Source organism: Cellulomonas sp. P4_D11, from assembly GCF_056401915.1.
In genome coordinates, this window is sequence record NZ_JBFUIK010000026.1 from 1 (window position 1) to 45728 (window position 45728).

43 protein-coding genes are annotated in these 45728 nt (G+C 71.7%); 20 read left to right on the forward strand and 23 right to left on the reverse strand.

Going from position 1 to position 45728, the window contains the following annotated elements; genetic code table 11:
- On the reverse strand, window positions 1-628 hold a 628-nt coding region (locus AC1DT4_RS15205; protein ID WP_477090638.1), incomplete at its 3' end, for an ALF repeat-containing protein.
- Window positions 629-750: 122 nt separating this feature from the next.
- Window positions 751-2319, reverse strand: a complete 1569-nt coding sequence (locus AC1DT4_RS15210) for a family 20 glycosylhydrolase (protein WP_477090639.1) — start codon at window positions 2317-2319, stop codon at window positions 751-753.
- Window positions 2320-2411: 92 nt separating this feature from the next.
- Between AC1DT4_RS15210 and AC1DT4_RS15215 the strand changes: the two genes are divergently transcribed.
- Window positions 2412-2849: a VOC family protein gene (locus AC1DT4_RS15215; RefSeq protein WP_477090640.1), complete on the forward strand. Its 438-nt coding sequence runs from the start codon at window positions 2412-2414 to the stop codon at window positions 2847-2849.
- Window positions 2850-2861: 12 nt separating this feature from the next.
- Here AC1DT4_RS15215 and AC1DT4_RS15220 read toward each other — a convergent pair whose 3' ends face one another.
- A complete protein-coding gene (locus AC1DT4_RS15220) occupies window positions 2862-3881 on the reverse strand; it encodes a zinc-dependent alcohol dehydrogenase family protein (RefSeq protein WP_477090641.1) in 1020 nt (339 codons plus the stop codon).
- Window positions 3882-3907: 26 nt separating this feature from the next.
- Window positions 3908-5152 (reverse strand): multidrug effflux MFS transporter, encoded by a 1245-nt coding sequence (locus AC1DT4_RS15225; RefSeq protein WP_477090642.1) that lies wholly within the window; start codon window positions 5150-5152, stop codon window positions 3908-3910.
- Between the two features lie 117 nt (window positions 5153-5269).
- On the opposite strand from AC1DT4_RS15225, the gene AC1DT4_RS15230 reads away from it, so the two are divergent.
- Entirely contained in the window at window positions 5270-6145 is an 876-nt protein-coding gene (locus AC1DT4_RS15230; RefSeq protein ID WP_477090643.1) for a helix-turn-helix transcriptional regulator, read from the forward strand.
- A 10-nt stretch (window positions 6146-6155) separates the two neighbouring features.
- On the opposite strand, the gene AC1DT4_RS15235 is transcribed toward AC1DT4_RS15230, so the two are convergent.
- Window positions 6156-7079 carry a phosphotransferase family protein gene (locus tag AC1DT4_RS15235; protein WP_477090644.1) on the reverse strand — a complete coding sequence of 308 codons (924 nt, stop codon included), beginning with the start codon at window positions 7077-7079 and terminating at the stop codon, window positions 6156-6158.
- A 261-nt stretch (window positions 7080-7340) separates the two neighbouring features.
- Here AC1DT4_RS15235 and AC1DT4_RS15240 point away from each other — a divergent pair, with 261 nt between their 5' ends.
- Window positions 7341-7790: an SRPBCC family protein gene (locus tag AC1DT4_RS15240; RefSeq protein WP_477090645.1), complete on the forward strand. Its 450-nt coding sequence runs from the start codon at window positions 7341-7343 to the stop codon at window positions 7788-7790.
- A gap of 60 nt (window positions 7791-7850) precedes the next feature.
- On the opposite strand, the gene AC1DT4_RS15245 is transcribed toward AC1DT4_RS15240, so the two are convergent.
- The 4 genes from AC1DT4_RS15245 to AC1DT4_RS15260 all read right to left on the reverse strand — a co-directional run bounded on the left by AC1DT4_RS15245 (window position 7851) and on the right by AC1DT4_RS15260 (window position 9851).
- Window positions 7851-8258: a VOC family protein gene (locus AC1DT4_RS15245; RefSeq protein WP_477090646.1), complete on the reverse strand. Its 408-nt coding sequence runs from the start codon at window positions 8256-8258 to the stop codon at window positions 7851-7853.
- 61 nt (window positions 8259-8319) lie between these two features.
- On the reverse strand, window positions 8320-8496 hold the full coding sequence (locus AC1DT4_RS15250) for a hypothetical protein (protein ID WP_477090647.1): 177 nt from the start codon (window positions 8494-8496) through the stop codon (window positions 8320-8322).
- Between the two features lie 85 nt (window positions 8497-8581).
- On the reverse strand, window positions 8582-9085 hold the full coding sequence (locus tag AC1DT4_RS15255; RefSeq protein WP_477090648.1) for a GNAT family N-acetyltransferase: 504 nt from the start codon (window positions 9083-9085) through the stop codon (window positions 8582-8584).
- A gap of 103 nt (window positions 9086-9188) precedes the next feature.
- A complete protein-coding gene (locus AC1DT4_RS15260) occupies window positions 9189-9851 on the reverse strand; it encodes a metal-dependent hydrolase (protein WP_477090649.1) in 663 nt (220 codons plus the stop codon).
- Window positions 9852-10212: 361 nt separating this feature from the next.
- On the opposite strand from AC1DT4_RS15260, the gene AC1DT4_RS15265 reads away from it, so the two are divergent.
- Entirely contained in the window at window positions 10213-10773 is a 561-nt protein-coding gene (locus tag AC1DT4_RS15265; RefSeq protein WP_477090650.1) for a dihydrofolate reductase family protein, read from the forward strand.
- A 2-nt stretch (window positions 10774-10775) separates the two neighbouring features.
- Here the strand turns inward: AC1DT4_RS15265 and AC1DT4_RS15270 are convergent, their stop codons facing one another.
- Window positions 10776-11831 carry an alpha/beta fold hydrolase gene (locus AC1DT4_RS15270; protein ID WP_477090651.1) on the reverse strand — a complete coding sequence of 352 codons (1056 nt, stop codon included), beginning with the start codon at window positions 11829-11831 and terminating at the stop codon, window positions 10776-10778.
- A gap of 66 nt (window positions 11832-11897) precedes the next feature.
- Here AC1DT4_RS15270 and AC1DT4_RS15275 point away from each other — a divergent pair, with 66 nt between their 5' ends.
- Window positions 11898-12416, forward strand: a complete 519-nt coding sequence (locus AC1DT4_RS15275; RefSeq protein WP_477090652.1) for a CYTH domain-containing protein — start codon at window positions 11898-11900, stop codon at window positions 12414-12416.
- A 43-nt stretch (window positions 12417-12459) separates the two neighbouring features.
- Complete coding sequence (locus AC1DT4_RS15280) at window positions 12460-13242, forward strand: GNAT family N-acetyltransferase (RefSeq protein ID WP_477090653.1); 783 nt, start codon at window positions 12460-12462, stop codon at window positions 13240-13242.
- Window positions 13243-13333: 91 nt separating this feature from the next.
- Here AC1DT4_RS15280 and AC1DT4_RS15285 read toward each other — a convergent pair whose 3' ends face one another.
- The gene (locus AC1DT4_RS15285) at window positions 13334-14389 is read right to left on the reverse strand and encodes a LacI family DNA-binding transcriptional regulator (RefSeq protein ID WP_477090654.1); all 1056 of its coding nucleotides are present in this window, start codon (window positions 14387-14389) and stop codon (window positions 13334-13336) included.
- Window positions 14390-14787: 398 nt separating this feature from the next.
- On the opposite strand from AC1DT4_RS15285, the gene AC1DT4_RS15290 reads away from it, so the two are divergent.
- The 4 genes from AC1DT4_RS15290 (at window position 14788) to AC1DT4_RS15305 (ending at window position 20320) form a co-directional block, all read left to right on the forward strand.
- Window positions 14788-15843: a LacI family DNA-binding transcriptional regulator gene (locus AC1DT4_RS15290; protein WP_477090676.1), complete on the forward strand. Its 1056-nt coding sequence runs from the start codon at window positions 14788-14790 to the stop codon at window positions 15841-15843.
- Window positions 15844-16050: 207 nt separating this feature from the next.
- Window positions 16051-18483, forward strand: coding sequence for a glycoside hydrolase family 2 TIM barrel-domain containing protein (locus AC1DT4_RS15295; RefSeq protein WP_477090655.1), 2433 nt, complete (start codon window positions 16051-16053; stop codon window positions 18481-18483).
- A gap of 280 nt (window positions 18484-18763) precedes the next feature.
- Complete coding sequence (locus AC1DT4_RS15300) at window positions 18764-19192, forward strand: MarR family winged helix-turn-helix transcriptional regulator (RefSeq protein WP_477090656.1); 429 nt, start codon at window positions 18764-18766, stop codon at window positions 19190-19192.
- 273 nt (window positions 19193-19465) lie between these two features.
- Window positions 19466-20320 carry an SDR family oxidoreductase gene (locus AC1DT4_RS15305; protein ID WP_477090657.1) on the forward strand — a complete coding sequence of 285 codons (855 nt, stop codon included), beginning with the start codon at window positions 19466-19468 and terminating at the stop codon, window positions 20318-20320.
- 158 nt (window positions 20321-20478) lie between these two features.
- On the opposite strand, the gene AC1DT4_RS15310 is transcribed toward AC1DT4_RS15305, so the two are convergent.
- From AC1DT4_RS15310 to AC1DT4_RS15320, 3 genes are read right to left on the reverse strand one after another with little or no spacing between them, the layout of a single operon-like run.
- Window positions 20479-20850: a DUF2255 family protein gene (locus AC1DT4_RS15310; protein ID WP_477090658.1), complete on the reverse strand. Its 372-nt coding sequence runs from the start codon at window positions 20848-20850 to the stop codon at window positions 20479-20481.
- Window positions 20851-20878: 28 nt separating this feature from the next.
- On the reverse strand, window positions 20879-21865 hold the full coding sequence (locus AC1DT4_RS15315) for an aldo/keto reductase (RefSeq protein ID WP_477090659.1): 987 nt from the start codon (window positions 21863-21865) through the stop codon (window positions 20879-20881).
- A gap of 24 nt (window positions 21866-21889) precedes the next feature.
- Window positions 21890-22780: an SDR family NAD(P)-dependent oxidoreductase gene (locus tag AC1DT4_RS15320; RefSeq protein WP_477090660.1), complete on the reverse strand. Its 891-nt coding sequence runs from the start codon at window positions 22778-22780 to the stop codon at window positions 21890-21892.
- Between the two features lie 88 nt (window positions 22781-22868).
- Between AC1DT4_RS15320 and AC1DT4_RS15325 the strand changes: the two genes are divergently transcribed.
- The gene (locus AC1DT4_RS15325; RefSeq protein ID WP_477090661.1) at window positions 22869-23756 is read left to right on the forward strand and encodes a helix-turn-helix domain-containing protein; all 888 of its coding nucleotides are present in this window, start codon (window positions 22869-22871) and stop codon (window positions 23754-23756) included.
- Window positions 23757-23874: 118 nt separating this feature from the next.
- Here the strand turns inward: AC1DT4_RS15325 and dnaB are convergent, their stop codons facing one another.
- Window positions 23875-25254 (reverse strand): replicative DNA helicase, encoded by a 1380-nt coding sequence (gene dnaB / locus AC1DT4_RS15330; protein ID WP_477090662.1) that lies wholly within the window; start codon window positions 25252-25254, stop codon window positions 23875-23877.
- A gap of 333 nt (window positions 25255-25587) precedes the next feature.
- Here dnaB and AC1DT4_RS15335 point away from each other — a divergent pair, with 333 nt between their 5' ends.
- Window positions 25588-26943: an MATE family efflux transporter gene (locus AC1DT4_RS15335; protein ID WP_477090677.1), complete on the forward strand. Its 1356-nt coding sequence runs from the start codon at window positions 25588-25590 to the stop codon at window positions 26941-26943.
- A gap of 71 nt (window positions 26944-27014) precedes the next feature.
- Here the strand turns inward: AC1DT4_RS15335 and rplI are convergent, their stop codons facing one another.
- From rplI to AC1DT4_RS15360, 5 genes are all read right to left on the reverse strand, one after another.
- Window positions 27015-27464: a 50S ribosomal protein L9 gene (gene rplI, locus AC1DT4_RS15340; protein ID WP_477090663.1), complete on the reverse strand. Its 450-nt coding sequence runs from the start codon at window positions 27462-27464 to the stop codon at window positions 27015-27017.
- Window positions 27465-27478: 14 nt separating this feature from the next.
- On the reverse strand, window positions 27479-27715 hold the full coding sequence (gene rpsR, locus AC1DT4_RS15345) for a 30S ribosomal protein S18 (RefSeq protein WP_028051084.1): 237 nt from the start codon (window positions 27713-27715) through the stop codon (window positions 27479-27481).
- Window positions 27716-27792: 77 nt separating this feature from the next.
- A complete protein-coding gene (locus AC1DT4_RS15350) occupies window positions 27793-28329 on the reverse strand; it encodes a single-stranded DNA-binding protein (protein WP_477049432.1) in 537 nt (178 codons plus the stop codon).
- Between the two features lie 72 nt (window positions 28330-28401).
- The gene (gene rpsF / locus AC1DT4_RS15355; RefSeq protein ID WP_034611334.1) at window positions 28402-28695 is read right to left on the reverse strand and encodes a 30S ribosomal protein S6; all 294 of its coding nucleotides are present in this window, start codon (window positions 28693-28695) and stop codon (window positions 28402-28404) included.
- Between the two features lie 211 nt (window positions 28696-28906).
- Complete coding sequence (locus tag AC1DT4_RS15360; RefSeq protein ID WP_477090664.1) at window positions 28907-31273, reverse strand: transglycosylase domain-containing protein; 2367 nt, start codon at window positions 31271-31273, stop codon at window positions 28907-28909.
- Window positions 31274-31570: 297 nt separating this feature from the next.
- Here AC1DT4_RS15360 and AC1DT4_RS15365 point away from each other — a divergent pair, with 297 nt between their 5' ends.
- Both AC1DT4_RS15365 and AC1DT4_RS15370 read left to right on the forward strand, forming a co-directional pair.
- On the forward strand, window positions 31571-32221 hold the full coding sequence (locus AC1DT4_RS15365) for a PadR family transcriptional regulator (RefSeq protein ID WP_477090665.1): 651 nt from the start codon (window positions 31571-31573) through the stop codon (window positions 32219-32221).
- Window positions 32218-33309 carry an inositol-3-phosphate synthase gene (locus AC1DT4_RS15370; protein ID WP_477090666.1) on the forward strand — a complete coding sequence of 364 codons (1092 nt, stop codon included), beginning with the start codon at window positions 32218-32220 and terminating at the stop codon, window positions 33307-33309. Before AC1DT4_RS15365 ends, AC1DT4_RS15370 begins: the two co-directional genes overlap by 4 nt.
- A 151-nt stretch (window positions 33310-33460) precedes the next feature.
- Here the strand turns inward: AC1DT4_RS15370 and AC1DT4_RS15375 are convergent, their stop codons facing one another.
- Both AC1DT4_RS15375 and AC1DT4_RS15380 read right to left on the reverse strand, forming a co-directional pair.
- Window positions 33461-34975 carry a hypothetical protein gene (locus AC1DT4_RS15375; protein WP_477090667.1) on the reverse strand — a complete coding sequence of 505 codons (1515 nt, stop codon included), beginning with the start codon at window positions 34973-34975 and terminating at the stop codon, window positions 33461-33463.
- On the reverse strand, window positions 34965-35519 hold the full coding sequence (locus AC1DT4_RS15380; RefSeq protein WP_477090668.1) for an RNA polymerase sigma factor: 555 nt from the start codon (window positions 35517-35519) through the stop codon (window positions 34965-34967). The genes AC1DT4_RS15375 and AC1DT4_RS15380 overlap by 11 nt, the downstream gene beginning before the upstream one ends.
- Before the next feature lie 147 nt (window positions 35520-35666).
- Between AC1DT4_RS15380 and AC1DT4_RS15385 the strand changes: the two genes are divergently transcribed.
- Together AC1DT4_RS15385 and AC1DT4_RS15390 are read left to right on the forward strand one after the other, a co-directional pair.
- On the forward strand, window positions 35667-36977 hold the full coding sequence (locus AC1DT4_RS15385; RefSeq protein ID WP_477090669.1) for an MFS transporter: 1311 nt from the start codon (window positions 35667-35669) through the stop codon (window positions 36975-36977).
- Window positions 36974-38659, forward strand: coding sequence for a SpoIIE family protein phosphatase (locus AC1DT4_RS15390; RefSeq protein ID WP_477090670.1), 1686 nt, complete (start codon window positions 36974-36976; stop codon window positions 38657-38659). The genes AC1DT4_RS15385 and AC1DT4_RS15390 overlap by 4 nt, the downstream gene beginning before the upstream one ends.
- Here AC1DT4_RS15390 and AC1DT4_RS15395 read toward each other — a convergent pair.
- Window positions 38634-40142: a CCA tRNA nucleotidyltransferase gene (locus AC1DT4_RS15395; protein WP_477090671.1), complete on the reverse strand. Its 1509-nt coding sequence runs from the start codon at window positions 40140-40142 to the stop codon at window positions 38634-38636. The genes AC1DT4_RS15390 and AC1DT4_RS15395 overlap by 26 nt on opposite strands.
- Window positions 40143-40233: 91 nt before the next feature.
- Here AC1DT4_RS15395 and AC1DT4_RS15400 point away from each other — a divergent pair, with 91 nt between their 5' ends.
- The 4 genes from AC1DT4_RS15400 to AC1DT4_RS15415 all read left to right on the forward strand — a co-directional run.
- A complete protein-coding gene (locus AC1DT4_RS15400) occupies window positions 40234-40788 on the forward strand; it encodes an NUDIX hydrolase (protein ID WP_477090672.1) in 555 nt (184 codons plus the stop codon).
- Window positions 40785-42881, forward strand: a complete 2097-nt coding sequence (locus AC1DT4_RS15405) for a DUF6049 family protein (protein WP_477090673.1) — start codon at window positions 40785-40787, stop codon at window positions 42879-42881. Before AC1DT4_RS15400 ends, AC1DT4_RS15405 begins: the two co-directional genes overlap by 4 nt.
- Window positions 42878-44524: a murein biosynthesis integral membrane protein MurJ gene (gene murJ, locus AC1DT4_RS15410; RefSeq protein ID WP_477090674.1), complete on the forward strand. Its 1647-nt coding sequence runs from the start codon at window positions 42878-42880 to the stop codon at window positions 44522-44524. Before AC1DT4_RS15405 ends, murJ begins: the two co-directional genes overlap by 4 nt.
- 29 nt (window positions 44525-44553) lie before the next feature.
- On the forward strand, window positions 44554-45728 hold a 1175-nt coding region (locus tag AC1DT4_RS15415), incomplete at its 3' end, for a protein kinase family protein (RefSeq protein ID WP_477090675.1).

Genomic DNA, 45728 nt, shown 5'->3' on the forward strand with positions numbered 1-45728 from the left:
CAGCCGGGGGGTCGGCCGGCGCGGCGGGCGCGACCGCGGCGGCGTCGAGCGCACGGGCCGCGAACTGGCCCGTGAGCAGGAAGGTCCGAAGGTCGGCCGCGGTGCCCGCCAGCGCTGCCTGCGCGGCCGCGTCGAGCGCGGGGCCGCTGTTGTTGACGCCACCGGTCAGCATCGTCGCAGCCGCGAGCCGGTCGTCGGCGTACTGCGCCAACGGCAGGCCGGTCGAGAGGAACGTCGAGGGTGCGACGGGATCACTGCTCGCGAGCGCCGCCTGCGCACCGGCGGTGACCGCAGGTCCGGTCGCCGCAGCAAGGACGCGCGCTACCCGCAGACGCTCGTCGGCGTACCACGCAGCGAGATAGCCCCCGTCGACGAAGGCCCGCAGGTCCACGACGGTCCCTGCCAACGCGTCCGTCGCCGCCTGACGCGTCGCCGGGCCGTCCGGGTTCGTCGCCAAGACCTCCGCCCATGCGCGGTACTCCGGGTCCGACGTCCCGTGGAACCCCGCCTCGACGAAGGCCCGGAAGTCGGCGACGGGATCCGCCGCGGCTGCCGACATCGCACCGGCCCCGAGGCCAGCCATGGACTGCAGCGCAGCCAACCCGAGCGAGCGCAACCACTGACGCACCAGAACACTCCTTGTCGTCGACCCCGCTGAGATCGACGGCACGCGCGGCGCCCCCCAGCCTCGCAGACCCTACCGGTCGCGCCGTGCGCGGGTCTGCCCGGTTGCGGGTCGGCTCGACGACGTCATCGCCAGGCGACGTACTCGACCTTCGTGAACGCGACCCCGGCGGCATCCCATCGCTCGCCGAGGACCGAGAGCCGGAGCTCGAAGTCGTCCAGGTGACGGTCGCCCTGCGGCGTCCAGCCGATCTCGGCGATCGCCGCGAGGCGCGGGAACGCCATCGACTCGACCTCCTCGATCGTCCGCAGCGTCTCGGTCCACAGCGGGGCCTCGACGCCCAGCAGGTCGTCCTCGCTCGTGCCGTCGAGGATCGCCGCGGGGTCCCACCCGTACGCCTCCGCCACGTCGGTGTACCCCCGCGCCCACTGCAACCCGTGGGGTGACGACGCGTCGTACTTCATGTCGAGGTACGCGACGTCGGCCGGGGACATGATCAGTCGGCCACCGTCGTCGACGAACGACCGCAGCCGCTCGGCCAGCGCCCTCGTCTCCGGGCGGACGTAGCTCCAGTACTGGCCCACCGACCCGGGCGGCAGCGGGCCGGCGTCGGCGATCTCGTGCCAGCCGACCACCGTCTTGCCGGTGTCCGCGGCGATCTGAGCGGCGCGGGTCACGAACGTCGCGTACTGCTCATCCGTCGTGGCGCGGGACTCGTCGCCACCGATGTGCAGGTACGGACCGGGCGTGAGCGCGGCGACCTCGCCGAGCACGTCCGCGACGAACCGGTACGTCGTCTCACTGGCAGGGTCGAGCGTGCTGAAGCCGACCTCGATGCCGCTGTACGCCGGGACGGCCTTGCCGTCGGGGTTCAGCTCCGGGGAGGACGCCAGCGCGGCGTTCGTGTGCCCGGGCAGGTCGATCTCGGGGACGATCGTCACGCCCCGCGCCGCCGCGTAGGAGACGATCGCGCGGTAGTCGTCCTGCGTGTAGAAGCCGCCCGGGTCGCCGTCGACGGCGTTGGCGGCGCCGACCTCGGTGAGCCGCGGCCACGAGCCGATCGCGATCCGCCAGCCCTGGTCGTCGGTCAGGTGCAGGTGCAGGTGGTTGACCTTGAGCAGCGCGATGTCGTCGATGTAGCGCTCGACGTCGTCGACACCGAAGAAGTGGCGCGCCACGTCGAGCATCGCGCCCCGGTAGGCGAACCTCGCGTGGTCGCGCACGTCCACGGCCGGAACCTCGCGCGCGGCACCCGGGTCGCCGAGCGGCACCAGCTGCCGCAGCGTCTGTACCGCCGCGAACGCTCCCGCCGGCTCGGCCGCGGCGATCTCGATGCCGTCCTCGTCGACGTGCAGCCGGTAGCCGTCGATGCCGCCGACCTCGGGGTCGACCGTCAGCCGGATGGCGGCGGCGGCCGCCGCGACGCCCACCTCGATCCCGGTGTCGTCGTGCACCAGCTCGGCGAGCACGGCGGCGGGTCCGGCCAGCGCCGGGTCGGCTGCGACCGCGACACCGGCGGCGAGCTCGAAGGGCCCACCGTCGGCCGGCGTCAGCTCGACCGGACGCGGCACGACGCTCGGGCCGACGGCCTGCGGGGCTGGCGACGGCTCCGCCGGCCGGGTGCACGCCGTGAGCGCCATCAGGGTCGCGACCAGAACCACCCAGATCCCCGCAGCAGCACCCCGGCGCGCCATCCGACCTCCTGTCCGCGGGCGAGTCTTGCAGGTCAGGGCGCCCCCCGTGCCCCACTCCGGTCTGGTCGGACCGGCTCGTTAGCATCGATCCCATGCCCATCAAGCTGGAGAACGTCGGCATCGCCGTCCGCGACCTCGACGCCACGATCGCCTTCTTCACCGACCTCGGTCTCACCGTCCTCGGCCGTGACACCGTCAGCGGCGAGTGGACCGACACGGCCGTCGGCCTCGACGGCAACCACGCCAGGATCGCGATGCTCCAGACGCCCGACGGCCACGGTCGCCTCGAGCTCTTCGAGTACATCCATCCCGAGGCGATCGAGACCGAGCCCACCCTGCCCAACGAGATCGGCATGCACCGCGTCGCCTTCTCCGTCGACGACATCGACGAGGCCCTCGAGATCGCCGCGAGGCACGGGTACCGACCGCTCCGCGGCGTGGCCACGTACGAGGACGTCTACAAGCTCACCTATCTCCGCGGCCCGAGCGGCATCCTCCTGATGCTCGCCGAGGAGCTGACGAAGTCGTAGACGGGTCGCCTTTCAGAGGGTGAGCAGGACCTTGGTGGCGCGGCGCTCGTCCATCGCCTGGTACCCCTCGGCCGCCTTCTCGAGCGGCAGGGTGAGGTCGAAGACCTTTCCCGGGTCGATGGTCCGGTCCCAGATGAGGCGGATGAGCTCGGGCAGGAAGCGGCGCACGGGAGCGGGACCGCCGTGCAGGTGCACCCCCGAGAAGAACAGCTCCTCGCCGGGCAGCGCGACGTCGTGGGCGACGCCGACGTAGCCCACGTGCCCCCCGGCCCGGGTGGCGCGGATGGCCTGCATCATCGACTCCTGGGTGCCGACGGCCTCGATCGTGGAGTGCGCGCCGAGGCCGCCGGTGAGCTCCTTGATCCGGGCCACGCCGTCGTCGCCGCGCTCCTCGACGATGTCGGTCGCGCCGAAGTCGCGGGCCAGGGCCTGCCGGTCGGCGTGGCGCGACATCGCGATGATGCGCTCCGCTCCCAGCTGCTTGGCGGCGAGCACGCCGAGCAGGCCGACCGCGCCATCACCCACGACGGCGACCGTCTTGCCCGGCCCGACCTCGGCGGCGACGGCGGCGAACCACCCGGTCCCCAGCACGTCGGAGGCCGCGAGCAACGACGGGATCAGGTCGTCGTCGGGCATCCCGGGCGTGGCGACGAGCGTGCCGTCGGCGTGCGGGATCCGGGCGTACTCCGCCTGGGCACCGGGGACCGCACCGGGGCCGCGGTGCACGCAGTGGGTCTGGTAGCCGGCCCGGCAGATCTCGCAGGTGTTGTCCGACGAGAAGAAGGTCCCGACGACGAAGTCGCCGACGGCGAGCGTCCGGACGGCCGAGCCGATCTCGTCGACGACGCCGACGTACTCGTGGCCCATCGGCTGGTGGTCGACGTCGTCGGCACCGCGGTACGGCCACAGGTCGGACCCACAGATGCAGGTGGCGGACAGCTTGATGAGGGCGTCGGTCGGCTCGACGATCGTCGGCCGCTCGGTCTCGTCGACCCGGACGTCGCCCGGGGCGTACATGACGACTGCGCGCATGGTGGTGGTGCCTCTCTGTCGGGGTGCTACCGCGCGTCGAGCGCGACAGCGGGTGGGGTGGGCCGACCCGCGCGGGGTCGGGTGGTCAGGGCCAGGAAGGTTCCGGCGGCCAGCAGCAGGGACGTGACGGTGACGACGCCCAGCGGCAGGATGCTGGCGGCACCGGCGACGCCGACGAGCGGTGCCGCGATCCCGCCGAAGCCGAAGCGGACCATGCCGAGCAGCGACGAGGCGGTGCCGGCGATCTGCGGGTACCCGGTCAGGGCCAGGGTCGTGGCGGGAGGTGAGCTGAACGCGACGCCCGAGGCGAGCACGAACAGCGCGACGACGACCACCCCGACGGGGACCGCGGTCAGGCCGGCGAGCAGCAGGCCGGCGGCGCCCACGCCGGCGGCCGCCGTCCCGACCAGCAGGGTGGGACGAGCCCCCCACCGGGCCGAGGCGCGGCCAGCGAGGTGGCCGAAGACCATGTAGCCGGCGGAGTTGAGGCCGAACGCGAGCGCATAGCCCTGCGGGGACAGGCCGTAGATGCCCTGCAGCACGTAGGTGGCGCCGGCGAGGTAGGCGAACAACGCCGCGTAGACGAACCCCTGGCTGAGCACGGCACCCAGGTACGTCCGGTCAGCCAGCAGCAGGCGGTAGTCCCGGGCCGTCTGCGCGAACCCGCCGGAGGTCCGCCTGCCCACCGGCAAGGTCTCCGGGAACAGCGCCAGGACGGCGAGGAGCAGGACGACCCCCACCGCGGCCAGGACGACGAACATCCCGCGCCAGTCGGTGAGCGTCGTCAGCTGCCCGCCGGCCAGCGGACCGACGACGGCGGCGAGCCCGCCGACGACCGTCAGCTGCCCGTAGAACCGCATCAACCGGTCGCCGCTGAGCACATCCCGGCCGGCGGCCTGCGCGATGACGATGCCGACCCCACCGGCCAGCCCCTGCACCAACCGGGCCAGGATCAGCAGCTCGACGCTCGGGCTCGCGGCGCACAGCAGCGACGTGGCGACGTACGCCACCACGCCGACCAGCAGGACGGGTCGCCGCCCGAGCCGGTCGGAGAGCGGCCCGGCGACCAGCTGGCCGAGGGCCAGGCCGACCAGGCACGCCGTCACGGTGAGCTGCGCGGTCGACGTCGCCGCGCCGAGCTCGGCCGTGAGGGCCGGCAGCGCGGGCAGGTACAGGTCCATCGAGATCGGACCGAACACCGTCATGAGCAGCAGGAGCGTCGGCAGGTGGCGGGTCGGGTCCAGGCGTGAGGGTCGGGACTGTGGGGGCATGTCCACCAGGCAACCGGACGGCTCGGGCGCCGGGGAGTCCCTGACGTGGGGTGTACCGGCGGTACACCCCACCGCACGGACTCCCTCCTGAGCGCCACCCGGCCTACCGTCGGAACCATGGACAACCGAGCGGACGTGCGCGAGTTCCTCATGACGCGGCGCGCCAAGGTCACGCCGGACGCCGCCGGCGTCGTCGCGGGGACCAACCGGCGGGTCGCGGGCCTGCGGCGCAGCGAGGTCGCGGCCCTGGCCGGGGTGAGCGTGGAGTACTACGCCAAGCTCGAGCGCGGCGCGATCGGCGGTGCGTCGGCGTCGGTCCTCGATGCCGTGGCGCGCGCGTTGCAGCTCGACGACACCGAGCGCGCGCACCTTTTCGACCTCGCCCGCGCCGCCGACGGCATCCCGTCCTCGGGCAGACCACGCCGCCGGGTGGCCCGGTCGTCGACGCCGCGGCCCAGCCTCCAGTGGGCGCTCTCGGCCATCACCGACGGGGTCGCGTTCGTCCGCGACCAGCGGCAGGACCTGCTGGCGACCAACGCGCTGGGCCGGGCCTTCTACTCGCCTGTCATCGGTGACGGCGGCCGCACGCCGAACCTGGCGCGGTTCCAGTTCCTCGATCCTGCCGCGCGCGACTTCTACCCCGACTGGGACCTGTTCGCCGAGATGTGCGTCGCGATCATGCGCGCCGAGGCCGGGCGCGACCCGCACGACAAGGCGTTGCAGGACCTCGTCGGTGAGCTGTCGACCCGCAGCGACGCGTTCCGCCGGCTGTGGGGCGCACACGACGTCCGCACCCACGGCGCCGGGACCAAACGGTTCCACCACCCCGTGGTCGGCGAGCTCACGCTCGCCTACGAGGAGCTCGCCATCACCGCCGAGCCCGGTCAGGTGCTGCTCGTGTACACCGCCGAACCCGGCTCACCCTCGGCCGACCGCCTCCGCCTGCTCGCGTCGTGGGCCGCCGACCCGGCCCACGCCGGTGCCGTGTCGTAAGGGGGTACGGCTACAGGAGCAGCGCCTGCAGCTCGTCGAGGCGTCCGTACAGGTCGGGAAGACCGCGCAGTCCGTCGATCACGACCTCGTGCGAGAGCGTGAGGTCGGGGCCGGCGTCCGTCTGCGCACCCGCGAGGCAGCGCAGGACGTTCCACCGCGTGTGCCCCAACCAGCCGCCGACCGTGTGCGCGAACCAGCTGGGACCCGGTGGCGGGAGCGCCCCGCCCGCGGCGACGTAGCCGTCGAGGACCGAGCGGAAGGCGGCGGGGTCGAGGTCGTCGAACCCGGGTCCCTTCGCCAGGCTCAGCGCGGTCGAGCCGAGCTCGCCGGACAGGTCGAGCATCCCCGAGAGCTCCCAGTCGAGCACCACCGGCCGGCCCTCCCGAGCGAGCAGGTTCCACGGGTGGATGTCCCGGTGGGTCAGCACGACGGGTCCCGGGCGCTCGCAGGTGTGGACGAGCTGAGCGATCGCGAGGAGCGTCCCGGCCTGCGAGGTGAGCTCGTCGGCCCACGGCTGTCCGGTCGCGGACGCGCGCTCGGCGAGCTCGGACCAGTCCCGTGCCGGGCGGTCGTCACTCACCACCGGCGTCCACGCGACGTCGAGCGCGTGCATGCGCGCGAGGATCCCACCGATCTCGAACCCGTAGGCCGGTGACACCGGCGCCTCGGGCACCAGCTCGGCCTCGACCCAGCGGTGGACGAGCAGGCCCGGGCTCGCCGAGATCGGCTCGGGCATCGGGATGCCTGCCGCGAAGGCGGCCCGCTCGAACCGGAACACGTGCTCGACCGGGGAGATCGAGCGGCGGTCGTCGAGGTTCAGCTCCTTCACCGCGAACGACCCCCGGTCGGTGTCGAGCCGGAACGTCCGGTGGGCGAACCCGCCGTGGACGCGGGTCATCGGCCCCGTCGGCGCGCCGAGATGTGCGAGATCCACCCGCAGCACGATAGGACGCCCCGGCCGAGGACCGACCTCGGTCGAGGAACCTCACGCCTGTCAGTCGTCTGCGCGACGACGTCCGGTCCAAGGCCTCGCGGCTCTCGGCGATCGAGAGCTCGCTGACGACCTACCTCGAGGTCAACGCCTGACGGTGGACGTAGCCCTTCTGGGTGATCACCCGGTCCCGACGTGCGAGCACGCCGATCGCTTCGTAGCGTCGAAGGACCGAATCCCCACCCCACGAAGGAGGAGAACGGCATGGCTACCATCGAGCAGACCGTCGACGTCGAGGCCCCGATCCGGACCGTCTACGACCAGTGGACCCAGTTCGAGGAGTTCCCGCGGTTCATGGGCGGAGTCGACGAGGTCAGGCAGGTCAGCGACCGGCTGACGCACTGGACGACCTCGATCGGCGGCGTGACGCGTGAGTTCGACGCCGAGATCGTCGACCAGCATCCCGACCAGCGCGTCGCCTGGCGGAGCGTCGACGGCACGACCCACGCGGGCGCCGTCACGTTCGAGAAGCTGGACGAGACCCGCACCCGGGTGGCCGCACGGATCGACTGGCAGCCCGAGTCGGCCGTCGAGAAGATCGGCGCTGCGGTCGGCGTCGACGACCGGCAGGTCAAGGCCGACCTCGAGAGGTTCCGCACGTTCATCGTCGAGCGCGGCTCCGAGACCGGCGCCTGGCGCGGCGACATCGGCTGACCGCTCCGCGACGACGCCGGCTCGTGAGTCTCTGACGGGCCGGCGTCGTCGCGTCCGGTGCTACCACGCGATTCCGGGCTCGTAGGAGCCGAACGACCACTCGTGACCGCCGGGGTCGAGAACGCGCGCGCGCCGCGATCCCCACTCGGTGTTCTCGGGTGGGAACACCGACCGGCCGCCCGCGGCGACCGCCTTGTCGTACAGGTCCTCGACTCGATCGGTGTGGAGATAGAAGCCCCGGCCCACCGATCTGTCGTGGAGTCCTGGCGTCTCGTCGCCCTGGTCGAAGCTCGCCACCATCACGACCGCGCGATCGAGCCGCAGCTCGGCGTGCTGGACCGTGCCGTCGGGCCCGTCCTGACGAGTCACGACCCGGAAACCGAGGGCCTCGAGCCACGCGATCGCTGCGGGAGCGTCCCGATAGCTGAGGTAGCCGTACAAGGCCGCAGCGACATGCTCGTCACCCATGATTCCGACGCTTGCACGCGCAGGGCACCGGCCGCAACAGGCGCTCGACGGCCGCGGTCGTTCAGTCGGTCGGCTCGCCCGCCGGCGGCTCCTCCACGATCTCGTCGGGCGTCGGTTCGCCCTCGCCAGACTCGGCACCAGGGTGCAGCACCTCGGGGGTGACCTCCTGCTCGAGGCTCGGGAACCCGTAGCCGCCTTCCTGCACCCCGGCGTGCGGGTCCTGCGGTGTGTCGCTCATGGTCGCCCCTCCTGCCGTGCCCGGACCGTCGCGGACCAGGTTCGTCCCATCGTCATCGCCCGCCCTGTGCTGCGCCATCCGGAGGTCAGTGACCCGCGGCATCGAACGCAGGCGCGAACCGCAGCTCGCCCCGCGGCTCTGGGCCCGAGAAGGTGACGTGCTGGACGACGGCGGGGTCAAGGCCTCGGTGCGACAGCGGACCGCCGCCCGTGAAACCCATCCGTCCGTAGATGTTCGGGTCGCCGATCAGCGCGCAGCCGCGCGCCCCGCGGTCACGGAGCCGGCGCAGACCCTCGTCGACGAGTGCCCGACCGATACCCCGCCGTTGCCGATCCAGCCGGACGGAGATGGGTCCCAGCCCGAACCAGCCGTCGTGCGACCCGTCGATCGTCACGGGAGAGAACGCGACATGCCCGACGACATCGCCGTCGTCCTCGGTCACGAGCGAGAGAGTCAGGTCGCCGGACGCGCGCAGCGACCGGAGGATCGGCGCCTCGGACCCGTCGCTGAACCACTGCGGCTCGAAGGCGGCGATGGTCAGCCGATCGATGGCGTCGACATCGTCGGGGCGTTCGGGTCGGATCAGCACCGTCGTCTCCGGCTCGCGGGGCGCGCCTGCTCGGACGCGCCTCGCAGCGTAGGGCCGGGTGCCGTGGAGCCGAAGCGGATATGCGCCGGTCCGCGCCGGCTGCTCAGCGGGCGGTCACGACCGCCTCCATGACCAGCTCGAGCCCGCCGTCGATCTCGCGGGTGGCCAGTGATGTGGTGACGCTCGCGAGTCCACCAAGGTCCCGGACGTGCGTGCCGCCGCAGGGGATGTCGGTCAGGCTGTCGGGCAGCTCGCAGACCCAGGCGCGCCGGCCGGAGAGCGTGTCGTCGTCGCGCTCGATGCGTACCGCACCGCCCGCCGCGATCCATGGCTCGAGCTGGGCGTTGACGCGTTGTGCGACGGCCGAGGGATCAGAGAGAGCGCCAGGGGTGAATCCCTTGCGACGCAGCGACTTTCCGATGCGGTAGGTGTCCGTGGATCGGTACGGGCTGATGCGCGAGCGTTGGATGGCGAGCGAGTCGAACGCGGGATTGCCCAGCGCATCGGTGGGCGCGTCCTTGGTCCACGCCGACGCCAGTGCCGCATCGAGCGCGAGCGAGGCGAGATGGCACGCGGTGTGTGCGGCGGACAGGGCAGCGCGGAAGCTCTGGTCGACATCGATCTGCACCGAGTCACCGACGACGGGGGGTGGTCCCTCGACGACGTGCGCGACGACGAAGATCCATCCCTCTGTTCCGGTGCGGACGGGCAGGTCCGCGCCGAGGTGCAGCCGGCCGTCATGGATCCCACCGGTGACGGCGTCCATGACCGGTGTCGTGCCCTGGGCGGTGGCCAGAGTGCCGCGGTCGGCGGGCTGGTCAGGCCACGCGCTGTCGACGGGGTGGAAAGCGGTCGTGTCGAGGAGGACCGCGGATCGTTCGTCGTCGAGCGGTTCGACGTGGAGCACCGTCCCGGTCGAGGACGTCGCGCCGTCCGGGTACGTGACGATCGTGTCGGACGTGGGCAGGGCCATGGGCTGGTCTTTTCGTCAGGGCTGGCCCGGGTCGGCCTGCGTCGGGTCCTCGCCCTGAATCTACGAGAGCCGCACAGCGGGAATCGAGTCGAGACGCCCCGCGGCCGGCGCCGGGGTGGCACCGTGGAGAGGCACACCCACGGAAGGACGATCCATGCGACTCGTGGTCACCCAGAACATCACCCTCGACGGCGTCGTCGACCTCTCCGACGACTGGTTCCGCCCGGCCGGCGCCGACGGCGCGCACGACGTCGAGCTCGAGGCGGAGCTGCGGCGGCAGGACGCGACGTGCGACGCGATGCTGCTCGGGCGGCGCACGTTCGAGGACTTCCGCGCCTACTGGCCGCAGCAGACCGACGACACGACGGGCATCACCGCGCAGCTCAACCGGGTCACCAAGTACGTCGTGTCCTCCACGATGGACGACCCCGGATGGGAGAACAGCGTCGTCCTGCGAGGTCCGCTCGCCGACGAGGTGTCCCGGCTGCGGGCCGCACCCGGCGCCGACGTCGTGGCGACCGGCAGCGTCAGCGTCGTGCACGACCTCATCAGCTCCGGCGTCGTCGACGAGTACCGGCTGTTCGTCCACCCGGCCGTCGCCGACGGGGGTCGACGCCTGTTCGACGGGTCCGGCGCCGCGCGACTGGACCTCGAGGAGTCCCGTCGTTTCGTCTCGGGCGTCGTCCTGCTCCGGTACGTCCCCGCCCGGTCCTGAGGTCACTGGGTCGCGGCGAGGAACTCCCGGATCTCCGCGACGACGTCGTCCGGCGCGTCCTGGTAGATCAGGTGCGCACCGTCGAGGATCGCGATCCTGCTGTCCGGGTGCTCGCTCGCGACGGCCTCGTGGGTCTCGACCCAGTCCGGCATGCCGAACTCCTGGGCGAGCTCGACGGAGTCCTGGGCGAGGATCATCAGCGTGGGGATCGCGTCGTCGAAGCGGTGCCCCGCGAGCGCGAGGTCGTTCCGCATCGACCAGCTCGACTCGTTGTCGAGCAGGCGCAGGTCCAGCTTCGTGTTGTCGAGCAGCCAGTCGCGCTCCTGCTCCGTCCGGTCGAGCAGCGGGTTGGCGGGCAGGAGGCTCGAGTCGTCGCCGTTGATCCAGTGGTCCACGCGCACCAGGCCGACGAATCTCGCGACGGTCATCATCGGGTCCAGGCCGCCGTCCGCGGACAGATCGCCCTCGTAGTCCTCGGGAGCCATCTGGCCGGGCGAGGTGCTGTCCAGGCCCACGAAGCCGGCCACCTCGTCCGGGTAGAGCTCGGCGAACTCCAGCCCGTACAGGCCACCGATGGAGTGCGCCACCAGCACGTAGGGCCCCTGCACGCCGGCGCCGTGCAGCGCATCGTGGACCTCGGTAGCGACGTTCTGGTTCGTCCGCTCCCTCTGCGTCGAGTCGGAGAAGCCGTAGCCGAGATAGTCCACGGTCGCGATGTTGACGTCCTCGGAGAGAGGCTCCCAGACGCTCTTGAGCTCGTAGTAGGAGCTGCCCAGACCCATGCCGGCCAGGAAGACGAGGGTGGGCTCGCCGGGGTGCTCCGCACGCGAGTAGACGTGCATCCGGCTACCGCCCTCCACCTCCACCAGCTCGCCGGGAACGTCGAGCCGCGCCAGGCCGAGGGCGTTCGCCGCCTGGTTGATGCCGGTCAGCAGGAGGATCAGCGCGACCACGCCCGCGACCGCCACGACGACGCCGCGCAGCAGCCGCCTCGTCCATCTCCGTCGTCGTCTCGGTGTCTTCGTCGTCGGTTCGGGCTCGGCGGAGGCGACTGTCATGGCTGGAGATTCGCAGGTCGGACGGCCGCGCCGCATCCACCGGGGCCGGTGCGGCAGGATCGACCCGTGGTCGAGACGTCGGCGTACGCCCTGGTCGAGCGCGAGCGCCGGTTCCTCGCACCAGAACCGCCCCAGCGCGGTGTCGTCGCCGAACGTCTGCTCGTCGACCGCTACGTGGACGGCACGCGCTTACGGTTGCGTCGCAGCACACCCATCGGCGACGACACCGCCTCCACGTCCCTCAAGCTGACGCAGAAGCTCCCCGGGCGCCCGTGGGGCACCCTCACCACTGTCTACCTGTCCGAGGACGAGTACGCGGTCCTGGCCGCGCTCCCGGCGCGGGAGCTGGTCAAGCGCCGGCTGTCCGTGCCACCTCTCGGGTACGACGTGTTCGACGGCCCGCTCACCGGCCTCGTCCTGGCCGAGGCGGAGTTCCTCGACGACGAGCACGCGGCGGCGCTGGCTGTGCCGGCCGGTCTGGTCGAGGTCACGGCGGACGAACGGTTCACCGGAGGTCGACTCGTCGCTACCGACCCTGCGGAGGTGCTCCGGGCGGCCTCGGAGCTTCTGCTCAGACGGCGCTGAGCGTCCAGAGGTGCGGAGCTCGGGGCCGCCGGGCGGCGTCGTCATGGTCCGCAGCCTCGCCCTGTCCCCGTGCCGGGTCCAGCCGAACCGAGGTCCAGCCCCGACGAGGCTTGTGGCCGAAGGCGGATGTCGAGACGCACGACAGATCGACTTGGCTCGTGCGGCGGGTCGTGACCGAACGACTTCCCTGCTGACAGGCAGCCAAAGGAGGAACGGGCCGTGTGCACGGGATCGCGGGCACCGTCAGGGCCGCGTCCGTACTGTCGGGGCATGGCAGACCTTGGGCACGTCACGTGGCCAGCCGGACCGATCGCCACCGCTCGACTTCTGCTCCGCCCGCCGGTGGCGCGATCGCGCGGCGTTCGTCGAGCTCTACGCCTCACCCAAGGTCGGGACCTACACGGGCGGATCCCGATCGCGTGAGGCGGTCGAACGCGCGCTACCAGCTGCTCCGCAGGGGCGTCCCGGTCATTTTGTGATCGACCTCGACGGAGCAATGGTCGGGATCGTCCAGCTCGAACGCCGGGACGTCGACTACGAGGTTCGCCAGGCGGCCGGCCACGTGGACCTTGGGTACCTCCTTCTCCCGGAGGCATGGGGACGGGGATACGCCACCGAAGCCTGCGAGGCCGCACTCAGCTGGTTCGCTGGCGCACTGCCCGGTGAAGCCGTCGTCCTCATCACCCAGACCGCGAACGTGCCGTCGATGCGCCTGGCAGCGAGGCTGGGGTTTGTCGAGGTCGAGCGGTTCGAGGCATACGACGCCGAGCAGTGGTTCGGTAGGTGGACCCCACCCCCAGCGGGTGCTCGGAATCATCGCTCGTGAGAATCGGACCTGGGGCGATGCGGTCGTGGAGAACCGCCGGTCGACGGTCTTGCGAAGCCGGCCTCACCAGTCACTCCTGTCAGAACGCTCGCTACCGCCCGGGCGGCGGTGCACTCGTCGTCTCCCGGACGATGAGCTCGACCGGGACGTTCTGGTGACGGTGCTGCCGGCGCGGGTTCTCGATGGCGTCGATCAACAGTCCGACGCCGAGACTCGCCACGTGTGCGAGGTCCTGCCGCACGGTCGTGAGAGCTGTCGTCAGGAAGGACGACTCCGGCATGTCGTCGACGCCGACGACACTGACGTCCTCCGGGACCCTCTTACCGGCCTCGCCGAACGCCCGCAACAGGCCGACTGCCATCTGGTCGTTGGCGACGAAGACCGCCGTCACGGACAGGTCTGTGGCGAGCTGCGCGCCGAGGTCGTAGCCCGACTGCGCAGACCAGTCCCCATGAAGGGGACTCGGAACCTCGGCGCCGGCCTCGGAGAGCACGTCGCTCCAGCCCTGCTGCCGCAACCCCGTCGAGCGCCAGCCCAACGGACCACCGAGATGGTGCACGGTGCGGTGACCGAGCGCCAGGAGGTGCGCCGTCGCAAGTCGACCGCCCGAGTACTGGTCTGCGTCCACGACGATCTCGTTGCTGGAGATCCCGTACGACCCCGACGTGCTCAGGACCGGCAGGTCGCCGATAGCACCCAGGGCGAGCGCACAGAGCCCGGCGGGCTCATTGATGACGATGGCGTCCACGCCCTGGTCGACAAGGTCACCGAACGAGCGCCTGATTATCTCGGCGCCGCCGACGACCGTGTTGACGACCGCCATGTCATACCGCGCTCCATGGATGGCGTGCTCGGCGGCCACCAGCAGCGACGAGGGCCCGAAGTCGAAGGATCCGACCGAGAGCACCCCGATCGTCCGGCTTGGGCCGAGCACGGGGCTCCGGGCCGCCCGGTGGGGACGGTAGCCGAGCATGACGATCGCCAGGCGAACTCGACGTCGCACGTCGTCGCCCACGTGCGGGTCGCCGTTGACGACTCGGGACACGGTCTCCTGCGACACGCGGGCGGCGCGGGCGACATCCATCTCCGCGACCGGGCGATGGGCGCGCTTGGCGCTTCGTGGGGCGGTGACGATGTCGTCACTCACGGGGCCTCATTTCGCCGGCGATGTCGGATGACCACGCAGTCGAGCGCAAGATGGAAGGCGGCGCGGCGCCCCAGATCGGTCGCCGTCACCTCGGCGGACCGCAGCGGTCGACGGCTGCGCCGCCCTGCCAGGAGGAGCCGGCCGAGCGGCGCAGTCGTGAGGGGTCGGATCGCTGGTGCGGCTGTGCGACCCGGTGTCCACTGAGCATGGCTACGTAGCCATGGATCCGCAAGTCTTGTGATCGTTTCGTTACCCACGAGCTCCGGCAGCATCGGTGAAGCAACGGCCGGGAGTGCATCCGGTATATGTTCTCGGTGGCTTCTTCCATCTGCCCTGCCGCGATGACTCGGCTTCTTCCCAGGCCACGGGCATCGTCGACCGTGAGCGGAGCGTGAGTGGTGTCCGTCGACTCCTCGTCGCCTGGTGTTCGCGGCCCGCGGTCCATCAGCGCAAGACGGGTCTCCGGCACTGACGTTGCTCGCGCGGCGGGGGTGTCCCAGAGGACCGTCTCGCGCGTCGTGACCGACGATCCGAGGGTGAGCCCGGAGGCCCGTCGCCGCGTCCAGGAGGCGATCGACGCTCTGGGCTACCGACCGAACAGCGCGGCGCGATCGGTGCGACTCGGCAGCACCCGGACCATCGGGCTCCTCACCGTCGGGAGCGCCGCCTACGGGCCGGCCTCGCTCACGATCGCGACCGAACGCGCAGTCAGCGATGCCGGATATGGGTTCCGCCTGGTGAACACGGTCGACGTGGACAACGAGTCGTTCGAGAACGGACTGTCGTCACTTCTCGATCAGGGTGTCGACGCGGTTGTCGTCAATGAGCCGACGTCCACCTTTCGCTCCCGACGGCACGGCCTTGAGGTCCCGGTGCTCAGCCTGTCCGGCGTACTGAACCTGGCGGAGATCGAGCTCGTGGTCGAGAGCGACGAGACCGGCGGGATCTCCGAGGCTGTCAACCACCTGCTCGCGCTCGGGCACGAGACGGTGCACCACATCGCCGGTCCGAACGAGTGGCCCTCGTCGGTGCGACGCCGGGAGGCGTGGCGCTCGGCACTCGAGCACGCCGGGCGCCGTATCCCCGACGCACCCGAGGGAGACTGGTCGCCCTCGTCGGGCTATGAGGTTGGCCGCACCCTCGCAGCGCGCGCCGATGTCACGGCGGTCTTCGCCGCCAACGATCACATGGCCTTCGGCCTGATCCGGGCGCTGCAGGATGCCGGCCGGAGCGTGCCGGAGGACATCAGCATCGTCGGGTTCGACGACGTGCCGGAGGCCGCATTCATGCCGCGTGCGCTGACGACCGTGCGCCAAGAGCTGACGGCCGCGGCAGTTCGCGGCGTCGAGCTGCTCATGGAGGTGCTCGATGGGCGCCGCGACAAGGGCACCGTCGAGAAGGTGCCGACCCACCTCGTGATACGCGAGACCACGGCCGCCCCTCCTGGGAGCTGAGCCGGACGCGGGGCGAGACGGGCGTTCTGCACCTCGCCGCGCACCGGTCGTCCGCATCCGTGCTGGTTGACTTCGGCCGACTCAGATCACTAGGGTCGGCCGCGCTGGCTACGTAGCCACGCCCCGCCGGACGACTGCCGGCTCACAAGACCACCGGCCGGATGGCTACTCCGTCCGGTGGTGAGCACCGTCCGATCGGAGTCCCGCATGGCGCGCACGTCTTTCAACGATGCCTGGTCCTACCGCGCACCGCTCAGTGCGTTCGCGGCAGTGAACGGCGAGGACGCCGCACTCACACCGGTCCGGCTACCGCACGACGCGCTCCGAGACGCCGATCGCGCGGCGGACGTCCCGTCCAAGGGCGCCGGTGCGTACTACCCGACCGGTGCGTACGCCTACCTGAAGTCGTTCGACGTCCCGGCAGAGTGGGCCGGAAAGGTCGTCCGCCTCGAGATCGAGGGTGCGTACCGGCACGCGATGGTGTTCCTGAACGACGAGCTCGCCGGACATCGGGCCGACGGGTACGCGCGCTTCTTCGTCGACCTGACGCCGTACCTCCGGTTCGGTGACCGGAACACCCTGCGCATCGAGGTGCGGTCCGGCCAGGACTCGCGGTGGTACTCCGGTTCGGGGCTATACCGCCCGGTCTACCTGCACGTCGACGACCCGGTGCACATCGAGCCCGACGGCGTCCGCGTCAGCACGGTGCGTCTCGAGGACGACCGAGCCGTCATCGAGGTCGTCACGTCGGTCGTCAACCGCGGGCTGACCACCGGTGCGCTCACGGTCACCACGTCCATCACCGACCCCGCGGGGACACGCGTCGAAGGCGATGTCACGCCCCTGACGCTCGCGCCGGGGCGCACCGCCGTCGTGCGCCAACGCCTGTACCTCCCCGATCCCCACCTGTGGAGCGTGAGCACGCCGAACCTGTACGTGGCCCGCACCGGCCTGGGCGACGCGGCCCAGGACGTACTCACCACCTTCGGCATCCGCACGGTCACCGTCGACCCGCTCCGAGGGCTACGCATCAACGGCGAGATCGTGCTGCTGCGCGGCGCATGCATCCACAGCGACAACGGCCCGCTCGGAGCGGCGTCGATCGCCCGGGCGGAGGAGAGGCGCATCCAGCTGCTCAAGGCTGCAGGCTTCAACGCGATCCGCTCCGCACACAACCCGGCCTCCCCCTCGTTGCTCGACGCGTGCGACCGCCTGGGGATGCTCGTGATGGACGAGGCCTTCGACATGTGGACCCGCGGCAAGACGCCCAATGACTACGCGCTGGACTTTCCGCAGTGGTGGGGAGCCGACCTGCAGTCGATGGTCGCCAAGGACTACAACCACCCGAGCGTGATCATGTACTCGCTGGGCAACGAGATCGTCGAGGTGGGCACCCCGCACGGCGCAGCCCTGGCACGGGAGATGGCCGAGCACGTACGCAGCCTCGACCCCACCCGCCTGGTCACCAACGGCATCAACGCCGCGCTGGCCGTCCTCGACGACCTCCCGGCGATCCTGGCGAGCGAGCGCGGACTCAACGAGATGATGGCCGACGTCGGCCAGGGGATGCGGGCGATCGGGTCGTCCGAAGCGGTCACCCGGCGCACGGCCGAGTCGAGCTCCGTGCTCGACGTGCTCGGCCTCAACTACGCCGACGGCCGCTACGCCACTGATGCGGCACTGTTCCCGCACCGCGTCCTTGTCGGCTCGGAGACCTTCCCCTCGCAGATCGGGACGCTCTGGCCGCTGGTCCTGGCCCATCCGCACGTCATCGGAGACTTCACGTGGACCGGCTGGGACTATCTCGGCGAGGTCGGCATCGGCGCCACGGCCTACCAGGAGGACCCCGATGCCGTGCCCGGACTCGAGCGTGAGTACCCGTACCTCACTGCCTGGTGCGGCGACCTGGACATCACGGGGTGGCGCCGACCGGTCTCCTACTACCGGGAGATCGTCTTCGGCCTGCGCACCGAGCCCGCCATCGCCGTGCTCCGCCCCGAACGGCACGGCCACACCGTGTCCATGCAGTCCCCGTGGGCATGGAGCGACTCGGTCTCCTCCTGGACCTGGCCGGGCTTCGAAGGCCGCCCTGTGACCGTCGAGGTCTACGCAGACGCCGACGAGGTCGCCCTCCTGCTGGACGGGACCGAGGTGGCGCGCGAACCCGTGGGCGCGCGGCGACCCATGCTCGCGTCCCTCGAGACCGTCTACCGCCCGGGTGAGCTGGTGGCCGTCTCCTACCAGGCGGGCGTCGAGACCGGCCGGACCTCGCTGGTCTCCGCGTCGGGCCCGACCACCTTGACCGTCACCGCCGATCGGACCGAGCTGCGGGCCGACGACACCGACCTCGCCTACCTCGCCATCGAGCTGCGCGACGCGAACGGCGTCCTGGTCACCGGCGCCGACCAGCCGATCACGGTGGACGTCAGCGGCGCGGGCGAGCTGGTCGCCTTGGGCTCCGGCAATCCGACGACGACCGAGCGCTTCGACGCCCCGACACGCACGACCTTCGACGGTCGTGCCCTCGCCGTGGTCCGCCCGACCGGCCACGGGGCCATCGACGTCACCGTCACCAGCGACGGGATGGAGCGGGTGGTCGTCGCTCTGATCGCGCGGACAGCGACGCTCGCTGGCGAGTAGGTGTCCTCGGCCAGGACATCGGTGACGTCGGTGGCCGTTGACGAGAGGAGGACCTCCGGTTGGGTGTGGCTTGTCGACGGCCCACACCCACCCGGAGGTTCTCGTGGCTCACGCTCACGCCCGGCGCCATGCGCGTGGTGTGTTCGAGCGGTCGGTTCGATCTGGGCTGACCACCGCCGGCCAGGCGGGCAGCATCCGGGTCTCGGCCTCACCGCCGACCGGAGGCGACCGTATTTAGATCACTGGGAATATAGTTCCGAAGCGTCTAGTTAAGGCGGTCGTGGACCTCTTCGACTCCCTCGTGCGCTACGAGACCTACCTGTGGAACGAGCTCGACGACCGGCTCCGCGACGCGGGCTCGATCTCGCTGGGAACGCTGTTCGCACTGCGGGTGATCCGCCGACATGAGGGTTGCTGCCGGGCGCAGGAGCTGCGATCCGAGCTCGGCATCACGGTGGGCGCGGCGAGCAAGCTGGTGGACCGCCTGGAGCGCGATGGCCTCGCGGTGCGCGCAGCCCACCCGACCGACCGCCGCTCCTCGCTGGTCGCGTTGACGCGGGCCGGAGACACCGCTCACGACGACGGTGTGGCGCTGGTTGACGCGGCTCTCACAGAGCACTTCGAGGGCATCGACCTGGGCGAGATGACGTCCACCCTCACCGTGCTGTTGGGGCGGCTCAGGTCCCCGCTCGCGGCGGTGTCTGCATGAGCGCGCGAGGCACGATGCGCGCCGCCGTCGACCAGATCGCCCGGGCGCACACCGACACGGAGGCCGGGACGATCGCCGGGAAGGGAGTGGTGGTCCTGTGATCCCGCTCGAGATCTTCACCGCCCGCGCCCTGGCCGATCGCGAGACACGGTCCACCCAGGGCAGCCCAGCTGGCGGGCATCGTCGCCGGATCGTGGCCCGGCTCAGGGCACACGACGTCGCCCGCCCAGACCCGCGAACCATCGACAAGAAGCCGACCGAAGGAGCCCTCCCGTGAACCAGCCCACCATCGCCGTCACCGGCGCCACCGGCCACATCGGCGGGCTCGTCGCCGCACACCTGGACACCGCCGGCCGCGCGCAGCGGCTGCTCGTACGCGACCCAGCCAGCCCGCGACTGCCGCAGCTCGGGTCTGTCACCGAGGTCGCCCGTATCGACTACGCCAACCAGGATCTGTCCCAGGCGGCGCTGCAGGGTGTCGAGGTGCTGTTCATGGTCTCCGCGCACGAGAGCCCCACCCGCACCGCCGAACACGCCGCCTTCATCGACGCGGCCGCCGCCTCCGGCGTGCGGCACGTCGTCTACACCTCGTTCGCCGCCGCAGCGCCTGACGCGACGTTCACCCTGGCCCGCGACCACTACGCGACCGAGGAGCACCTGAAAGCTTCCGGCATGGCGTGGACGTTCCTGCGCGACACCTTCTACATCGACTTCATGGAGCAGCTCGTCGGCACAGACGGCGTCATCCGTGGCCCGGCCGGCAGCGGGAGATGCGCGATCGTCGCTCGCGCCGACGTCGCCCGCGTCGCAGCCACGGTGCTCCTGGACCCGGACGCCCACGCCGGGAACACCTACGACCTCACCGGCCCACAGGCGCTGTCGCTCGCCGATGTCGCCCGCATCATCAACGACGTCCGCGGCCGCACCGTCACGTTCCACGACGAGACGATCGAGGAGGCCTACGCCTCCCGCGCCTCCTACGGCGCCCCGCCGTGGCAGCTCGACGCCTGGGTCAGCACCTACACCGCCATCGGCAGCAACGTCATGGCCGACCCGACAGACGCCGTCGAGAAGATCACTGGCACCCCGCCGACCAGCCTCGAGGAGTTCCTCCGGAACCACGGATGACACCTGCGTCGGGCTCAACCAGCAGGTGTCGAGATGCACAACAGGTTGACCGCAGCTGAGCGTCGTACTTTGACTGGCTGGCGGGTCTTCTGGTCTCGCGGGCAAGGTACGCCGCGGCTGGTGCCGCGTCTTGACGGCAACCTCGGCGGTGCGAGCGATCAGCGTGGCGAGACTCGCACGGTGGCTGACCTGGGTCCGGATCCCTGCATGATCGGCACGGCGGGGCTGCCCGGGTACTTGGCCTCGTAGGCGGAATCGATCGCGGCTTGGTCAGCCTCGGTCGCCGACTCGAACGTGACGTCGAAGGCTTGGCTGCCGACCCGCACCCGACCGGCCTCCTGGGCGATCGCGGCCTGGTACCAGCGTGATTGCGGACCGTTCGCGGCGCGGACGTAGACGTCGCCGTCCACGACCAGAGCCCAGGTCTGGGTGGGTGTGCCGTAGGTGCGGCCGTCGGGGCGGAACGGGGAGACGAACAGGTCCTGGTTCTGCTCGATGGCGGTGAGCTGCTCGGGAGTCCAGTGCGTCACGGTGCCCTCCGGTGGTGTTCGGGGTGGGTCAGCGGTCGATCGAGGCCATGTTGGCCTCGTCGTGCCGTTCACCGGCGGCGGGCTCGAGGTTGTCGAGGCGGTGCAGCTGTGCCGGGGTCAGCTCGACGGCGTCGGCGGCGGTGTTCTCTTCGACGCGGGACACGCGCCGGGTGCCGGGGATGGGGGCGATGTCCTCGCCGCGGCTCAGCAGCCAGGCCAGCGCGGTCTGTGCAGGTGTGGCGCCGTTCTCGGCGCCGATGGCCCGGACCTCGTCGACGATCGCGAGATTGCGCGCGAAGTTCTCGCCGGTGAAGCGGGGGTTGGTCTTGCGCCAGTCGTCGTCGGCGAAGTCGGCCACGGTGCGGATCTGGCCGGTGAGCAGGCCGTGGCCGAGCGGGGAGTAAGGCACGAACCCGATGCCGAACTGACGCAATAGCGGCAGGAGCTCGGCCTCGACATCCCGGGTCCACAGCGAGTACTCGGTCTGCAAAGCGGTGATCGGGTGCACGGCGTGTGCGCGGCGGATGGTGTCCGCGCCCGCTTCGGACAGGCCGACGTACCGGATCTTGCCCTCGGTGACGAGGTCGGCCAGCGCGCCGACGGTGTCCTCGATGGGCGTGGCCGGGTCGACGCGGTGCTGGTAGTACAGGTCGATGTGGTCGGTGCCCAGCCGGCGCAGAGATCCCTCGACGGCGGCCCGGATGTTAGCGGGGGTGCTGTCGGTCACGCCGGGGGTGGGGTCGCCGTCGCCGTGCCGGACGAGGCCGAACTTGGTGGCGATGACGACCTGGTCGCGGCGATCTTTGACGGCTCGGCCGACGACCTCTTCGCTGTGGAAGGGTCCGTAAATCTCGGCGGTATCGATGTGGGTGACGCCCAGGTCCAGGGCGCGGTGGATCGTGCGGATCGACTCGCTGTCGTCCAGGGCGCCTTCGCTGGTGTACGTGCCGGCCATGGTCATGGCGCCCAGGCCGATGCGGGAGACCTCGAGGTCTGCCAGGTGTGCGGTCTTCATAAGGGTGGCTCCTTCTCGTGAGGTTCAGGCCTGGGAGGTGGGCATGGCCCACAGCTCGGCGACCGAGGCGCGCTGGGGTCGGGTGACCATGAACGCGATGGCGTCGGCGATGTCCTCGGGCTGCAGCGGGACGGGGATGTTCTCCGCGTCGGAGGCGGCCAGGTCGGCGCGGACCTGGTCGTTGTTGTGCGAGACCAGCTCGGTGGCCACGGCCCCGGGTTCGAGCACCCCGACCCGCACCTGCTTCTTGGTGACCTCCTGGCGCAGGGCCTCGGTGAACCCGTTCACGCCGAACTTGGTCATGTTGTAGACCCCGAAGTTCGCCCAGGCCTGCCTGCCGGCGATCGAGGAGATGTTCACGATGTCGGCTACCCCGCGCAGGTTGTCCTCGGCAGCGGCCAGCAGGTGCGGCAGGGCCGCGCTGGTCATATAGAGCAGGCCTTTCTGGTTGACCGCGATCATCCGCTCCCATTCCTCGACGTCGGCCCCGACGACCGGGCCGAGCAGCATCAGGCCGGCGTTGTTGACGAGGATGTCGAGCCGACCGAAGCGCTCCACCACGGTCTGCAGCGCCCGTTCAGCCTGGGCGCGGTCCGCAATGTCGGCCGTGACGGCCAGTGCCGTGCCGCCCGCCGCTTCGATTTCGCTGACCAGGGCCTCGAGGCGATCACCGCGACGAGCGAGGACCGCGACCGAGGCACCGAGCTGGGCGAGCTGCCGGGCGGTCGCTTCGCCGATTCCGCTGCTCGCGCCGGTGACGATCGCGACAGTTCCGGACAATGGCGTGTTCATAAGTTCGGTTCCCTTGGGCGGCTGGTCGGGTGGTTGAGGACGTGCGCGGCGCCGGTTCGCGTGACTGCCTGCAGGCGTCAGCCGCGTTCGGGTACGCCGCCTGGAGCGGCACGAGCCATGCAACCCGCGATCAAGAGGGCGCAGAAGTCACTGCTGGAACGTGTACCAACAGCCCACCTCAAGTCCGACGGCCCAGTCGTACCGTGACGAGGTGGACAACCGCGACGAGATCAAGGACTTCCTGCGCACCCGCCGCGCCCGGCTCACCCCAGCGGAGGCCGGGCTCACCGCGTTCGCCAGCAACCGGCGCGTGCCCGGCCTCAAGCGCAGCGAGGTTGCCGACCTAGCCGGCGTCAGCGTCGAGTACTACGCCCAGCTCGAACGCGGCAATCTGGCCGGCGTCTCCGACAGCGTCCTGGGCTCTCTTGCCCGCGCCCTGCAGCTCGATGAGGCCGAAACCGCCCACCTGGCCGACCTTGCCCGCGAAGCGGTCCCTGGTGCCCGACGACTCCGCAAGCCGACACCCGGCCAGATCCGCCCCAGCGTGCAACGACTGCTCGACCTCATCGGCCAAACCGTCCCCGTCATCGTGAACAACGGACGCCTCGACCTGGTCGCCGCCAACACCCTCGGCCAGGCACTGTTCTCCCCGGTCTACGCGACACCTCACCCAGCCGGCGTCCCCGCCAACCACGCCCGGTTCACGTTCCTTGACGACCGCGCACGCGACTTCTGGATCGACTGGGAACGAGCCGCCGACGACTCTGTCTCCCAGCTGCGCACCGAAGCCGGCCGCGACCCCTACGACCGAGCCCTGACCGACCTGGTCGGTGAGCTCAGCACCCAGAGCCCACCGTTCCGCACACGCTGGGCAGCCCACAACGTCCGCCTACACCGCACCGGGCGCAAGCACTTCCGTCACCCCGTCGTCGGCGAACTCCACCTCGACTTCGAGGTCCTCGACCTGCCCGCGGACCCCGGCCTGACGCTCATCACCTTCACCAGCCCAGCGGGCTCGCCCGATGAGGACGCCATCCGCATGCTGGCCAGCTGGGCCGCAACCACCAGCGCGACCGCACCGATTGCCGACCGCACGTAGCCCGCCGCTGAAACGGACATATCGGGTAGTTGAACTAGGCGGACCGGAGCTGATCAGCAGCGACCGGGAGCTGATCAGCAGCGGCTGGTGGCGACCGACAACGCACCTGCAGGGTCGGTCAGGCCTGCATGTCCACGAAGCGCGAGTAGTGACCCTGGAACGCGACGACGAGCGTGTCGGTCGGTCCGTTTCGGTGCTTGGCGACGATGACGTCGGCCTCGCCCGCGCGCGGGGACTCCTTCTCGTAGGCGTCCTCGCGGTGCAGCAGGATGACGATGTCGGCGTCCTGCTCGATCGAGCCCGACTCACGCAGGTCGCTCATCTGCGGGCGCTTGTCGGTGCGCTGCTCGGCTCCACGGTTCAGCTGCGAGATGGCGATGACAGGGACCTCGAGCTCCTTCGCCAGCAGCTTGAGCGCACGCGAGAACTCCGAGACCTCCTGCTGCCGCGACTCGACGCGCTTGCCCGACGACATCAGCTGGAGGTAGTCGATGACCACGAGCTTGAGGTCGTGCTTCTGCTTGAGCCGCCGGCACTTGGCGCGGATCTCCATGAGGGACATGTTCGGCGAGTCGTCGATGAACAGCGGCGCCTCGGAGATCTTCCCCATGGTCGCGGCGATCTTGGCCCAGTCGTCCTCGCCCATCTGACCGTTGCGCAGCTTCTGCAGGTGCACCCGCGCCTCGGCCGAGAGCAGACGCATGGTGATCTCGTTGCGGCTCATCTCGAGGGAGAAGACGACCGAGGTCAGGCCGTGCTTGATCGACGCCGAGCGGACGATGTCGATGCCCATCGTCGACTTGCCGATGGCGGGGCGTGCGGCCAGCACGATCATCTGACCCGGGTGCAGCCCGTTGGTGAGCCGGTCGAGGTCGGAGAACCCGGTGGGTACGCCGATCATGCCCTCGCCGCGGTGCCCGGCCGCCTCGATCTCGTCGACCGCGCCGCCGATGATGTCGCCGAGGATCATGTAGTCCTCGGACGACCGGCGCTCGGTCACCGCGTAGACCTCGGCCTGCGCGTTGTTGACGATCTCGTCGACGTCGCCGCCGTCCGTGCCGTAGCCCAGCTGGACGATGCGCGTGCCGGCCTCGACCAGCTTGCGGAGCACCGACCGCTCGCGCACGATCCGCGCGTAGTAGCCGGCGTTGGCGGCGGTGGGGACCGACGAGATGAGGGTGTGCAGGTAGGGGGCGCCGCCGATGCGCTGGATCTCGCCGCGCTTGGTCAGCTCGTCCGCGACCGTGATGGCGTCGGCCGGCTCGCCGCGGCCGTACAGGTCGATGATCGCGTCGTACACGACCTCGTGCGCGGGTCGGTAGAAGTCCGTGCCACGGATCTGCTCGACGACGTCGGCGATCGCGTCCTTCGAGATCATCATGCCGCCGAGCACGCTGCGCTCCGCGTCGAGGTCCTGCGGAGGGGTCCGGTCGTAGCCGCCGCCACCACCGCGTGCGGTGCCCGACGGCGCGCCGTACTCGAGCTCCTCGATCGTCATCTGGTCCCCATCATCGTCGTTCGAACTCATGTTCCATGGGGGGTCTGACATCCGCGCCCACACGAAGCTCCCCGACACCCATCGGGGCCTCGCACTCGCGACGTTAGGGGCCGACGGCCGGTCCACCAAACGCCGGAAACGGCCTGTGGGCAACGTGTCGCACATCTGTGGGGTCGACTGTGGAGATCTGTGGAGCACTGCTCGCCTACTGTGAGTCGAGCTGTGGATCGTGACCGAATTTATCCACAGGCCGTGGACAGTCGTGTGGACGGCCGGGTGAATGTCGGACCGGATCTGCGCGTCACCCGCGGAAACGCTGTGCACGTGCTGTGGATGCGAGAAGGGTTGGCCGAGATTTCATCTGTCGGACACCGATCCCCCGGCTTGGACCGGCAGATACTCGCGCTCGCCCTCCCGGCCCTCGGCGCGCTGGTCGCCGAGCCGCTCTTCGTGCTCGTCGACTCGGCCGTCGTCGGCCACCTGGGCACCGCCCCGCTGGCCGGTCTGGCGCTCGCCTCGACCATCCTGGTGACGGTCGTCGGTCTCTGCGTCTTCCTCGCCTACGCCACCACGGCTGCCGTCGCGCGACGCCTCGGCGCCGGTGACCGGGCCGGCGCGCTGCAGGTCGGCGTCGACGGCATGTGGCTCGCGCTGGGCCTCGGTGTGGTGCTCGCCGCCGCCACCTGGCTGAGCGCCCCCTGGCTGGTCGAGGCGCTCGGGGCGACCGGCGAGGTCGCCGAGCAGGCGGTCATCTACCTGCGCTGGTCGTCGCCGGGCCTGCCCGGGATGCTCCTCGTCCTCGCCTCGACGGGAGCCCTGCGCGGGCTGCTCGACACTCGCACGCCGCTCGTCGTCGCCTCCCTCGGCGCCGTCGTCAACGCCGTGCTCAACATCGTGCTCGTCTACGGCGTCGGCATGGGCATCGCCGGGTCCGGGCTGGGCACGGCGCTGACGCAGCTGGCGATGGCCGTCGCGTTGACCGTGGTCGTCGTCCGCGGCGCACGGAGCGCCGGCGCGCAGCTCCGACCCGCCGCCGGAGGGATCCTGGCGAACGCGCGCGCGGGCACCCCGCTGTTCGTCCGCACCCTGTCGCTGCGGCTCGCCATCCTGCTCACCGTCTGGGTGGCCACCGGCCTGGGCGCCGTCGAGCTGGCCGGGCACCAGGTGGTCGCCGCCGTCTGGGGGCTCGCCGCCTTCGCGCTCGACGCCCTCGCCATCGCCGCCCAGGCGCTCGTCGGGCACGCGCTGGGCGGTGCCGACGTCCCGCGCGTCCGCGGCGTCCTGCGCCGCACCCTGCAGTGGGGAGTCGGCGCGGGCGCCGCGCTCGGGCTCGTCATCGGCGGCCTCTCCTGGGCGTACGTGCCGCTCTTCACCTCCGACGACGACGTCCGACAGGCCGCGGTCCTCGCGCTCGTCGTCGCCGCCGTCACCATGCCCATGGCCGGGTGGGTGTTCGTGCTCGACGGCGTCCTGATCGGCGCCGGCGACGGCCGCTTCCTCGCGTGGGCGGGCATGGCCACGCTGGTGGTCTACGTGCCCTTCGCACTGGCGGTCCGGGCGGCCGCACCGCCGGGCGCCGCGGGACTGGCGTGGCTGTGGGCGGCCTTTGCCGGCGTCTTCATGCTCGCCCGCGCGGTCACCACCGGCTGGCGAGCCCGCGGCACGGCCTGGATGGTCACGGGCATCTGACCCAAACCTCCCCCACAGCGAAGCGCCCCGCCCCCGGTGATCGGGGACGGGGCGCTTCGGTGGTGCTCAGCTCAGGCTGCGACGACCTTGACGGTCACCTTCGCGGACACGTCTGCGTGCAGACGGACCGACACCTGGTACTCGCCGAGGGCCTTGATCGGCTGACCGATCTCGACCTTCCGCTTGTCGATCTGCGGGGCGCCCGACTTCTTGACCGCGTCAGCGATCTCGGCAGTCGTGACGGCACCGAACAGACGGCCCGACTCGCCGGCCTTGGCCGACACGACGACCGGCTTGCTCTGCAGCGAGTCGCGGATCGCCTTGGCGTCGTCGAGCGTCGCGATCTCGCGGGCCTTGCGGGCCTTGCGGATCGCGGTGACGTCCTTCTCGGCGCCCTTGGTCCAGGGCGTCGCCAGGTTGCGCGGGACGAGGAAGTTACGGGCGTACCCGTCCTTGACCTCGACCACGTCGCCGGGCTCACCGAGACCGGTGACCTCGTGGGTCAGGATGATCTTCGCCATGATGGTCCCCTTTCTCAGCGCGCCGACGACGAGTACGGCAGGAGAGCCATCTCGCGGGCGTTCTTGACGGCACGCGCGATCGCGCGCTGCTCCTGGACGGACACACCGGTCACCCGGCGAGCGCGGATCTTCCCGCGGTCGGAGATGAACTTGCGCAGCAGCGCAGTGTCCTTGTAGTCGACGACGTCGATCTTCGCCGCCTTGAGCGGGTTCTGCTTCTTCTTCGGCTTACGGACCACGGCCTTGGCCATCGTGGTGCTCCTTGTCTGCTGGAGCCCTGGGCGTTGCCGTGCCCAGGGATGGGGAATGTCTGAGTGTCAGGCGCCGATCAGAACGGGGGCTCGTCGGAGTAGCCGCCGCCGGAACCACCAGCGGGCGTCGCCCACGGGTCGTCCTGCTGGCTGCTGCCGCCGCCGGAGCCACCGAATCCGCCGCCACCGCCACCGTTGCTGAAGCCGCCGCCGCCCCCGCCGCCGAAGCCACCGCCGCCGCCACCCGAACGCTGGGTCCGGGTGACCTTGGCCGTGGCGTAGCGCAGGGACGGGCCGACCTCGTCGACCTGGAGCTCGTACACGGTGCGCTTCTCGCCCTCGCGGGTCTCGTAGGAGCGCTGCACGAGCCGGCCGGTCACGATGACGCGGGTGCCCTTGGTGAGCGACTCGGCGACCGACTCGGCCGCCTCCCGCCAGATCGAGCAGCGGAGGAACAGCGTGTCGCCGTCCTTCCACTCGTTGCTCTGGCGGTCGAACGTACGGGGGGTGGACGCGACGGTGAAGTTCGCGACCGCAGCCCCCGAGGGGGTGAAGCGCAGCTCGGGATCCCCGGTCAGGTTCCCGATCACCGTGATGACGGTCTCACCGCTCATGCCCAGCTCCTCGTTCGTTCGATCAGTCGGTTGATGTGGAGCCGCACGCTACGTGCAGCCACCCACAAGAGATCAGGCGTCGGCGCGAAGGACCTTGGTCCGCAGGACGACCTCGTTGAGGCCGAGCTGGCGGTCGAGCTCCTTGGCGGTCGCGGGCGTCGCGTGGAAGTCGATGACGGCGTAGATGCCCTCGGACTTCTTCTGGATGTCGTACGCCAGGCGGCGACGGCCCCAGATGTCGACCTTGTCGACAGTGCCACCGTCGGTCTTCACGACCGTCAGGTACTTGTCGAGCGACGGAGCAACGGTGCGCTCCTCGATCTCGGGGTCAAGGATGATCATGAGTTCGTACTGACGCAGGCTCATACCCACCTCCTCTGGTCTTCGCGGCCACGGTCGATCCGTGGCAGGAGGGTGTGTGCGTCGCTGGCCGACGAGATCCGTCCATGACGACGGGTCCCTCCGGGCACAGCAATCTCCAAGGCTACCCGGCCCGGAGCCACCGCCGAAATCGGCTGTGGACGGACGGGGACCCGGAAGTTCTGGCGCGGGGCGGCGGACCGCCCCGCGCCGGTGATCAGGGGGTCGGCGCGGGCGTGGGTGCCTGCGTCGGCGGCGGGTCCTTCGGGCCGGACGAGATCACGAGCGTCACCGATCCGCCGGCGGCGAGCATGGTGCCGCTCTTCGGGTCGACGCGGATCACGCGGCCGGCCGTGACCGTGTCCGACGACTCCGTGACGATGGTCGACGAGAGCCCCGCGTTCACGACGGTCGCCGTCGCGTCGGCCTCGAGCTTGCCCTCGAGTCCACCCGGCACGGCGATCTCGGTGGGCGCGGCCTGCGTGGGCTCCTCCGTCGGCGCGACCGTCTCGGTCGGCGCCGCCGAGGCCGTGGCGCTGGGCTTGGGTCCCACGTTGGCGCGGGCCGGGAAGTCCAGGACCGCCGAGTACTGCGGCTGGGCGAAGACGTTCTTCATGTAGGACTGCCAGAGGAAGGCCGGCCACCGGGCACCGGTGACGTCTTCCTTCTCGTGCCCCGTGAACGGCGCGATGGTCTCCATCGACTTGCCGTCCTCGCCGAGCTGGCTCAGCGAGACCGCGGTGACGACGTTCGGCGTGAAGCCGACGAACCACGCCGACTTGTTGTCCTGCGACGTCCCGGTCTTGCCGGCGATCGGGCGGTCGAGCGGCTTGATCCACTGCTTGCCCGACCCCTTCTGCACGACCTGGGTCATCGCGTAGGTGGTGTCGGCCATGACGTCGGGGGCGAACGCCTTCTCCGTCGGGTCCTTGTGCTGGTAGGCGACCGAGCCGTCGTCGTTGCTGACGGTGCGGACGATGTACGGGTCGACCCGCGTCCCGCCCGACGCGATCGTCGCGTAGGCGCCGGCGATCTCGATCGGCCGGACCGCGAAGGTCCCGAGCACGTTCGCGCGGTTGGTCTCCACCGGCGCCGTCAGGCCGGCACGCTCCGCGACCTTCGCGGTCACGTCCGGACCGACCTGGAGGTTGAGCTGCGCGTAGACCGTGTTCACGGACTGGGCGGTGGCCTCGACCAGGTCGATGGTGCCGAAGCTCTGGCCGCTGAAGTTGTTGACCTTCCAGTCACCGAACGTCTGCGGGGACCTGCCGCTGAACCGCGTGGTGAGCGGGACGCCCTGCTCCAGCGCGGCGATCAGAGTGAAGGGCTTGAACGTCGAGCCCGGCTGGATCTTGTCGTACGTCGCGGTGTTCCTCTGGTCGGTCAGGAAGTCCGAGCCGCCGTACATCGCGACGATCGCCCCGTCCTTGGGGTCGACCGAGGTGATCGAGACGCGCGTGCGCGGGTTCGGCATCGCGCCGTCCTGGTCGGGCAGCGAGCCGGCGTAGAAGCCCGCGACCTGGTCCTGGGCCGCCTGCTGGATCGGCTGCTGGACCGTCGTGACGACCTTCAGACCCTTGCGGTTGATCTCGTCGTCGGACAGCGCGAGCGGCGGCGCCTTGAGCTCGTCGCGCACCATCTCGAGGAGGTACCCGGTGCTGCCCTTCATCGAGTCGGACCGCTGGTAGGGGACGGTCGGGGGCATGACCATCGGCGCACGCTCGGCCGCGGTGAGCCAGCCCTCTTCCTCCATCGAGTCGAGCACGATGTTCCAGCGCGCCTCGGCCTTCGCCGGGCTGACCGCGGGGTCCCAGTTGTTCGGGGACGGGATGATGCCGGCCAGCACGGCCGCCTGCTCGCGCGTCAGTGCGGCGGCGTCGACACCGAAGTACGCCTGCGCGGCGGCCTGGATGCCGTAGGAGTCACGGCCGAAGTAGATCGTGTTGAGGTAGCGGCCCATGATCTCGGACTTCGACTCGCTCTTGGCGATCTTGATCGCGAGCAGCGTCTCCTTGAACTTGCCGACGTAGTCCGTCGTCGTCTTGTCGACGTAGTAGCGCTCGACGTACTGCTGCGTGAGGGTCGACCCGCCCTGGGTCTTGCCGCCCTGCAGGTTGTTGAGGAACGCGCGGCCCATGCCCGTGAGGGACACCCCGCTGTTGTTGGTGAAGAAGGTCTTGTCCTCGGCGGCGGCGACGGACTGGCCGACGTACTCCGGGAGCGTCGCGTAGTCGACGATCTGACGCTTCTGCGCCGCGAACGTGCCCATGACCGCGCCGGGCGTGCCGTCCGCGTTGGGGGCGTAGTAGACGGTCGTCGTCTGCGAGCGCGTGTCGTCGGCAGGGTTGGGGACCTTGGTGTAGGCGTACGCGCCGACGACGGCACCGACGCCGAGGAAGCCGACCGTGATCAGGGTGCCGAGGACGACGCGCCACGACGGCAGCCAGCGGTGCAGGCCATGGAAGCCGGTGCGCGGGTAGTCGAAGAAGCGCTTCTTGGGGGCGCTGCTGCGCGACGAGGACGTCGAGCCGCGGGGCGCACTGCGCTTGCCCCGGGCGGGAGCCCTCCGATTCGTGCCTGCCAACGCGCTGCCTTCCGTCCGACGACTGGGATGGGCGCGCCCGCCCGGGTCCGGGCAGGCGTCAGCCGCGGAGCCAGTATGGGGGACCGGTCTGTGCCGGTCAGGGGACCACAGGCCCGAAACCGGCAGCCTTCACACGATCGGCACGGTGCCCGCGAACCGCCGCCGCACACCGGGCCTCGGAGGTGACGGCGGTCACGCCGACCAGGGCCGACTTGCCCGGATCATCGTTCTCGACATACTCTCCGGATGTATCGAGTTGATACATCGACTCCACCAACATCCCGAGGAGGTGCCCCCGTGCGCGGTCGTTCCGACGTGCTCGAGCCGGCCATCCTCGGGCTGCTCCACGAGTCGCCGATGCACGGCTACGAGCTGCGCAAGCGGCTCAACCTGGTGCTGGGCTCGTTCCGGGCCCTCTCGTACGGCTCGCTGTACCCCTGCCTCAAGTCGCTGGTCGACCGCGGGTGGATCCAGGGCACCGAGTCCATCGTCACGCCGCACACCGTGGCGTCCAAGCGCGCCCGCATCGTCTACCAGCTGACGGCCGACGGCAAGGAGCACCTCCAGCAGGTGCTCGCGTCGTCCGGTCCCGCCACCTGGGAGGACGAGAACTTCGACGTCCGGTTCGCCTTCTTCGGGCAGACCGACGCCGAGACCCGCCTCCGGATCCTCGAGGGTCGGCGCACACGCCTGACCGAGCGTCTCGAGACGGTCCGCCAGTCCTTCGCACGCACCCGCGAGCGCATGGACGAGTACACCCTCGAGCTCCAGCGGCACGGCCTCGAACAGGTCGAGCGTGAAGTCCGCTGGCTCGACGGGCTGATCGACAACGAGCGTGGCCTCCGCCGCACCCGTCCTGCAGGCACCGGTCGTCCGGCCGTTGCTGACACACCCGCTGGGGACGACGACGTCGCTCCCGCGCGAACCACCGAGAAGGAGCGAGGATGACCTCCATCCGCGTCGCCATCGTCGGCGTCGGCAACTGCGCCGCGTCGCTTGTCCAGGGCGTGCACTACTACGCCGACGCAGACGCCAGCAGCACCGTGCCGGGTCTCATGCACGTGCAGTTCGGCGACTACCACGTGCGCGACATCGAGTTCGTCGCCGCCTTCGACGTGGACGCGAAGAAGGTCGGCTTCGACCTGTCCGAGGCCATCGTCGCCTCGGAGAACAACACCATCAAGATCGCCGACGTCCCACCGCTCGGCGTGACCGTCCAGCGCGGCGTGACCAACGACGGTCTCGGCAAGTACTACCGCGAGACGATCACCGAGTCGGACGCGGAGCCGGTCGACATCGTCGCCGCCCTGCGCGAGGCCCAGGCCGACGTCCTCATCTGCTACCTGCCCGTCGGCTCCGAGATCGCGGCGAAGTACTACGCGCAGTGCGCCATCGACGCCGGCGTCGCGTTCGTCAACGCCCTGCCCGTCTTCATCGCGTCCGACCCGGTGTGGGCCGCGAAGTTCGAGGCTGCCGGCGTCCCGATCGTCGGCGACGACATCAAGTCGCAGGTCGGCGCGACCATCACGCACCGCGTCCTCGCGAAGCTCTTCGAGGACCGCGGCGTCGTGCTGGACCGCACGTACCAGCTGAACGTCGGCGGCAACATGGACTTCAAGAACATGCTCGAGCGCGAGCGCCTGGAGTCCAAGAAGCTCTCCAAGACGCAGGCCGTGACCTCCAACCTGACCGGCCCCCTGGGCGGCAAGAAGGAGGACCGCAACGTCCACATCGGCCCGTCGGACTACGTCGCCTGGCTCGACGACCGCAAGTGGGCCTACGTCCGCCTCGAGGGTCGCGCGTTCGGCGAGGTGCCCCTGAACCTCGAGTACAAGCTCGAGGTCTGGGACTCGCCCAACTCGGCCGGCATCATCATCGACGCCCTGCGCGCCGCGAAGATCGCCAAGGACCGCGGCATCGGCGGCCCGATCCTGTCGGCGTCGACTTACTTCATGAAGTCCCCGCCCGTCCAGATGGAGGACACCCTCGGCCGCGCCGAGCTGGAGTCGTTCATCCGCGGCGAGAACGAGCGCTGATCCGGAGTGCAGCGAAGGGTGGGAGCTCCGCGRAGCGCGGCTCCCGCCCGTAGCGGAACGCAGGATCAGCGCGACCACAAGAACGAGCGCTGACACAGGACTGATCGACGAAGGCGCGCATCCCTCGGGGTGCGCGCCTTCGTCGTTCCCGTCAGCGACCGACCACCCATGAGTCCACGCCGTTCATCCACTCAGGCACGTCGGCCGTCACCGGCGGCGCCGGCAGCAGGACCGTCGACGCCCCCGAGAGCAGCGAGTAGGCCGTGACCGTGGCCGGCTGGGCGTCGCCGCTGCACGCGGGTCGGGACTGCACCAGCAGCCGGTCGCCGGCCAGGGTCGAGCGGAACGTGTTGTCCATCCCGACCCCCATGTCCTGCAGGAGCGTCGACGCGCCGCCCTCCCAGACGTAGGCCCCCGTCGCGCAGCTGTCGGGGTCGTGGAGGCTGGCGGCCGAGCCGCTGTAGACGACCTGGCCCGCACGCAGCCACGTCCCGCTCCAGGTCCATGGAAGCGGGTTCGCCTGGGTGAGGCGGGCGAGCAGCGTGCGCTGCTGCGTCGAGAGGTCGATCCGGTACATGCTCGGGTCCGCCGCAGCCCAGTCGGCGCCCTCGGAGAGACCGCTCGGCTCGGTCGACCACCTGCGGTAGTCGGCTGCGAGGCAGAGCGCCAGCAGGGCGTCGGGGTCGAGCCAGCCCACGACGTCGCACGTCTTGCCAGGCACCCCGAACTCGTGCGCGGTCGCGCCGCCGTCGAGGACGTCGACCACGCGGAAGGACGTCCACCCGTTGACCGGTCCGACGACGTCCGGCGTGACCCCACGCCGACCCGTCGGGTCCAGCAGCATCGTGTAGCCCAGGTCCGCGAGCGGTCGTGCGGCACCGTCCTGAGACACGGAGTAGAGCGCCGACGTAGCCGCATCGGTGCTCGTCGGCGTGTACCAGAGCTCGGAGCCGTCGGCCGCGACACCGTCGAAGTACCAGCTGGCGTCCTCGCCCCACTCGGTCGTGCCCACCGGCCGTGGCGTGATCGTGCCCGTCGTGAGGTCCAGCTCGGCGCGCGGCACCACGCCCTGGCCGAGGTCCTCCTGCCAGTCGACGCTCACCGTCGCGGTCGTCGCCCCGGCGACCCAGTGCAGCAGCCTGACCCCCATGGCCTGCGGCAGGTCGAGGACCCGGTACAGCTCCCCGGTCGGCGACGCGAGGACGACGGTGTGCTCGACGAACGCGGGGATGGTGTCCACGCCGTTCTCGACGGCGTCCGCGGAGTACGCCTCCGAGGCGTAGACCGAGAGCACCCACCCCGGCGTCGTCCGCTCGAGGAGCCCGGGCGGGAGCGGCAACGTGGGTGGGAGGCCGAGGACGTCGTCGGGAACCACGGTCGGCTCCGCGGTCGGCGTCGGGGCCGGCGCGGAGACCGACGGCGTCGGTGTCGGCGTGACGGCAGGCACCGGGTCGTGGTCGCCGCGCAGCCCGAACCACGACCCGGTCGCCAGCACGGCGACGATCGCGACCCCACCGACAGCCTGAGACGTGTGCCGCACGGCGCGCCGCCGCCGGACCTTCCGCACCGACCGCGCGAGCACGCCCGGCGCCGGAGCCAGGCCGCCGATCGACTGCTCTCGGGCGCCCAGGTTCTCCGCCATGACGTCCCTCAGGTCACGCTCCACGACGCACCTCCTCCGTCTGCACGAGCACCACCGGGTCGCGGTCGTCGGGGCTCGTCGTGCCCAACGCCGCGTTGAGGGCGGCGACGCCGTCCGAGACGTACCGCTTCACGGCGCCCTCGCTCAGCCCGAGCAGGGACGCGGTCTCCCGCACCGACAGGTCCTCCAGGTGCCGCAGCACGACGCAGGCGCGGACGCGCGGGCTCAGCGCCAGGAGCGCGACCTCGAGGTCCGTCGACAGCCCCTGCTCCGCGAGCTCGACCGTCGACGGCTGGGGTCGCAAGGCCGTCCGCTCGACCGCCGACCGCTCCCGGCCGCTGCGACGGACCCGGTCGACGAACCTCGAGACGATCGCGCGTCGCACGTACTGCTCGGCCTGGCCGACGGACTCGAACCGGGCGCGTGCGGTGAACGTCGCCACGAGCGCCTCCTGCACGAGGTCCTCCGCGTCCGACCGCGACGGCACCAGCAGCATCGCCCGCGCGACGAGCCGGGGGTAGCGCTCGCGCGCCACCTGCTCGAGCAGCGGCTCCCAACCCCGGGCCATCGGACCCCTTCCTGTCGCCCGGCGAGCACCGCCGGTCATCAAGAACGTCTCGGCACCCGGATCGGTTGGGGTGAGCGCCGAGACCGTTCCGTCACGCAACCCTGGGCGTCGGCGGGAGCCTGCCAGACCGGATGGGAGGATGACCCGGTGCAGGTGATCGCCGACCTCAAGGCCCTCTGGCCCCTGAAGGACTTCCGCAAGCTGTTCGCCGTCCGGCTCGTGAGCCAGACGGCCGACGGCATGTTCCAGGTGGGGCTGGCGACGCTGTTCTTCTTCTCGCCGGAGAACGCCAGCACCGCGGTCGGGGTCGCGGCGGCGTTCGCGGTGCTGCTGCTGCCGTTCACCATCGTCGGGCCGTGGGCGGGCGTGCTGCTGGACCGGTGGCGGCGCCGGCAGGTGCTGTTCGTCGGCAACCTGGTCCGGGTCGCCATCACGTTGCTCATCGCGGTGATCATGGTGACCGACGGCGTCGGGCCGGCCGTGTACGTGCTCGCCCTGCTCAACCTGTCGATCAACCGGTTCCTGCTGTCGGCGCTGAGCGCGTCGCTGCCGCGGACCGTCGACGGCCCGCTGCTGCTCACCGCCAATTCCCTGACCCCCACGCTCGGGGCCGCGGCGGCGGGGGTCGGTGGCGCGATCGGCTTCGTGCTCGGCCTGGTGCTGCCGACCGGACGTCTCAAGGACGCGGCGGCGCTCTTCGTCGCCGCAGCGGTCATGGCCACCGCGGCGGCGCTGGCCACGCGGCTGGGCAAGGACAGGCTGGGTCCCGACGAACGCGCCGACGCCCGTCAGATGCGGGCCGCCCTCGGCACGCTCGCGCACGGCCTGGTCGCCGGCGCCAGGCACCTGATCGAGCGCCGGACCCCCGCGCGCGCGCTCGGGATCATGGCGGCGCACCGGTTCCTCTACGGCGTGACGTTCATCGCCAGCATCCTCATCGCCCGCAACCTGCTCTCGGACCCGGCGGACGCCGGCGAGGGGCTGCGCACGTTCGGCCTGGTGCTCGGGGCGTCGGCCGCGGGCTTCGTGCTCGCGGTGGTGCTGACGCCCGTGCTGTCGCCGCGCACGGGGCCGCACGTGTGGATCGTCCTCTGCCTGTCGCTCGCGGCCGTCAGCCAGCTGCTGCTGGTGGCGTCGGCGACCAAGACCGCCGTGCTGGTCGCCGCCGGCGCGCTGGGCCTCGCCGCGCAGGGCGCCAAGATCGCCGTCGACACCATCGTGCAGCGCGACACCGACGACGCCTTCCGGGGCAGGGCATTCGCGCTCTACGACGTCCTCTACAACGCGGCGTTCGTCGGCGCGGCCGCGCTGGGCGCGGTGACGTTGCCCGACACCGGCTACTCGCGCGGGCTCTTCCTGGCCCTGGCGGTCGCGTACGCCGGGTTCGCGGCGCTGTACGGAACCACCTCTCGGGGGGTACCGGCCACCCGCGCCACCGAGGCACGATTGGCGTCGTGAGCAGCGACGACGAGGTGGTCAGCGCTCTCGACGCCGTGCTCGCCAGCGACCTGGCGCTGTCGATCTCGGACGCGCAGCGGCCCGACCAACCCCTGGTGTGGGTCAACGCGGCGTTCAGCCGTCTCACGGGCTACCCGGCCGACGAGGTGCTCGGGCGCAACTGCCGCTTCCTCCAGGGTGCGGACACCGACCCGCTCGTGGTCGCGCGCATCCGGACCGCCCTCGACGAGGGCCGTGCGAGCGCGTCCGTCATCCGCAACTACCGTCGCGACGGGTCGCAGTTCTGGAACCAGGTCGTGATCAGCCCGGTGGTCGACGAGGCCGGGCGGGTGACCCACCACATCGGCATCCAGGCAGACGTCACCGACCGGGTCGAGGCCGACCGGGCCCACGACCGCGCGCACGACCTCGAGCTCGACCTGGCCGAGCAGTCGACGGCCCGCCTCGAGCTCCTGGCCCGCATCAGCGACGAGATGGCGCAGCACCTCGAGTACGACGACGCGGTCGACGCGCTCGGCGACATCGCGATCCCCTCGCTGGCCACCTGGGGGTTCGTCGCCATGACGGACGACCGCGGCCGGTTCTCCCGCGTGCACCTCGTGGCGGGCGACCTGCACGACCGTGACACCGCGCGCGCCCTGGCCAACGAGGACGTGGGCTGGCTCTCGCGGGCACCCAAGATCTCGGAGGCCCTGACGAGCGCACCGGGCTTCGTCGCGACGCCGTACTCGATCGACGTCGCCGGCCTGCCCGACCGGACCACGCCCGCGCAGCTGGAGCTGCTCCGCCGGCTCGGTCTGGGCAGCGCCATGGTGGTCCCGCTGCGCGCGCGGGACCGCGTCCTCGGCGTGCTGGCGCTCGTCGCGGTCCACGGGTTCAGCGCCGACGCGGTGGTGACCGCCGCCCACCTCGGGCGTCGCGCGGGCCTGGCGCTGGACAACGTGCGCCTCTTCCTGGCCGAGCGCACCGCCGCGCTGACCCTGCAGCACAGCCTCCTGCCGGAGATCCCGGTCATCGCGGGACTCGACGTCGCCGCCGCCTACGTGCCCTCCACCCGGCGCACCGAGGTGGGGGGCGACTGGTTCGACGTCCTCCCGCTGCCCGACGGGGCGATCGGCCTCGCGGTCGGCGACGTGGTCGGCCACGACCTGCGCGCCGCCGCCGCGATGGGCCAGCTGCGGTCGCTGCTGCGGTCGTACGCGTGGGAGGGCTCCTCGCCGGGCGAGGTCCTGGCCCGTGCCGACCAGCTGGTGCGCGGCCTCGACATCGCCGACATCGCCACCTGCGCGTACCTGCGCTGGCACTCGACCGAGGACGGCGCGCAGGTCACCTACGCCCGCGCCGGTCACCCGCCGCCGCTGCTCCGGCTGGCCGGCGGCGAGGTGGTCGCGCTGGACGAGGGCCTGTCGACGCCCATCGGACTGGCCGGTCCTGGAGGCGCCGAGGGGAAGATCGACGTGCCCGCGGGGGGAACGCTCGTGCTCTACACCGACGGGCTGGTCGAGCGGCGGGACCGCGGGCTGCGCGAGGGGATCGCGGCGCTGACCGCCACGCTCTCGGCCCTGCCCGACGACGCCGACGCGACGGTGGTGAAGGACCGGCTGGTCGAGGCGTTCGTCGGCGCCCACCAGGAGGACGACGTGTGCCTGCTCGTGGTCAGGCGCGCGCTGCCCACCAGCTGATCAGCTCCTCGCGCGCGGCCTCGGGGGCGAGCGGCCCGCGCTCCATCCGGAGCTCGAGCAGGTACCGGTACGCCTCGCCCACCTCGCGGCCCGGCGCCAGCCCGAGGATCTCCATGATCTGCGTGCCGTCCAGGTCGGGCCGGACCGACTCCAGCTCCTCCTGCTCCTGCAGGCGCGCGATCCGCTGCTCGAGGTCGTCGTACGCCGCGGACAGCCGGGCGGCCTTGCGCAGGTTCCGCGTGGTGCAGTCGGACCGGGTCAGCCGGTGCAGGCGCTCGAGCAGCGGGCCGGCGTCGGTGACGTAGCGCCGGACGGCGGAGTCGGTCCAGCCGCCCTCGCCGTAGCCGTGGAACCGCAGGTGCAGCTCGGTCAGCCGCGCGACGGCCTGCACGGTCGCCTTGTCGAAGCGGAGCTCCTTGAGACGCTTGGCGACGAGCTTCGCGCCGACCATCTCGTGGTGGTGGAAGCTGACGCCGCCCCCGTCCTCGAACCGCCGGGTCCTCGGCTTGCCGATGTCGTGCAGCAGCGCCGCCAGACGCAGCACCAGGTCCGGGCCGGGCACCGGTCCGTCCGGGCCGGTCTCGAGGGCGATCGCGCGCTCGAGCACCATGAGCGAGTGCTCGTAGACGTCCTTGTGGCGGTGGTGCTCGTCGATCTCGAGGCGCAGCGCGGGCAGCTCGGGCAGGACGTGGTCCGCGAGCCCGGTGTCGACGAGCACCTCCAGGCCGGCCCGCGGCTGCGCCGAGACCAGCAGCTTGCTCAGCTCGTCCCGCACGCGCTCGGCCGACACGATCGCGATGCGGTCGGCCATGTCGACGATCGCCTCGCGCGCGGCGTCGTCGACCGCGAACCCGAGCTGAGCGGCGAACCGCGCGGCGCGCATCATGCGGAGCGGGTCGTCGTCGAACGACTGCCGGGGGTCGACCGGGGTACGCAGCACGCCGGCCGCGAGGTCGGTGAGGCCGTCGAACGGGTCGACGAACGTCAGCTCCGGCACCCGGACGGCCATGGAGTTGACGGTGAAGTCGCGCCGGGACAGGTCGCCCTCGAGCGAGTCGCCGAACGCGACCTGCGGCTTGCGCGACGCCGGGTCGTACTCGTCCGTGCGGTACGTGGTGACCTCGACGACGACGTCCTCGGCCAGCGACGACCGGCGGCCCGCGAAGCGCCGGGCGCCGATGGTCCCGAACTCCTTGCCGATGTCCCAGTGCGCATCGCCCCAGCGCGCCAGGATCGCCTCGGTCTGGTCCGGCGACGCCGACGTCGTGAAGTCCAGGTCGGCCGAGGCGCGACCCAGGAACGCGTCGCGCACCGGTCCGCCGACCAGCGCGAGCTCGTGTCCCGCCGCACGGAACAGCGCGCCGAGCTCGAGGGCGTCGGCGGGCAGACCGGCGAGCACACCCAGCGCGCGCTTCTGCAGCGCGACCAGGGCGGCGCTCAGGTCTGGGGTCTCGGGGTCGACAGGCGGATCGAGGGACGGCACTCGTCCAAGCCTGCCAGATGCCGGGCAGATCTCCGCCGCGGCGCGGACCTCCCCGGACGGTCGGCGCCGCCCAAGTCGTTACAGTGTCGATATGTCGAGCCCGGCGCATCCACCCGTCCCAGGGGGCGTACCAGCGCCGCCGGGCGGGCATCCGCTGCGCATCGACCCCCGCCACACGCTCGTCCGCGTGCCCGCGACCCCGCTCCCCGTCGTCGACGAGACCTCGGCGGGCGGCATCGTCGTCAGCCGGCGTGAGGGCGTCGACCACGCGGCCGTCATCGCCCGCCGCAACCGGGCCGGCCGACTCGAGTGGTGCCTGCCCAAGGGGCACCTCGAGGGCGACGAGACGCCCGAGCAGGCCGCCGTGCGGGAGATCGCCGAGGAGACGGGCATCACCGGCGAGGTCCTGCGCCGGCTCGGCGTCATCGACTACTGGTTCAGCGGCGACGACCGGCGCGTGCACAAGGTCGTGCACCACTTCCTGCTCGGCGCCACGGGCGGGTCGCTGACCGTCGAGGGTGACCCGGACGGCGAGGCGGAGGATGCCGCCTGGATCCCCGTCGCCGAGCTGCACGGGGTCCTCGCGTACCCGAACGAACGCCGGCTCGCCGAGGCAGCACTCGTCGTGCTCGTCGGCGAGGGATGAGCGCCCGCTCGCTGCGACGCCGGGTGCTGTGCGCGGCCCTGGCGGTCGCGGGCGCGCTCGCCGGCCTCGCCGTCCCTGCGAGCGCCGCGACCGCCGACCCCGACCTGCCGGTGTCCGTGCAGATCACCTCCGTCGCGCCGAGCGTGCTGCGGCCGGGCGAGGACCTCCACGTCACGGCGGTGCTGCGCAACGACGGCGACGACGAGATCGCGCAGCCCACCGCCGCGCTCCGCCTGAGCCGGTTCCGTGTGAGCTCGCGCGCCGAGGTCGAGGCCTGGTCGTCCGCCGGGACCGAGGGCCTGAGCCGCACCTCCCGGGTGGCCACCGCGCCCGTCGCCGCGCCGCTGCTTCCGGGAGCGAGCGCGACCGTCGAGCTCGTCGTCCCGGCCGCCGGCGTCCGCCTGCTCGACGGCGCCGACACGTGGGGGCCGCGCGGCCTGGTGGTCGAGGCCCTCGACGGGACCGGTCGCGTCGGCCTCCAGCGCACGTTCCTGCTCTGGCTCACCACTGACGACGTGCCGCAGACGCCGGTGTCGATCCTCGTCCCGGCGGTCGGCCCCCCGTCCGCACCTTCCGAGTCGGGCGACGGGACGGGTCCGGACGAGCGGACCGTGGCCGAGCTCGACGAGCTGACGGCCCCGGGCGGTCGGCTGCACACCCTGGCGGCAGCGGTGGCGACGGACCCCGACATCGGCGTCGCCCTGGACCCCGCCCTGATCGCCGCCGCCTCCGCGGGCAGCCAGCGGACCCGCACCTGGGCCACCGACCTCACCGACGAGCTGCGAGCGCACGACGTCGTCGCGCTCCCGTGGTCCGACCCCGACATCGCCGCCGCGGCCCACGCGGGGAGCGCCGATCTCGTCCAGCTGGCCGTGGACCGGACCGCCGAGACGGGCATCCCGGGCCTCACGACCACCGACGGCCTGCTCTGGGCACCGGGCGAGGAGCTGCCGGACCAGGCGACCGGCGCGGTGACCTCGCAGGCGGGCGCCGACCTGCTGGTGCTGCCGCCCCGGACGGACACCGACGCGAAGGCGACCCCCGACGCCCGCGGGTCGGCGCACACGACCGCAGGCACCGTCGCCACCCTCGGGCCGGACGCGACCCTGACCCGGCTGCTGACCGCGCCGCAGGACGTCGACCCGGGCGCGACCACGACCACGACGGTCCAGCGCGCCCTCGCGGAGCTGGCGGTCATCAGCCGCGAGGGCTCCGACCCGCCGCGGATGCTCCTCGCGCCGGACCGCGCCTGGGAGCCGGACCTGCCGAACGTCACCGCGCTGCTCACGGCGTTCCAGGGAACGCCCTGGGTCCGCGTCACCCGGGTCGACTCGCTGCTCCACGCCGTCACCGACCCCGCACGCACGACGCTGCCCGCGGACTCGACGGCCGTCGACGAGCTCGCGCCGGCCGGCGTCCGCGCCCTCGCCGCCGCCCGGGGCCGCGCGGTCGCGTTCGCGAGCGTGACCAGCGAGCCGGCCATCCTGCTCGACGGCGTGGACACCGCGGTGCTCGCGCCCCTGTCCGTGTCATGGCGCGCCGACCCCGACGGCCGCGAGGCGCTGGTGGGGTCCGTCATCACGGAGGTCGACGCCCGCACGACCGGGCTGACGATCGCGCGGGTCAGCGACGTCCGGGTGGTCGCCGCCGACAGCGAGCTGCCGCTGATCGTGCGCAACGCCCTGGCCGTCCCCGCGACGGTCGTGCTCGAGGTCACCCCGCGCAAGGCCTGCCTCGAGGTCGGGGCGGTCGAGCCCGTGACCGTCGAGGCCCAGAGCGAGGTCAGCGTGCGGGTCCCGCTGCACGCCCGGGCCAACTGCTCGGTCGTCGTCGGGGCGCAGCTGACCTCCACCGACGGCCTCGCCGTCTCGCCCACCGTGCGGTTCACGGCGCAGGTCGCGCCGACCATCGAGAGCATCGGCACGATCGTCGTCGGCGTCCTGCTGGCCCTGGGCCTGGTGCTCGGGATCGTGCGGACCGTGCGTCGCGGGCAGAGCGCGCGCCGCGGCGCCCGCACCGAGGCGGAGTCCGACGCCCCCGTGTCGCTCCCCGTGCTCGGCGGGACGCCCGAGGACGAGCAGGAGGCCCGATGAGCGACGACGGGGTCCGCCGCGGCGCCGCACTCATGGCGTCCGGCACCGCCGCCTCCCGCGTCCTCGGCCTGCTGCGCGGCATGGTCCTGGCCAGCGCGATCGGCGCCACCGGCCAGGCAGCCGACGCGTTCGCGGTGGCCAACAAGCTGCCCAACGTCCTCTACATGCTGCTCGCGGGCGGCGTGCTCAACGCGATCCTGGTGCCGCAGGTCGTCCGCGCCTACAAGCGCAAGGCGGGCCAGGAGTACGTCGACCGGCTGCTCACCTTCGGGTTCGTCATCCTCGCGGGCCTGACCCTCGTCCTCACGCTGCTCGCGCCGTTCCTCGTCGGCCTCTACTCGAACTTCGGCAACGCGGCGCAGGACGCGCTCGCGACGACGTTCGCGTACTGGTGCATCCCGCAGCTCTTCTTCTACGGCGCGTACGCGCTGCTCGGCCAGGTGCTCAACGCCCGCGGCTCGTTCGGCCCGTACATGTGGGCGCCCGCGGTGAACAACATCGTGGCCATCGCCGGGTTCGGCCTGTTCATCGCGTTGTTCGGCGGCTGGAAGACCTCGGGCGTCGTCGACGCCGACACCTGGACGACCGGGCAGACGACCCTGCTGGCCGCCGCCGCGACGCTCGGTGTGATCGCGCAGGCGGTCGTCCTCATCCCCGCGCTGCGCCGCGCCGGCGTCCACTACCGGCCCCGCTGGGGTCTGCGCGGCTCGGGCCTCAGCGCCGCGGGCGGCGTCGCGACCTGGACCCTGATCGGCCTGACCGTGGGCCAGCTGGGCTACCTCGTCGTGTCCCGCGTGGCCTCGGCCGCCCCGGCCGCCGCCGTCGCCGACGGGACCTCCGCGACCGCCGTCGCCGGCCCCGCGGCCTACGACGTCGCGTTCCTCATCTTCATGCTGCCCCACTCGCTGGTCACGGTGTCGCTCGCGACCGCCCTGTTCACGCGGCTGTCCGGACAGGCGCACGACAAGGACGTCGCCGGCGTGCGGTCCACCCTGTCGTCGGGCCTGCGGGTGGTCGGCGTCTTCACCGTCTTCGCGACCGTCGCCATCGCCGTCCTGGCCCTCCCCCTGACGCGCGTCGTGCTGGCGACCGCGTCCGCCGGGTCCGCCGACGCCGTCGCCACCGTCGTCCTCACGATGATCGTCGGCCTGCCCGCCTTCGGGGCGTGGTCCATGTTCCAGCGGGCGTACTACGCCTACGAGGACGCGCGGTCGATGGTGCCGATCCAGGTCGTCATGGCGGCGGTCGTCGTCGCGGGGGCGGTCCTCTCGCAGATGCTCCTGCCGCCGTGGCTCTGGGTGGCGGGCGCCGGCGCGGCGATGAGCGTCTCGTACGTCGTCGGCGCGCTCATCGCCCAGTGGCGCTTGCGTCGGCGGCTCGGCGGGATCGACGGCACCCGCGTGGTGCAGGTCATCGCCCGCGCGTCGCTGGCGGCCCTGGTGTCGGCGGGGATCGGCTACGGCGTGCTGCGCCTCCTCGACGTGTTCCTCTCCACCGGGTTCGTGGCCTCCGCCATCCAGTGCGCCGTCGTCGGCACCGTCATGGGGCTCGTGTACGTCGGCGGCCTGCGCCTGCTCCGCGTCAAGGAGCTCGACAGCCTGCTCCTGCCGCTGCTCCGGCGGCTGCGCGGAGGACGCCGCTGATCCGGCACGTCTAGCATGCAGGTGTCCTGATGCAGGTGAGCGTGCGCGTGATCGACACGGAGGTGCTGGTGAGCGAGGTCGTCGGGCGGGGCACCGTGCTCGCGGGGCGCTACCGCGTGCTGTCCCCGGTGGAGTCGGACCTCGAGGGCGCCAGCGCGTGGCAGGCCACCGACCAGATCCTCGACCGCCCGGTCCGCGTGCGCATCCTCGAGCACGGAGCGGTCGCGCCCGCCCTCGACGCCGCCCGCCGCGCGGCGCTGGTCACCGACTCCCGGCTGGTGCGGGTGCTCGACGTCGGCACCCACGAGGGCTACGGCTACGTCGTCTCCGAACAGCTCGTCGGCCCGTCGCTCGCCCGGCTGGTGGCCGACCGCCCGCTGACCGCCGAGCAGGCGCGAGCCGTCGTGGGCGAGGCCGCCGCCGCGCTCGAGGTCGCCCGGCGCCGGGGCGTCCACCACCTCGCCCTGCGCCCGTCGGTGCTCCACGTCAGCCCCGACGGTCGCGTGCTCCTCGGCGGCCTCGCGCTGGACGCCGCCCTGCTCGGCGACTCGGGTGGCGACGCCCGTTCGACCACCCGTGCCGACGCCGTCGGCCTCGTCCGGCTGCTGTACGCGGCCCTCACCGGGCTGTGGCCGGCCGATCCGCGCGCACCGCAGACCCCGGGCGGGGAGACGCTCCCGCCGGCACCGGTGGTCAACGGCTCGCCGGTCGCGCCCGCGGACCTGGTCCCCGGTGTGCCCAACGACCTCGACACCCTGTGCGTCGTGACGCTCGGGCCGAACGACGACGGGCCGCACAGCCCCGGCGAGCTCGTGCGCGAGCTCGAGCCGTGGGGCGAGATCCGAGCGTCGGTCAGCGACGTCGCGCCCGTCGGCGGCGCGGCGGCGGCCACCACGCAGTTCCCGCCCACCGGGGCGGCCGCACCCGGCGGAGGGGTTCCCGTGCCCGAGGACGACGAGGATCAGCAGGACACCGCGCCGGTGACCGTGCAGCGGCAGTCCGTGCGGACGGCGTTCCAGCAGCAGGACCCCCCGGGCGCGGGGCGCCTGGGGACGCCGCCGCCGGCCACCCCGGCGCGGGCCGGCTCCCTCGGCTCGACCCCCGGCGACGCGCCGACCGCGACCTTCGTGCCGCCGCCGCCCCCGTCGCCCGAACCGCCGCTCGCGGCCACGGCACCGCTGGCCGCCGCCGCAGCAGCTGCCGC

Bases quoted from the DNA above. Each gene is read 5' to 3' on its own strand.
- AC1DT4_RS15210 (WP_477090639.1), bottom strand. From the start codon at position 2,319: ATGGCGCGCCGGGGTGCTGCTGCGGGGATCTGGGTGGTTCTGGTCGCG.
- AC1DT4_RS15215 (WP_477090640.1), top strand. From the start codon at position 2,412: ATGCCCATCAAGCTGGAGAACGTCGGCATCGCCGTCCGCGACCTCGAC.
- AC1DT4_RS15220 (WP_477090641.1), bottom strand. From the start codon at position 3,881: ATGCGCGCAGTCGTCATGTACGCCCCGGGCGACGTCCGGGTCGACGAG.
- AC1DT4_RS15225 (WP_477090642.1), bottom strand. From the start codon at position 5,152: ATGCCCCCACAGTCCCGACCCTCACGCCTGGACCCGACCCGCCACCTG.
- AC1DT4_RS15230 (WP_477090643.1), top strand. From the start codon at position 5,270: ATGGACAACCGAGCGGACGTGCGCGAGTTCCTCATGACGCGGCGCGCC.
- AC1DT4_RS15240 (WP_477090645.1), top strand. From the start codon at position 7,341: ATGGCTACCATCGAGCAGACCGTCGACGTCGAGGCCCCGATCCGGACC.
- AC1DT4_RS15245 (WP_477090646.1), bottom strand. From the start codon at position 8,258: ATGGGTGACGAGCATGTCGCTGCGGCCTTGTACGGCTACCTCAGCTAT.
- AC1DT4_RS15250 (WP_477090647.1), bottom strand. From the start codon at position 8,496: ATGAGCGACACACCGCAGGACCCGCACGCCGGGGTGCAGGAAGGCGGC.
- AC1DT4_RS15260 (WP_477090649.1), bottom strand. From the start codon at position 9,851: ATGGACGCCGTCACCGGTGGGATCCATGACGGCCGGCTGCACCTCGGC.
- AC1DT4_RS15265 (WP_477090650.1), top strand. From the start codon at position 10,213: ATGCGACTCGTGGTCACCCAGAACATCACCCTCGACGGCGTCGTCGAC.
- AC1DT4_RS15270 (WP_477090651.1), bottom strand. From the start codon at position 11,831: ATGACAGTCGCCTCCGCCGAGCCCGAACCGACGACGAAGACACCGAGA.
- AC1DT4_RS15280 (WP_477090653.1), top strand. From the start codon at position 12,460: ATGGTCCGCAGCCTCGCCCTGTCCCCGTGCCGGGTCCAGCCGAACCGA.
- AC1DT4_RS15295 (WP_477090655.1), top strand. From the start codon at position 16,051: ATGGCGCGCACGTCTTTCAACGATGCCTGGTCCTACCGCGCACCGCTC.
- AC1DT4_RS15315 (WP_477090659.1), bottom strand. From the start codon at position 21,865: ATGAAGACCGCACACCTGGCAGACCTCGAGGTCTCCCGCATCGGCCTG.
- dnaB (WP_477090662.1), bottom strand. From the start codon at position 25,254: ATGACGATCGAGGAGCTCGAGTACGGCGCGCCGTCGGGCACCGCACGC.
- AC1DT4_RS15335 (WP_477090677.1), top strand. From the start codon at position 25,588: ATGCGAGAAGGGTTGGCCGAGATTTCATCTGTCGGACACCGATCCCCC.
- rplI (WP_477090663.1), bottom strand. From the start codon at position 27,464: ATGGCGAAGATCATCCTGACCCACGAGGTCACCGGTCTCGGTGAGCCC.
- rpsR (WP_028051084.1), bottom strand. From the start codon at position 27,715: ATGGCCAAGGCCGTGGTCCGTAAGCCGAAGAAGAAGCAGAACCCGCTC.
- AC1DT4_RS15350 (WP_477049432.1), bottom strand. From the start codon at position 28,329: ATGAGCGGTGAGACCGTCATCACGGTGATCGGGAACCTGACCGGGGAT.
- rpsF (WP_034611334.1), bottom strand. From the start codon at position 28,695: ATGAGCCTGCGTCAGTACGAACTCATGATCATCCTTGACCCCGAGATC.
- AC1DT4_RS15370 (WP_477090666.1), top strand. From the start codon at position 32,218: ATGACCTCCATCCGCGTCGCCATCGTCGGCGTCGGCAACTGCGCCGCG.
- AC1DT4_RS15380 (WP_477090668.1), bottom strand. From the start codon at position 35,519: ATGGCCCGGGGTTGGGAGCCGCTGCTCGAGCAGGTGGCGCGCGAGCGC.
- AC1DT4_RS15400 (WP_477090672.1), top strand. From the start codon at position 40,234: ATGTCGAGCCCGGCGCATCCACCCGTCCCAGGGGGCGTACCAGCGCCG.
- AC1DT4_RS15405 (WP_477090673.1), top strand. From the start codon at position 40,785: ATGAGCGCCCGCTCGCTGCGACGCCGGGTGCTGTGCGCGGCCCTGGCG.
- murJ (WP_477090674.1), top strand. From the start codon at position 42,878: ATGAGCGACGACGGGGTCCGCCGCGGCGCCGCACTCATGGCGTCCGGC.